At 48.5% G+C, this 43,516-nt stretch carries 35 protein-coding genes and 2 tRNA genes; 12 read left to right on the top strand and 25 right to left on the bottom strand.

Annotated features, from left to right (window positions below):
* Positions 1-79: 79 nt before the first annotated feature.
* The 8 genes from wecB to ACEW9O_RS13800 all read right to left on the bottom strand — a co-directional run bounded on the left by wecB (position 80) and on the right by ACEW9O_RS13800 (position 8,004).
* Positions 80-1,198, bottom strand: a complete 1,119-nt coding sequence (wecB, locus tag ACEW9O_RS13835) for a non-hydrolyzing UDP-N-acetylglucosamine 2-epimerase (RefSeq protein WP_373550763.1) — start codon at positions 1,196-1,198, stop codon at positions 80-82.
* A gap of 5 nt (positions 1,199-1,203) precedes the next feature.
* Entirely contained in the window at positions 1,204-1,959 is a 756-nt protein-coding gene (locus tag ACEW9O_RS13830; protein ID WP_373550762.1) for a tyrosine-protein phosphatase, read from the bottom strand.
* Between the two features lie 45 nt (positions 1,960-2,004).
* A complete protein-coding gene (locus ACEW9O_RS13825) occupies positions 2,005-3,057 on the bottom strand; it encodes an NAD-dependent epimerase (RefSeq protein WP_373550761.1) in 1,053 nt (350 codons plus the stop codon).
* Positions 3,058-3,109: 52 nt separating this feature from the next.
* A complete protein-coding gene (locus tag ACEW9O_RS13820; protein WP_373550760.1) occupies positions 3,110-3,637 on the bottom strand; it encodes a UpxY family transcription antiterminator in 528 nt (175 codons plus the stop codon).
* A 50-nt stretch (positions 3,638-3,687) separates the two neighbouring features.
* Positions 3,688-4,989 (bottom strand): nucleotide sugar dehydrogenase, encoded by a 1,302-nt coding sequence (locus ACEW9O_RS13815; protein ID WP_373550764.1) that lies wholly within the window; start codon positions 4,987-4,989, stop codon positions 3,688-3,690.
* 130 nt (positions 4,990-5,119) lie between these two features.
* Positions 5,120-6,253: a DegT/DnrJ/EryC1/StrS family aminotransferase gene (locus ACEW9O_RS13810; RefSeq protein WP_373550759.1), complete on the bottom strand. Its 1,134-nt coding sequence runs from the start codon at positions 6,251-6,253 to the stop codon at positions 5,120-5,122.
* 3 nt (positions 6,254-6,256) lie between these two features.
* Positions 6,257-7,456 (bottom strand): L-2-hydroxyglutarate oxidase, encoded by a 1,200-nt coding sequence (gene lhgO, locus ACEW9O_RS13805; RefSeq protein WP_373550758.1) that lies wholly within the window; start codon positions 7,454-7,456, stop codon positions 6,257-6,259.
* An 11-nt stretch (positions 7,457-7,467) separates the two neighbouring features.
* On the bottom strand, positions 7,468-8,004 hold the full coding sequence (locus tag ACEW9O_RS13800; protein WP_373550757.1) for an ArsR family transcriptional regulator: 537 nt from the start codon (positions 8,002-8,004) through the stop codon (positions 7,468-7,470).
* Between the two features lie 282 nt (positions 8,005-8,286).
* Here ACEW9O_RS13800 and ACEW9O_RS13795 point away from each other — a divergent pair, with 282 nt between their 5' ends.
* Positions 8,287-9,861, top strand: a complete 1,575-nt coding sequence (locus tag ACEW9O_RS13795; protein ID WP_373550756.1) for a M28 family peptidase — start codon at positions 8,287-8,289, stop codon at positions 9,859-9,861.
* A 136-nt stretch (positions 9,862-9,997) separates the two neighbouring features.
* Here the strand turns inward: ACEW9O_RS13795 and ACEW9O_RS13790 are convergent, their stop codons facing one another.
* Together ACEW9O_RS13790 and ACEW9O_RS13785 are read right to left on the bottom strand one after the other, a co-directional pair.
* The gene (locus ACEW9O_RS13790; RefSeq protein WP_373550755.1) at positions 9,998-11,224 is read right to left on the bottom strand and encodes a T9SS type A sorting domain-containing protein; all 1,227 of its coding nucleotides are present in this window, start codon (positions 11,222-11,224) and stop codon (positions 9,998-10,000) included.
* A gap of 113 nt (positions 11,225-11,337) precedes the next feature.
* Complete coding sequence (locus tag ACEW9O_RS13785; RefSeq protein ID WP_373550754.1) at positions 11,338-12,999, bottom strand: AMP-binding protein; 1,662 nt, start codon at positions 12,997-12,999, stop codon at positions 11,338-11,340.
* A gap of 97 nt (positions 13,000-13,096) precedes the next feature.
* Here ACEW9O_RS13785 and ACEW9O_RS13780 point away from each other — a divergent pair, with 97 nt between their 5' ends.
* From ACEW9O_RS13780 to ACEW9O_RS13765, 4 genes are all read left to right on the top strand, one after another.
* Positions 13,097-14,137, top strand: coding sequence for an LD-carboxypeptidase (locus ACEW9O_RS13780; RefSeq protein WP_373550753.1), 1,041 nt, complete (start codon positions 13,097-13,099; stop codon positions 14,135-14,137).
* 112 nt (positions 14,138-14,249) lie between these two features.
* Positions 14,250-14,936: a CPBP family intramembrane glutamic endopeptidase gene (locus ACEW9O_RS13775; RefSeq protein ID WP_373550752.1), complete on the top strand. Its 687-nt coding sequence runs from the start codon at positions 14,250-14,252 to the stop codon at positions 14,934-14,936.
* Between the two features lie 34 nt (positions 14,937-14,970).
* On the top strand, positions 14,971-15,981 hold the full coding sequence (locus ACEW9O_RS13770) for a patatin-like phospholipase family protein (protein ID WP_373550751.1): 1,011 nt from the start codon (positions 14,971-14,973) through the stop codon (positions 15,979-15,981).
* The gene (locus ACEW9O_RS13765; RefSeq protein WP_373550750.1) at positions 15,978-17,552 is read left to right on the top strand and encodes a D-arabinono-1,4-lactone oxidase; all 1,575 of its coding nucleotides are present in this window, start codon (positions 15,978-15,980) and stop codon (positions 17,550-17,552) included. The genes ACEW9O_RS13770 and ACEW9O_RS13765 overlap by 4 nt, the downstream gene beginning before the upstream one ends.
* Positions 17,553-17,591: 39 nt before the next feature.
* Here the strand turns inward: ACEW9O_RS13765 and ACEW9O_RS13760 are convergent, their stop codons facing one another.
* From ACEW9O_RS13760 to ACEW9O_RS13705, 12 genes are all read right to left on the bottom strand, one after another.
* Positions 17,592-20,090: a penicillin-binding protein 1A gene (locus ACEW9O_RS13760; protein ID WP_373550749.1), complete on the bottom strand. Its 2,499-nt coding sequence runs from the start codon at positions 20,088-20,090 to the stop codon at positions 17,592-17,594.
* A gap of 178 nt (positions 20,091-20,268) precedes the next feature.
* A complete protein-coding gene (locus ACEW9O_RS13755; RefSeq protein WP_373550748.1) occupies positions 20,269-20,628 on the bottom strand; it encodes a response regulator in 360 nt (119 codons plus the stop codon).
* A gap of 23 nt (positions 20,629-20,651) precedes the next feature.
* The gene (locus ACEW9O_RS13750; protein WP_373550747.1) at positions 20,652-20,999 is read right to left on the bottom strand and encodes a hypothetical protein; all 348 of its coding nucleotides are present in this window, start codon (positions 20,997-20,999) and stop codon (positions 20,652-20,654) included.
* Between the two features lie 134 nt (positions 21,000-21,133).
* Positions 21,134-22,540, bottom strand: coding sequence for a 23S rRNA (uracil(1939)-C(5))-methyltransferase RlmD (gene rlmD / locus ACEW9O_RS13745; RefSeq protein ID WP_373550746.1), 1,407 nt, complete (start codon positions 22,538-22,540; stop codon positions 21,134-21,136).
* A 114-nt stretch (positions 22,541-22,654) separates the two neighbouring features.
* The gene (locus tag ACEW9O_RS13740) at positions 22,655-24,307 is read right to left on the bottom strand and encodes a serine hydrolase domain-containing protein (protein ID WP_373550745.1); all 1,653 of its coding nucleotides are present in this window, start codon (positions 24,305-24,307) and stop codon (positions 22,655-22,657) included.
* 81 nt (positions 24,308-24,388) lie between these two features.
* Positions 24,389-25,549: a helix-turn-helix domain-containing protein gene (locus tag ACEW9O_RS13735; protein WP_373550744.1), complete on the bottom strand. Its 1,161-nt coding sequence runs from the start codon at positions 25,547-25,549 to the stop codon at positions 24,389-24,391.
* 240 nt (positions 25,550-25,789) lie between these two features.
* The gene (locus tag ACEW9O_RS13730) at positions 25,790-26,839 is read right to left on the bottom strand and encodes a 2-oxoacid:ferredoxin oxidoreductase subunit beta (protein WP_373550743.1); all 1,050 of its coding nucleotides are present in this window, start codon (positions 26,837-26,839) and stop codon (positions 25,790-25,792) included.
* A 118-nt stretch (positions 26,840-26,957) separates the two neighbouring features.
* Positions 26,958-28,769 (bottom strand): 2-oxoacid:acceptor oxidoreductase subunit alpha, encoded by a 1,812-nt coding sequence (locus ACEW9O_RS13725; RefSeq protein ID WP_373550742.1) that lies wholly within the window; start codon positions 28,767-28,769, stop codon positions 26,958-26,960.
* Entirely contained in the window at positions 28,748-30,544 is a 1,797-nt protein-coding gene (locus ACEW9O_RS13720) for an FAD-dependent oxidoreductase (protein ID WP_373550741.1), read from the bottom strand. Before ACEW9O_RS13720 ends, ACEW9O_RS13725 begins: the two co-directional genes overlap by 22 nt.
* Positions 30,545-30,653: 109 nt before the next feature.
* The gene (gene pgl, locus ACEW9O_RS13715; RefSeq protein ID WP_373550740.1) at positions 30,654-31,373 is read right to left on the bottom strand and encodes a 6-phosphogluconolactonase; all 720 of its coding nucleotides are present in this window, start codon (positions 31,371-31,373) and stop codon (positions 30,654-30,656) included.
* 195 nt (positions 31,374-31,568) lie between these two features.
* Positions 31,569-32,861, bottom strand: coding sequence for a PAS domain-containing sensor histidine kinase (locus ACEW9O_RS13710; RefSeq protein ID WP_373550739.1), 1,293 nt, complete (start codon positions 32,859-32,861; stop codon positions 31,569-31,571).
* A gap of 4 nt (positions 32,862-32,865) precedes the next feature.
* Positions 32,866-33,990: a glycosyltransferase family 4 protein gene (locus tag ACEW9O_RS13705; RefSeq protein WP_373550738.1), complete on the bottom strand. Its 1,125-nt coding sequence runs from the start codon at positions 33,988-33,990 to the stop codon at positions 32,866-32,868.
* A 225-nt stretch (positions 33,991-34,215) separates the two neighbouring features.
* Between ACEW9O_RS13705 and ACEW9O_RS13700 the strand changes: the two genes are divergently transcribed.
* Positions 34,216-35,265, top strand: coding sequence for a M42 family metallopeptidase (locus ACEW9O_RS13700; RefSeq protein WP_373550737.1), 1,050 nt, complete (start codon positions 34,216-34,218; stop codon positions 35,263-35,265).
* Positions 35,266-35,353: 88 nt separating this feature from the next.
* On the opposite strand, the gene ACEW9O_RS13695 is transcribed toward ACEW9O_RS13700, so the two are convergent.
* Positions 35,354-35,728, bottom strand: a complete 375-nt coding sequence (locus ACEW9O_RS13695; RefSeq protein WP_373550736.1) for a DUF4783 domain-containing protein — start codon at positions 35,726-35,728, stop codon at positions 35,354-35,356.
* Positions 35,729-36,103: 375 nt separating this feature from the next.
* Between ACEW9O_RS13695 and gpmI the strand changes: the two genes are divergently transcribed.
* From gpmI to nadB, 3 genes are all read left to right on the top strand, one after another.
* Positions 36,104-37,636: a 2,3-bisphosphoglycerate-independent phosphoglycerate mutase gene (gpmI, locus tag ACEW9O_RS13690; RefSeq protein WP_373550735.1), complete on the top strand. Its 1,533-nt coding sequence runs from the start codon at positions 36,104-36,106 to the stop codon at positions 37,634-37,636.
* A gap of 214 nt (positions 37,637-37,850) precedes the next feature.
* Positions 37,851-38,408, top strand: coding sequence for a hypothetical protein (locus ACEW9O_RS13685; RefSeq protein ID WP_373550734.1), 558 nt, complete (start codon positions 37,851-37,853; stop codon positions 38,406-38,408).
* A 49-nt stretch (positions 38,409-38,457) separates the two neighbouring features.
* On the top strand, positions 38,458-40,062 hold the full coding sequence (gene nadB, locus ACEW9O_RS13680) for an L-aspartate oxidase (RefSeq protein ID WP_373550733.1): 1,605 nt from the start codon (positions 38,458-38,460) through the stop codon (positions 40,060-40,062).
* Positions 40,063-40,172: 110 nt separating this feature from the next.
* Here the strand turns inward: nadB and ACEW9O_RS13675 are convergent.
* Both ACEW9O_RS13675 and ACEW9O_RS13670 read right to left on the bottom strand, forming a co-directional pair.
* Positions 40,173-40,246 (bottom strand) — tRNA-Asp (locus ACEW9O_RS13675).
* A gap of 69 nt (positions 40,247-40,315) precedes the next feature.
* A tRNA-Asp gene (locus ACEW9O_RS13670) sits at positions 40,316-40,392 on the bottom strand.
* Between the two features lie 266 nt (positions 40,393-40,658).
* Here ACEW9O_RS13670 and ACEW9O_RS13665 point away from each other — a divergent pair.
* The 3 genes from ACEW9O_RS13665 to dapA all read left to right on the top strand — a co-directional run bounded on the left by ACEW9O_RS13665 (position 40,659) and on the right by dapA (position 43,251).
* On the top strand, positions 40,659-41,630 hold the full coding sequence (locus ACEW9O_RS13665; RefSeq protein ID WP_373550732.1) for an acetyl-CoA carboxylase carboxyltransferase subunit alpha: 972 nt from the start codon (positions 40,659-40,661) through the stop codon (positions 41,628-41,630).
* Between the two features lie 186 nt (positions 41,631-41,816).
* The gene (locus ACEW9O_RS13660) at positions 41,817-42,371 is read left to right on the top strand and encodes a hypothetical protein (protein WP_373550731.1); all 555 of its coding nucleotides are present in this window, start codon (positions 41,817-41,819) and stop codon (positions 42,369-42,371) included.
* Entirely contained in the window at positions 42,352-43,251 is a 900-nt protein-coding gene (dapA, locus tag ACEW9O_RS13655; RefSeq protein ID WP_373550730.1) for a 4-hydroxy-tetrahydrodipicolinate synthase, read from the top strand. The genes ACEW9O_RS13660 and dapA overlap by 20 nt, the downstream gene beginning before the upstream one ends.
* The last annotated feature ends 265 nt before the right edge of the window (positions 43,252-43,516 follow it).

Genomic DNA, 43,516 nt, shown 5'->3' with positions numbered 1-43,516 from the left:
GAGGCTGCCGCAGCGTCATTGACAACATCACTGCGGCAGCCTCAACCTTCTCAACCTTCCTCAACTTTCCTCAACCAAATTATCGTTTATGTTCAAAAATATCGATTAAAATATCGGCTATTCGCTCCGCTGCCCGACCATCCCAAAGGGGTGGAATGCTGCCTTTTTTTCCTCGACCTTCCAACACTTCCAGCATGTGTTGATGGACGGTTTCGGGGTTGAGGTCGGCTAGCAGGGTGTTGGTGCCTAAGTCTACGGTAACGGGGCGTTCGGTGCTGCTGCGGAAAGTCAGACAGGGTGTTTGTAAAAAAGTCGTTTCCTCTTGAATGCCGCCCGAATCCGTAATCACCAGTGCCGCGCCTTCCATCAAGCGCAAAAATTCCAGATAACCCAATGGCTCCGTAGTAATTAGATTCGGAATGCGCCCAAAACGCTCCAGTAAGCCAAAGTTCTCTAAATTTTTGAGGGTACGTGGATGCACCGGGAACACCACCTGGCGGTATTGCACAGCATCTTCAATGATACTGAGTATAGCCGTCAGACCCTCCACAAAGTCAACATTGGATGGGCGGTGCATGGTCATCAGAACATAACTCTGGTCTTGTATCGCTGGTTTATCGGGTAAAACCGCGCTGTAGCTCAACTGCTGTGCCCGGGCCTGGTAATGCACCAGCGAATCAATCATACAATTGCCGACAAAAAAGATGCGCTCATCGGGCACATTTTCTTTGGCCAGGTTGATCATGCCGCTCATTTCTGTAACAAACAAATAATCGGAAATGCTATCGGTCAAAATCCGGTTGATTTCTTCGGGCATGCCCCGGTCGCCGCTGCGCAATCCCGCTTCAACGTGGGCTACCGGGATGTTCATTTTTACGGCCACCAGTGCACAAGCAATGGTAGAATTGACATCGCCAACCACCAAAACCAGGTCGGGTTGTTCTTTTTGCAAAACCTCTTCAAAGGCCAACATGATTTTGGCCGTCTGTTGGGTATGTGATCCCCCACCTACGCCCAAAAAATAATCGGGAGTGGGCAATTCGAGCTGGGTAAAAAACACGTCGCTCATTTTGGCGTCGTAATGTTGCCCGGTGTGTACAATTTTGGACTCCAGTTCTGGCCGGGCTTGAAAAGCGCGGTGCAAGGGAGCAACCTTCATAAAATTGGGCCTGGCGCCAACGATGTTGAGGATTTTCATGTGGATTATAAATTGAGTAGGTCTTGGTTTTTAAAGGTATGGCGTTGCAAAATCCGCAAAATGTCCTTTTGCCGGAGCGCAGCTTGCAACTCCTGCAAGTGCCCGACATGGTGCATATCCGTCCCCAGATAACTTACCATGTCTTTGTCGAGTAAGGTTTTTGCCCATTTCGCTACTTGGGGTCCATAGTGCCCAGTAAGGGAGAGGATGTTGACTTGTAAGTCGCAGCCCAGGTCACGGATGCGTTCCAGCGCACTAAGGTTACCGATGTAATAGCTGTAACGTTCTGGGTGGGCCAAAATGGGGAAATACCCCTGGAGGCGCAACTGGAAAATGCGGTTTTCTAGGTCGGGAGGTGCCCCAAAAAAAGACAATTCCACCAAAATGCGTTTGCCGGGCATGGGCAAAATATCCCCTTGCGCAAACAATTCGGCAGTATAGCTATCCAGATTGTATTCTGCTGAGGCTTCCAGTCGGAAGTTTAAACCAGCCTGGCGGATGGCGCGGCGCAGTTCTTCCCAGCCGGTTTGGATGATGACTCCAGTGTTTGGATAATAATCGCCCATCACATGGGGCGTTGTGATTGCGCCGCTGTAGCCCAATTGGATGAGTCCTCGAATCAGATCCAGACTTTCTTCCATGGTTTTGGCACCGTCGTCAATCCCAGGAATGAGGTGTGAATGCATGTCCATCCCCAGCACCGAGAAGTCGCTGGGTTGGGTAGCATGAGCTGAACTGCGCGAGAACAATTTTCCAAACATACGCTTAGTAGTGGGGCAAAATGAAATACTTATTTTTTTATTGTCCTATGCTTGATAATACCAGCGGTACCAGTCAATAAAACGTTGAATCCCGGTTTGAACCGAGGTGGCTGGTTTGTACCCCGTATCAGCCTCCAAATCACTCACATCCGCAAAGGTAGCTGCTACGTCGCCGGGTTGCATGGGCAAAAGCTCTTTGAGGGCTTTTTTACCCAGCGATTGTTCAATGGCTTCAATGAATTCCGCCAATTGAACGGGCTGATTGTTGCCAATGTTGTACACGTGGTAGGGGGCGCTGGAATGGGCCGGATCCATAATCGCCGGGTTCCAGTTCGGGTTGGGCACAGGAGGGCGATCAGCTACTCGGATGATGCCTTCAACAATGTCATCGATGTAGGTGAAATCTCGAATCATTTGCCCCTGGTTGAACACCTTGATGGGTTCTCCGGCCAAAATGGCCTTGGCAAACAAAAATAGGGCCATATCTGGCCTGCCCCAAGGGCCGTACACGGTGAAAAAACGCAAACCAGTGGTAGGCAACCCAAACAAATGGCTATAAGTATGCGCCATTAATTCGTTGCTCTTTTTGCTGGCTGCGTACAAAGAAACCGGGTGATCCACATTGTGGGCGGTAGAAAACGGCATCTCGCTATTCAGCCCATACACGCTGGAACTACTGGCATACACGAGGTGCTGCACTTGTTGATGTCGACAACATTCCAGGATATTGACAAAGCCCACAATATTGCTATTGATGTAGGCATGTGGATTGATCAAACTATATCGAACGCCCGCCTGGGCAGCAAGATTGACAACTACATCGAATTTTTGGCTCTGAAATAGTTTTTCCAAGCCCGCCAGGTCTTCCAATTGAAGTTGAATCAAAGAAAATGGGAATTGCGTGCTTTTGCACAAAACGCCCGCCTCAATTTGGCTGCGATCAATGCCCAATTGGGCCAAACGGGCATATTTCAACTCAACATCGTAATAGTCGTTCAAACAGTCCAAACCTACTACCTCATCCCCGCGTTCCAGCAGTTTTTTGGATAAGTGAAAACCAATAAAACCAGCTGCGCCGGTCACTAAAATACGTTTCATTGCCTTCAATAATTAATGCGTTATCCCATGATCAAATTAACACATCAGCACATTAAGCTGCCCCCCGTTTGCCAGACAGAGGCCGCAAAATTTCCGGGGCCATCTGCATGCGTAGGGAATAGCCGAGATTTTCCAGCTCGACCACAAAATTTTTGGAGCCCAAACCTTGCAACAATCTGCCGCGCAGGCCAAACAAACTACCACTGATGATTTCAACCTCTTCGCCAATTTTAAAAACCCCCGGATCCACCTCCACATTGGCAATCTCGCCCGTAACGCGCCGTAGGATGTCAATTTCAACTTCGGGAATGGAGATCAAATCTTTGGCGATTTTGACAAAATGGGTTACATCGGGGGTTTCGAGCACGGGTACGTACTGGTCTTTGACGATTTGTACAAAAACGTAGCAGTTGATCAGCGGAAGTTCAACCTTTTTAATCTTGCGCGTATACATACGGGTGACCTTCTGCAAGGGGAGGTAGCTCTTGATTCCCTTGTCGCACAAGTACTTGCTCACCAATTTTTCTCGCTTGTATCGGGTGCATACCGCAAACCAGCGAGGTTCTGAAGCGTCAAGCATAGTTTTAGTTGTTTATACTGGTTGTTTAGCCTAAATGGATATTGATGTTATCACAAACGCCAATAGGCAATATTTAATTCATCCGCCGCTTTACGAGAGTGGATGCCTTTAAGGTCCAACAACAGGGGTTTGCCGTTCATCAGTTTGCGCAGCGCTTCCAGGTTCATTTCCACAAACTGCTGGTGGGCTACGGCAATGATGACAGCATCGTAATTTTCTTCGGGTTCACTCATCAGGCTTAGTTTGTACTCATGTGCCACCTCAGCGGCAGACGCAAAGGGGTCTACCAAATGGGTGGTGATCGAATATTGCTGCAGTTCTCGGACCAAATCCGCCACTTTAGAGTTGCGGATATCGGCCACGTTTTCCTTAAAGGTAATCCCTAATACCAATACCCGGCATTGTCCAGGGTTTTTGCCTTTTTGGATGAGCATTTGAACGAGGCGCTTGGCCACATAGGCCGGCATCTCATCGTTGATTTTGCGGCCACTTGTGATCACCTGTGGGTTGTAACCCAATTCTTTTGACTTGTGCAACAGGTAATAAGGGTCAACCCCAATACAATGCCCACCTACCAGACCAGGGTAAAATTTTAAAAAATTCCACTTGGTTCCAGCAGCTTCCAATACCTCGCGGGTATCAATGCCGATGCGGTCAAAAATCACCGAAAGTTCATTCATAAAAGCGATGTTGAGGTCGCGCTGGGTATTTTCGATCACTTTGGCGGCTTCGGCAACTTTGATGGAACTGGCACGGTATACTCCAGCTTCGATGACGCTGCCATATACCTGGGCAATCAACTCGCACGCTTCATCATCACTGCCAGAGACTACCTTGAGGATTTTCTCAACGGTATGTTCCTTGTCCCCAGGATTGATGCGCTCTGGAGAATAACCTACTTTGAAATCCAGACCAAAACTCAAACCAGATTCCCGTTCCAAAATAGGTACACAATCTTCTTCGGTGCACCCAGGGTAAACCGTTGATTCAAACACCACATAATCGCCCTTTTTCAACTGCTTGCCCACCGTTTGGGAGGCTTTAAGCAAGGGGGTCAAATCGGGGTTGTTGTGCTCATCAATCGGGGTTGGCACAGCTACAATGTGAAAATGTGCCTGTTGCAAATCTTCAACCTGGTGGGTAAACTGGATGTCCGCTCCTTTGAACGCAACAGCAGTAAGCTCCTGCGAGGGATCAATACTTGCTTGCATTTGAGTCACCCGTGCTGCATTGATGTCAAAACCAATGACCCGGAATTTTTTGGCCAAAACCAGGGCCAAAGGCAAACCCACGTATCCCAATCCTATGACTGAAATCAACTTCTTCTTTTGTACAAAATCTTCAATCCCCATCTCGTTCGCTTTCAAGCTAAAGGCTAAATTAGTGGGCAAAAATAAATGTTCATTTTTTTTGAGCCAAAGAATTAGATAAGACACTTAAAATGAACCGTTTACTTATATAATCCTTTGGCAAAATGAACATTTATTTTTTTATCGCCCCGAAGCTCTTCACTGACTCAACAATGTAATTCAATTGTTCTAAATCCAATTCGGTATGAATGGGTAAGGACAATACTTCCTGACACAATTGTTCCGTGACGGGCAAATGGGTCAGATCGGTAAAAGGGCGGAACGCATCCTGGCCGTAAAGCGGTACCGGATAATAAATCATCGTAGGTACACCCTTTTGTTGAAGATACGTTTGTAAGCCATCGCGCTGCCCATTTTTGACCAACAAAGTATATTGGTGAAAAACGTGGGTAGACTTGGGGTGGCGCACTGGGGTTTGAATCCAGTCCAGCCCGGCCAAGGCCTGATCATAAAAATCCGCTGCTGCCCGGCGGGCGGCGGCGTACTCATCCAAACGTTTGAGTTTAACCCCTAGAACCACGGCTTGGATGGCATCCAAACGCGAGTTCACCCCCACCACATCGTGGTAATAGCGCCGCACCTGCCCGTGATTGGCCACCATTTGCATCTTTTCGGCCAAATCGGTCCGATTGGTGCTGATGGCACCACCGTCGCCGTACGCACCCAGGTTTTTGGATGGGTAAAACGAAGTACAGCCAATGTGGCCAATGGTACCCGTTTTGGCCGTGTGGCCATCGCTAAAAGTATAGTCGGCCCCGATAGCCTGCGCATTGTCTTCGATGACCCAGAGGCCATGTTTCTCGGCCAGGGCCATGATCGGCTCCAGGTCGCAACTTTGGCCAAAGAGGTTGACTGGCACAATGGCTTTGGTGCGGGGGGTAATTGCTTTGGCAATGAGTTCCGCCGTCAGGTTGAAGGTGTCGTAATCGACATCCACCATAACGGGCTTCAAACGCAGCAAGGCAATGACTTCAGCGGTGGCCACGTAGGTGAAAGCGGGTACAATGACCTCGTCGCCGGGCTGCAAGTCGAGCGCCATCATGGCGATTTGTAGGGCATCGGTGCCGTTGGCACAAGGAATGACGTGTGCGGCACTCAGGTATTGCTGCAGTCCTTCTTGGAAAGCTTTTACCTTGGGTCCATTGATGTAAGCGGTCGTATCGAGTACTTCCAAAATACCCTGGTCAATTTCGTCTTTGATCTTCAGGTACTGCCGCTTCAGGTCAACCATTTGGATGGCGTGCATAATTTAAACCTTTGTCAGCGCTTTCTCCGCAATCGTCTTACCAATCGCCAAACTGGCGGTGGCAGCCGGAGAGGGGGCACTGCATACATTAATGATATTGTGGTCCTCAAAAATGAGGAATTCGTCAATCAATTTGCCTTCGAGGTCGCAGGCCATGGCGCGTACACCCGAGCCGCCGCGTTGCAGGTCGTCGAAACCTACTTCGGGGATCAGGTGCTGTAAGGCTTTGACAAAGGCAGTTTTGGAGTAGGAGCGCTGCATTTCGCCCAGACCATAACGCCAGTGTTTGGCCGCGAGGCGCAGGAAACCGGGATAGGTCAGGGTCTCAGCCAACTCGTCTACATTGATGTCCCAGCGGCTATAGCCTTCTCGGCTGAAGGCCAGTACCGCATTTGGCCCAGCTTCGATCCCACCCTCAATCATGCGCGTGTAGTGCACGCCTAGAAAGGGAAACTCCGGATTGGGCACTGGATAGATCAGGTTGTTGACCAGATATTGCTTTTCCGGCTTCAACTCGTAATACTCGCCGCGGAAGGGAATGATTTGTACCCCTTTGATTTGTTGCCCGGTCATTTTGGCCACTTTATCAGCGTACAATCCGGCGCAACTGATCAGTAACTCTCCGCGCACTTCGTCGTTTTGGCTGCGCACGACGATTTCTTTATCGCTGCGTTGGATAGATTCCACTTTAAATCCTTTGCGGATTATGGCCCCTTTGGCCTGGATCAATTCCGCATATTTGTGGGCCACCTTGCGGTAGTTGATGATGCCCGCCGAGGGCACCCAGAGGGATTCAATTACGTTGACGTGGGGCTCGCGCTCGCGGGTTTCTTCAGCGCTGATGCGGCGGATGTCGGTCAGTCCGTTTTGGAGACCGTGCCCCAAAATCCGATCCAATTGGGGCAATTCTTCGGGGCGGGTGGCGACAATTATTTTACCGCAGATATCGTAAGGGATGTTGTGTTCGTCAGCAAAGCGCAACAACTCGCCATAACCCTCCATGCAGTTTCGCGCGCGTAAGGTGCCGGGGCGGTAATAAATGCCGGAATGGATGACTCCGCTGTTGTGCCCGGTTTGGTGCGCGGCCAGTTCCTGCTCTTTTTCGAGCACCGTCACCTTCAGATCCGGTCGCGCTTCCAGCAGGCGCCAGGCAGTGGCGAGGCCGACAATTCCGCCTCCAATGATGAGTATTGCTTTGTTCATGCGCCTGATGTTTAATCCAGATCCGACCAGAGCAGTAGGGGTTCAACCTCTAACTGACTCTTGACCAGCCCTGCGTATTCGCTGGGGGTATAGATGATGTAACGAATGCGGCGTTTAACCAGGGTTTCCACTTTTTCGATCAGTTGCAACAAATAATGCTGATCGATATTGCCTACAAAAATCAAATCAATGATGGCACTGTCCAAACCCCGGGCAAAATCTCCAGTGAGGAATACTTGTTCCACCTCACCGAGGCGTTTGACCACATTCTCGATGACTTGATCGAGCCCCAGGTACTTCATCAAAATGGTATGGACTTCCCGGAAAAGGGGATGCTGGGTATTGGCCCGGAAGATTTTTTTGTTGCCACTGAGTTCCGACACGAGCATGCCGGCCTGCTCCAGGTTGTTCAATTCCAGCCGAATGGCATTGGTGGATTCGCCAAACTCAGTTTCCAAACCCCGCAAATAGGCTGTAGTGTTGCTGTTGAGGAAAAATTTCAACAGCAGCTTGATTCTGGTTTTGGAGGAAATGAGCGCTTCGATCATTGAAGTGGACTTCAGTGGTGTTTGGAAACATAAATATAACGCGAAAATGAGTAGAAAAGTTGCTCAATGTTTAATAAAACTTTGCCTTATTGAGCCTAAAACGCCAGGAATAATCAGTACTACTAGCTTCGCTAAATGTATCAAAGCCGCCACTTTAGCGTACCATCCCTCCAAAATTCCCACAAATCCCTATCTTCGTTCCAACAATCACCCATTGTTCACCACCAACGGCATCTGCCGATCAAACAGTGCCAATTAACACAGTGTCAATCAAACAGTAGTATGAAAAAACCACTTGTTCTCAGTTTGCTCTTGCTTTTGGGCATAGCCCTGCGGGCACAAATAGATCAGAACGCCCAGCGTTTTGCCAACACCATCAGCGCCGACGACCTGCGCCAACATTTGTTCAAACTCACCTCGGCTGAATTTGAAGGGCGGGAAACCGGCACCGAAGGCCAACGCCGCGCCGCAGATTACATCGCCGCACAAATGAAATCCTGGGGTTTGCCCGCCGTAGGTGAGAATGGAGGCTATTTCCAATCCATCACCTTTACCAATCAAAGCTGGCGCAAAATCGAGATGAAAGACGCCGATAAAGACCTGCGCCATCTCTGGGATTATTACACTTACCCTGCTACCAACCCCAAGCAGTTTGAAGCCAAATTTGAAGATGCCATCTTCCTCGGTTTTGGCATCGACGCCCCGGAATACAGCGACTACAAAGGCGTCAACGTGAAAGGTAAACTGGTTGTAGTATACGATGGCGAACCCATGAAGGGCGGCAAGTCCAACATCACGGGTACCAGCACCCCTTCCGAGTGGGCGAGTGACTGGCGCAAAAAAGTTCGTGCCGCTAAGACCAATGGCGCTGCGGCCCTGTTCATCATCGACCGCAAGTTCAAGGAGAATGTCGCTGAAGCGCGCAAAGCCATCCTCAATTCGCGGATGGACATGGCCAAGGACGAAGACCCTGAAAATAATTTTGCGCCCAATTACTTCATCACCACGGATTTGGCCAAAAGTATGTTTGGCAGCATGGTGGGCAAAATCACCAGTGCACGCGACAAAATTGAAAGCAAAGGCAAACCACGCAATGTGGAATTCAAGTGTGCTGTAAATATTATTGCGGAAAAAAATTACACCCAGCTCAAAGGGGCCAATGTATTGGGCTTCATCGAGGGCTCCGACCCCAAACTCAAGGACGAATACGTAGTCGTCACCGCGCACTACGACCACCTGGGCAAACGGGGCGAAGACATGTATCCAGGTGCTGACGATAACGCTTCCGGGACTTCCACTGTCCTTGAAATTTGCCAGGCGATGACTGAGGCTAAAAAAGCGGGAGTTGGCCCCCGGCGCAGTGTGTTGTGTATGTTGGTATCGGGTGAAGAGAAGGGTTTGTTGGGTTCGCAGTACTATGCGCAGTTCCCGATTTTCCCCTTGGCCAATACGGTCGCCAACGTGAACGTGGACATGGTAGGCCGGGTAGACGATGAGCACAAGGACAATCCTGACTACATCTACGTGATTGGTGCCGATCGCCTGAGTTCGGAATTGCACCAGATCAACGAAACGGCCAATTCAACTTATACCAAACTGACCCTGGATTACAAGTACAACGACGAAAAGGACCCTAACCGCTATTACTACCGTTCGGATCACTACAACTTTGCTAAAAACGGCATTCCCGCCATTTTTTACTTCAACGGAGTACACCCGGATTACCACCGCACCAGCGATACACCGGATAAAATCAATTTTGACAAGATGGTTAAGATAGGGAATTTGGTGTTCCACACCGCTTGGGAATTGGCGAATCGGGAGCAGCGGATCAAGGTGGATAAGAAAGCAAATTGAGGCTTATCGCTAGATTTAGTGCTGTTGTGCATCATTTCTAAGGTGATTTCTTCAGTGTCTTAGGTTTCTTAGGTGGTGAAAAAGAACAAAATCTTTCACCAACTAAGAAACCTAAGACACTGAAGGTACACCTTAGTTAGGGTTTGATGATTTTTCCCAATAGAATCTCTGCCTCCTGGCGTGCCACCACCCAATACATCCCACTGGGCCAGTTGCGAATATCCACAGTCTTTTGACCCTTCATCAAGCCAGAAGCCTGCAATTGCCCCCCGGCATTGAAGACCTGGAAGCTGGCGCCCAATGGCAAGTCCAAACGAACTTCGTCAGTACTGGGATTGGGACTGATTTTGAACAGTTTTTTAGAAAACTTAGGTTCGTGTAAGGAAGAAGCCAAATCGTAGTAATAAAACTTCTTTGTATCCAATACCCATTCAGTAGGTGTTCCACTCCCTTTAAAATTTTCCTCTCTAACAATGCTTCCATTGGTAGTATAATAAAGGTCAACCCGGCTTTTTTGCGCTTCGCCATTGATGATTACAGTAATCAGCAGAGATTGAAGTTGTTGCTCAGCAGTATAGGTATACACTGAACTGTTGCTTTGTTTCCATTCTTTGCTGATGGGATCCCAGCTGAAACCCTCGGCGCTGCTGAGGAGTTTATTGGCCGCATAGGTATTTACACTGCGGCTTAGTGGTAGTGAATCATTGGGTGGAACAGCGCTATAACTGGTTGTGCCGCTTAACAAGTTGTTTTCAAAAAATCGATTGGTAAACCCCGAAAGGGTAAACTGTCCGTTGAGGAAAGAATAATTTTCAACCCGGGTATTGTTGCCATTGGCATCATAAAAACTCAGGTCGCGGTTGCGAAAACTCTGGCCAGAAAATGCAATGGCAGTTTCGGTTTCAACCAATTGATTTTGGGCATTAAAACGATTCCTTTGAGTAATGTATACTTCCCATGCCTGTTGCCCGTCGGACCAATTGTAGGTAAATACCGAATCCACTTGAGTGAGCGAATTGCCCCGGGGAAAACTTTGGGTACGGATTTGAGGGTAAAAAGCTTTAGCCCCAGGGTCGTAGCGTTCCAAAATGGTCTCTATCGTTCGCCCCAAAGCGTCAAAAGTGTAATTAAAGCGCGTTTGCGGCACCCATAAACCTTCCTCAAACTGGTCATTGGTTTCGATGCGTTGGGTTGGAATGGGATAATCGTACCGCGTCCGTTGAAAAGCGGTGGAATCAGTCGCGGTATAATTGCGATACGTTTCGATGCGCAATAATTTTCCATCGCCCCCAGTGATTTGGGACAAAAGAAAGTGTGGAGCAAGCCAAGAGCAGCCCCAGAGGAGTAAGATAAATCGGTTCATGGTTTTTGGTTTATAGGGGCCTTATCAGCCATTAACCTTTAAACAGTAAGGTCTATTCATCAAACGCAAAAATCTAGTAGTGGGGCAAAATGAGCACTTATTTTTTTATCGCCCTAGGCATCTTTTAATGCCCTGCGCAAAATTTTTCCCACATTTGTTTTGGGCAACTCATCCCGAAACTCCACCAGACGGGGTACTTTATAGGCAGTGAGGTTTTCTTTACAATACGCAATCACCTCGTCCTTGCTGAGCGATTTGTCTTTTTTTACAATAAATACTTTCACCGCTTCGCCCGATTTGGCATCCTCGATGCCGATTGCGGCCACCTCCAACACTTTGGGGTGGGCAGCAATGACATCTTCCACTTCATTGGGGAATACGTTGAAACCCGACACGAGGATCATGTCCTTCTTGCGGTCGACGATCTGGAAGTAGCCATCTTCGTGCATCAGGCCAATATCGCCGGTGATTAGCCAACCATCGACGATGGCATTGGCGGTTTCTTCGGGGTTGTTGTAATAGCCCTTCATGACCTGGGGGCCTTTGATCTGGATTTCCCCAATTTGGTTGGGCCCAACTACGTTGCCCTGGTCATCCACGATGCGCAGGTCGGTAGAAGGCAAGGGAATGCCGATGGAACCAATTTTACCCGAACCATCGTAGGGATTACTCGTCGCAACGGGTGAGGATTCGGTCATGCCATAGCCCTCTGAGAGGTAACAACCCGTTACCTGTTGCCATTTTTCGGCTACGGCTTTTTGGACCGCCATGCCACCTCCAGCGCTAATTTTGAGTTTGCTAAAATCGAGTTTTAGGAATTCCGCATTATTGGTCAGGGCATTAAAAAGCGTATTGACCCCGGTGATCAAAGTGATCGGATGCGACTCTAGTGCTTTGACCACCGATGGAATGTCCCGGGCATTGGTCACCAGTACGTTTTGCCCACCGATACTCATGACCGACAGGACATTGACCGTAAAAGCAAAGATGTGGTACATGGGCAAAGGGCAAAGGGCCACTTCTTCTCCTTCTTTAAAAAAAGGTTTGCACCAGGCGGCTACCTGGAGCATGTTGGCTACCAAGTTGCCATTGGTCAACATGGCACCTTTGGACACCCCCGTGGTGCCGCCAGTGTATTGCAATACCGCTACATCATCGGGCTTGCCAGTATGGGGCGGTATCTGAAATTTTTTACCCTGAGCCAAAGCTTCGGTAAACGAAACTGTGTTGAGGATTTCGTATTTGGGCACCATTCGTTTGAGGTTGCGCACCACAAAGTTGACGACTACTTTTTTGGGGAAACCCAGGAGTTCGCCGATGCTGGTGGTGATCACCGTTTTGATGGCGGTATTGGGCAGGATCTTTTGCAGGTTGGCAGCAAAGTTTTCGGCGATGATGATGGCGGTGGCCCCTGAGTCTTTGAACTGGTGCTCCATTTCCCGTGGGGTATACAGCGGATTGGTGTTGACGACTACCAAGCCCGCCCGCATGGCTCCAAACAAGGCAATGGGGTATTGCAACAAGTTGGGCATCATGATGGCTACTTTATCGCCAGGTTCTAGCCCTCTGGACAACAAATAAGCCCCAAAATCCCGGGAATAACGGTCGATTTGCTCATAGGTCATCGACTTGCCCATACAGGTAAAGGCGGTTTTTTTGGCGTACTTCGTAAAAGCCTTTTCCAGTAAGTCTACCACGGTAGCGTACTCTTCGGTATTGATATTGGCTGCAACACCGTGTGGGTATTTCTTTAGCCAAGGGCGAAATTCACTCATGGATCAGTGTATGAGACTTTATGAATTTGTAATTTTTTTTTTGCCTGTCAAAGCAAAAATAACAATATTGCGATAGGAATGCTTAAAAACAATAGCTATGAATCGCCGATTTTTTACCCGCAATTTGGCTTTGGGTACTTTTTTGCCATTTGTCATGAATGGCAAAAAGAGCAATCGCCGTCCTGAACGGCCAGCCTTGCTCAAGCCCCATCGTTTGAAAGAAGGCGATTTGGTGGCCTTGATCACCCCGGGAAGTTACATTCCCGATTCAGGTTTGGAAAAGGCAGTGAAAAACCTGGAAGAGCTGGGCTTGCGCATTGCTCCCGGCAAAAACATGCGCGCCAAATATGGCTTTGTAGCTGGAACCGATTCCCAGCGACTGGAAGACCTACACGCTGCTTTTGCTAACCCTGAAGTCAAAGCAGTATGGTGTGCTCGTGGCGGTTATGGCTGCACTCGGCTGCTGCCTTATATCGATTACCAACTGATTCGAAAAAATCCTAAAGTTTTTATCGGGTATAGTGACATCACTGCCTTGCATCTGGCCTTTTTGCAGCGGGCCGGTTTGATCGGCTTTCATGGCCCAGTAGCTTCTTCCACGTTTAATCCCTACACGGTGGAACATTTCAGGGCGGTGGTAATGGAAGGACGTTCGCCCCACACCATTCCATTGGCTGAGGCTTATTTGGAACCCAAGGATGATTTGTACAAATATTTCACCCTGCGCAAAGGGCGGGTACAGGGGGAATTGCAAGGTGGAAATCTTTCGCTCCTGGCGGCTATGGCGGGTACTGAGTTTGGACTGGATGCTACCAATAAACTTATTTTTATGGAAGATATCGAGGAACGCCCTTACCGGATAGATCGGATGTTGACCCAATTGCGGCAATCGTCCAATTTGCACCAGGCTGCTGGTTTTGCCCTGGGTATTTTTGATGGTTGTGGCCCAGATGAAGGGGAGAACTCCCTGTCTTTGCAGGATACGGTGATTGATCGTTTGGCGGAAATACCGGTCCCTGCAGCGTATGGGCTTTCGTTTGGACATATTTCGCAGCAATGTACTTTGCCATTGGGGGTGATGGCGGAATTGGATACGGAGGCGAGAACTTTGAGGTTGTTGGAAAGCGGGGTCAAATGACGATTTTATTATTGTGGTTTTATTGTTATCATAAAAACATGAGGTGTCGTGAAATTTCAGCGCATTACAAATAGTTAAGACATAACTTTGTATTGGTCAAAACCTCAGCACCATGGACACCAAAACACTCTACTTGCTATCGAGCGTCGTTCTGATTTATTTGACCTGGCATCTGTTGCACCAGGTTGTTTTTCACCGCAGTTTTTGCCGCCCGGCCAATCGGATTGGGGAATACTTTTTTTATCGGTTCTCTGGTCTTTTGTTTTTGGGTGTATTTACCTATTGGATTGCACGCAGCTGGATGGGTTTTTCTAGTGCTGAGGTTGGCATCAATTTCAGCCTCAATTCAGCTGGTAAAAACTGGATTTTTGCTGCATTGATCGTCCTCCCTATCTTGATGTTGTGGATTGGCCCTAAAAAGGAAAACCTCTGGCAGAACCCCAAGATTCGCGCACGGCATTGGACCTGGTCTTTGGTGATTTTGAACACCCTGAGTTGGGTCATCTACCTGTTTGCTTATGAATTCTTTTTTAGAGGCTTTTTATTGTTTCCTTGTATTGCCGAGTTTGGCCTGTTTTGGGCAATCATCATCAATGTCGTTTTGTATACCCTTGCCCATTTTGACCAGGGTCGAGCCATGATGCTTGGGGCGGCCATTTTTGCCGTTGTACTTTCCCTCGTCAGCTACTCCAGTGGTGGTTTTTATGCTGCTTTTTTGATCCATGTGATCAATGCTTGTGTAAATGAATGGATTTCGTTGTATCACCACCCGGAAATGCAAGTAAAGGGCCTGCTGTGATGTGCTCTTATAACTGACACCTAAAACACTAAACATGTCAAAAACCATCAGAATATTATCGATCGACGGGGGCGGGACACGAGGTCTTTTTCCCGCCACTTTGTTGGAATGCCTTGAAAAAGAGACCGGGAAAAAAATCCCTGAATTATTTGATGTCATTGTGGGCTCGGCCACTGGAGGGATCATTGCATCGGGCCTGGCCGCCGGGATGAGTGCCAAAGACATCGCCGATGTTTATTTGCATCGCTCAAAATACATTTTGCCAAGAACCCTGTTCCGAGGCGTGTGGAATGTGCTCAATATTTTTGCCCCCAAATACCGAAATACCAACCTAAAAGAATTGCTCGCAGAAAAATTTGGGGCAACAAAAACGCTCGGGGAAGTTGATACAAAGCTCCAGGAGTACAACATTAAAGTACCAGTGTTTTTATTCCCAACCCTGGAATTGAACCCAGAGCTGCCCGATGGTCAAATGAAGGCATTCAAGGTCGTCGTGTACAACAATCGGGATGCGGAGTATGCCGGAGAAGCACTGGTCGATGTGGCGATGAAAACCTCGGCGGCGATTATGAACCTGCCCATTTATGACGGATTTGTAGAGGGAGGGAATTATGCCAATGATCCGGCTTTGGTAGGTTTGTTTTATGCCTTGGGTAAACCAGAAAACGGTGGCCTGGGAGCTGAGCTAGCCGATGTAAAAATCCTTTCCCTGGGTTGTGGTTCGGATGAAAAATCATTCGTTCCCTCCAGCAAAATTGGCAAAGGCAACTGGGGCCTGGCCCGCTGGATGAACCACCTGGCCCCGATGGTCATCGAAACCAAAATGGTGGCTACGCAGTATTACCTCAACCAAGTGTTTTCGAAGGATCAATACCTGCGCATCAATGTCAATTACAATGCCCCTGGTTCTCCCAAGGCACTGCGCGGTCAAAAACTGGCCATTGATGTTCGGAATGATGTCCAACTTCGTGCAATCAGTGAATATGCCCACCTGACTTATCTAGCGGAAGGAACCAACATCAAAAACTTCATCGGCCAACCATGAAAGCACTAGATCCACGTTTGAGTTTTATTTCTTTTTTTGACAAGACCTGGTACAATGCTACCCGCAACGTGGTGGCTACTCCTGAGTTTACCTTTAAACCCGATTCAAAAGCAGACATCATTAAGATCATTCAAGATGCCGAATCCAAAGGGCGCAGGGTGAGGGCAGTAGGGGCGGGGCATTCGTTTTCACGGGTAGCCGAGCCAGCACGGAAGGATTATTTTATGGAAATGTTTCGCCTCAATGCCTGTGGCTTATACGAGGAAGCGCTAAACCCTAATGCGCTCAAGCACCCAACTGGTGAAGATCGTTATTTTGTAAAAGCGCAGGCAGGCATTCGGATCAAATGCCTAAATAAAGCACTGAATAGGATCAAAGAATCTCCTGGTAAAAGAGGATTTGCATTGGACAACATGGGGGCTTTTGATTGGCAAACCGTTTCAGGCGCTTTATCAACAGGCACCCACGGAACGGGTATCCATCAACCTGCTTTTCCAGATATGGTTAGATCCCTTGTGATCATTGGTACTGGAGGTCTGGTCACTCAATATGAACCCACAGATGGCATTACTGATCCCATAGCTTTTAAAGCGAAATATGGAGCGACCATCAAGTTGGAACAAAATGACGAGTTGTTTTACAGCGTTGTACTTGGCCTTGGTGCAATGGGCATTATTTATGAGTTGGTGCTGGAAGTGAGCCCTACTTATTGGATCAAAGAAAACCGGACTATAGTAGATTGGGACAGCGAATTAAAGCCTCAACTGTTGAACGGCTACTTCAAAAAGCTGGTGGAAGAGCAATACGACTTTGTTTCATTCCGGGTAAATCCCTATAAAACGTATTCCAAAAAATTGCGCAAAGAAGTGCGTTTGTGCGCGCTGGCGATGCAAAAAAAATACAAATGGAGTGAACGCCCTCCCGAACGTGGACTCAAGGCGCGCACCAAAAACTGGCTGGGCTATATTGGCGGCGGCATAGGACTTTTCTCCTGGTTGGTCGTTCGTTCGCTGAATCGCAAAATTAGCGGTGCCCCTGCGTCGATCAATTCGGCCATCAAATTCACCAGTGATGAGTTATTTGTGGGGAAAAGCTTCAGGGTCCTTTACCAAAGTGGGGTTGCGCTGCGCAAACATGGCATCAGCTCCGAATTTTCATTTGATGTGGATTACCCAAAATTGGTTAAAATCATCGACGGGGCTTGTGGGCATTTCCATAGCTGTTGTCATGACCATGGGTTGTACCAAACCTCCCATATTCCGGTTCGTTTTGTACAACAATCCAAAGCCTACTTATCGCCTTGTTATGATGGCCCAAAAATGTTTGTAGATTTTCCAACGCTGGAGGATGTGCGGGGAAGGGCTGAAATCATGCAGTTCACCCAAGAGTATGTGGTGAATAAACATGATGGGGTTCCGCATTGGGGTAAAGTAAACGATTACATCTACGGGTGCCGAGATTTTATCAAAGAGCACTATCCGATGTCAGAAAAATGGCGTGAGATCAGGAATAAACTGGATCCAAAAGGCACCTTTTTGAGTGATTTTGTAACAAAAATGGGTTTGAGGTAATGCCTCAAACCCATTTTTAGCCTTTTATTTGACCTTGCACTAGTTGCCGTCGTTACCGTCATTTCCATCATTCCCCCCTTCTTCATCGTCCTCCTTCTTGATCATTTTTTCCAATTGCTTCTCTTCTCTACGTTTGCGGCGCTTCTCTTTTTTTTCTTCTGGGGAGAGAGTCTGATCCGACTCAATCTCCAAGCTGTCGGCATTGAATTGTTGCAGCTCTGCCTTCATACGCGCCAAACTGTCCAACAAGAGAGAATCCGAAGGATACCAAATGCGGTGGGCGCAGTTGATGCGGTACTTCACCGAGTCGGGTAATTCCGCCATTTTCGCCTCTTTCCAGGAGCTGAATTTTGGATCTTCGTAAACCCGCTTCATGAAGGAACCCCAAATCGGCAGTGCCGTGGCGGCACCCTGACCCGAGTCCAAACTTTTGAAGTGAATAAACGGGCTTTCTCCGCCTACCCATACACCAGCGACCAGCTTTTGGGTGAGGCCGATGAACCAGCCATCGGACTGGTTTTGGGTTGTTCCGGTTTTGCCCGCAAAATCGCTGTTGATACCAAACTTCCAACGCACGCTGGATGCCGTACCACCTGAGGTGACCGAGCGCATCATTTTGAGCATGATGTCTGAAGTGCGTTCGGAGAGGACCCGTTTTTCGGGTTCTACATTTTTATTGGGACCAAATTGGGCGATCAATTCGCCGTCAGCGGTTTCAATTCGTTCAATGAAATAAAAAGGGCGTTTGATGCCACGGTTGACAAAAGCCGAATAGGCCTGTACCATTTCCATCAGGGAAGTTTCCAAAGTGCCCAGGGCGATCGAAGGGGCATAAGGTATTTTGGTTTTGATGCCCAGGTCGGCAGCCAGGTTGCGCACGGGGTTGATGCCCGTTTCCATGATGATTTGTACCGAAATGGTGTTGACCGATTTGGTCAGGGCACCTTCCAGCGAGTAACCACCACCGTAACTGTTGTCGGAGTTTTTGGGTTGCCAGTTCTCGTACTCGGCGTACATTTTGGGCTGGTTGGGGAAGTATTTGCAAGGATCCATCCCACTTTCCACTGCTTGTGCATACAGGATGGGTTTGAAGGTAGAGCCCACCTGGCGCCGAGATTTGACGTGATCGTATTTCACAAATTGATGGTCAAACCCACCTACCCAGGCACGTATGGCCCCGGTTTCAGGGTCAGCAGCAACCAAACCGGTATTCAGTTGGTGCAGATAATACTTGATGGAGTCCAGTTGGCTCATCACCCGACGAATCGAACCATTTTTCCAATCGAACAATTCCATCGGATATTTTTCGCTCATTCGCGTCATAATGCCTTGATGCGAAAACCCTTTGTCCTTCCAATCTTTATAAATGGGGTTTGCTTCCAGAATCTTGCGGAAATTTTCTGGCTTTTCCCAAGGATCCTGGTTGCTCCATTCACCGTTGAAGCGACGCTGAATTTTAGGCAATTGTTCATTCACCGCATCTTCGGCATGTTTTTGCAAACGTGCATCAATGGTGGTATAAATTTTCAGCCCATCGGTGTAGTGGTTATAAGGTTGCCCATTGGCTTTTTTGAAGTTTTTGAGCACCCCTTCCATCTCCATCCGAATAAATTCACGGAAATAGGTGGCCAACCCCTCGTTTTGTACCTCTAGAGAGTCGTATTCCAATTGTATGGGCAAACCAGCCAAGGAATCCAGTTCTGCATCCGTCAAGTATTTGTACTTGTGCATGCGCTCCAAGACCAGATTGCGGCGTTCTTTAGCTTTTTCGGTGTTGGTACGTGGATTGTAAGAAGTAGTTGCCTTCAGCATTCCCACGAGGATAGCGGCTTCCTCAATCTTGAGGTTTTTGGGCGATTTATTGAAAAAACGTTGCGCGGCTACTTTAATACCGTATACATTTTCGCTGAAGGGCACGGTATTGAGGTACATGCCCAGCAATTCTTTTTTGGTATACACATCCTCCATCCGGCGGGCGATGATCATTTCCCGAATTTTGTTGAGGAGCATGGTAGCAATGCGGAAGGTGCGCCGTGGGTATAGGTTTTTGGCCAATTGTTGGCTCAGTGTACTGCCTCCACCAGAAGATTCTTCATTGAGGATCAAGGAACGGAACAATACCCGAAACAAAGCCCGCATGTCAATGCCACTGTGCTTCATAAAGCGGGCATCTTCGGTAGCAATGAGTGCATTGGCCAGGGTGTCCGATATTTCGTCCAACTCGGCATTGACCCGGTTGGTGAGGAAGTAACGTCCAATCAGTACTTCGTCGCGGGAATATACTTCGGAAGCGGTGCTATTGCGCACTAGTCGCAATTCTGATTTGGGGGGAATGTAGCCAAAAAAACCACCTGCTACTAAGGTAATGAGGACGACCAGACCCAGGCCGATGCCCGCAAATCCAACCGTGAGGTAGCCTAGTGCAACTTTCCAGGTGATTGGCCAAATGAACACACTGCGCAATGATTGCCAAAGTGGATCAAGCCCTTGGCCAATGTAACGCCCAATTGTTCGTAGCCACTCGCTGATACTTTCCATAGGTTTTCCATGATTAGACCCAGTGCTGCTTCCTGTTTTGATTCAACTGTTCCACAGCAAGAGTTTCACAAAGTTAAAAAGATTGTGGATGAAATTAACGCCAACCCAGCCCTCTTAACTATTTCAGGTGCCAGTTTTTTTTCACAAAATTGCTCCGTTTTCCACGTTATCTTGTGAATTACAGGGCATTGAGTGCTTTTTTAACCCGCAAAATCAGCTCGGCAGGTTTGAATGGTTTTGATAAAAAATCCACAATGCCCATTTTGAGCGCCTTGATGGTTTGTTCTTCCAGATCGGGATCGATCAGCAATAAAATATTGGCAGCAGGATTCTGATCCTGGATTTGTTGGATGATTTCCAAACCTGCCTGCTTGCCCATGTCCGCGTCTACGATGATGAGGTCGGGGTTTTCCATACTGATCGCCTCCAAAATGGTGCCTCTCTTTTTGCTGTAAACCACTTCCAGCCCTATTTTTTTCAAGCGAAATTCTATGGCCGCCAATAGGATTTCTTCACTTTCACAAATCAATACTTTCATAAGTTGGGCTTTTGATAATGGGTTTAAACGTCGTCTTCGCGTGGCAAAAAGATGAACTGGGCACCTTCATCACTGAGTACAAACAGGCAAAAAAACTCGCGTGGATTTTTGTAGACTCTCCTAAAATCGTCTATCCGATCCGTTTGTACCAGTTTTTTGGTGACCATTTCTTCCAGTGTGGAAGCATGAATTGACCATTTTGCGCCGTTGTCACTGCGTTGAATTAGAAGAATACCCAATTCCAGTTCCAGTTGGTGCACCGCAAAAATTGGATAGCGTGATACGTCTTCGTCCATGATGGTATCCGCTGCCTGTCCCATCATTTTTTGGTAGGAGGCGAGTTCCTTCGGTAGGCGTTCGTAAAGCGTCATTTTTGTTATGATGGTTTAGAAGGTTTAGGGAGGTTTAGGAAGGTTTAGGCTACCGCGAGCGACTTTGACAAGGACATTGTCAAAATCGCTCGCGGTAGCCTAAACTTTCCTAAACCTACTCAACTTTCCTCAACTTAAATTAATTCAAGTAATGCCACACTCTCAATGTGATGCGTGTGGGGAAACATATCTACAGGCTGTACTTTAAGCACCTTGTATTTAGCGGCCAAACGGCTCAAATCGCGTGCCTGGGTACCCGGGTTACAGCTCACATACACAATGCGGGGGGCAGCCAGTTCAAGCAGCATATTCACCACGTCTTCGTGCATCCCTGCACGTGGGGGGTCGGTGATCAGGAGGTCTGGCTTGCCATGTTTTTCTGCAAAATCGGCGGTCAGAATGGCCCGTACGTCCCCTACATAAAACTGCACATTATCGACCCCATTGATCTGGGCATTGACCTTGGCATCGTCGATGGCCGCGGCCACTTCTTCGATGCCCACCACTTGTTTACAGTTCTTGGCTACATACAAACCAATGCTGCCAATGCCGGTGTACAGGTCGTAAACATTCTCATGGCCTTGTAAGTTGGCGAAGCGGGTTACGACGTCGTACAAATTTTGCCCCTGCCGGGTATTGGTCTGGAAAAAAGACTTGGGTCCAATGCGGAAAACGACATGCCCCAGGCGTTCTTCGGCGTAACCCTTACCTGCCCAGTTGTGTACTGGTAAATCCCAAATGGTGTCGTTCATTTTGAGGTTGATGCAGTACAGTAGGGTGGTGATTTGGGGCAGACGGCGTTGGACTTCCTCCAGGAATGGTTTGCGCAAGTCGGGATTGTCTTCACCAAAGGAAATCAACGCCATGGTTTCGCCCAGAGTAGTGATGCGCAGCATGAGGGTGCGCATAAAACCTTCGTGTTTTTTGACATCGTAAAAGCTCAGTCCCTGCTCCAGGGCAATGCTGCGTACGGTGTTGCGGATTTCGTTGGAAGGGTCGGGTTGGAGCCAGCAGTGCTCGAGGTTGATTACTTTGTCAAAACCTCCGGCAGGGTGAAAGCCCAGTACGTCGGCGGCGTTACTGATCCCGGTTTTGATTTCGGCGTTGGTCAGCCATCTTTTGCAAGAAAAGGCAAATTCCATTTTGTTGCGGTAATAAAAGGGGCTTTCGGCACCAAGAATTGGCAACCATTCGCCTACTTCCACTTTACCCAAACGGGTCAGGGCATTTTCTACCACTATCTCTTTCTGCTGCAATTGTGTAGCATAATCCAGGTTTTGCCATTTACAGCCGCCACAGGTGCCAAAATGCTGGCAGGCTGGTTCAACCCGATGGGGCGAATAAGTAGTAATCGATTGCAGGAGCCCTTCGATGCGACCTTTGCGTTTTTTGAGCACCAAAATTTCCGCACTATCGCCTGGCACCACCCCTTTGGCAAATACAACTTGTCCGTCTTCGGTTTTACCTACGGCTTTTCCTTCATCAGCAATGCCGAAAAACTGCACATTGGAAAGGATTACATCTTTTTTCTTTCTGGCCATCCATTTGAATTAAAGGGGCGATAAAAAATAAGGGTTCATTTTGCCCCACTACAAAACGCGAAGATACAATCCTATCCCAATAACTCACATTAGAACTGATCTGTCTTGTAGTTCTTAATCCATCTTCTCGAATCGCAGGTTTCTCACCCGATTATAAGTCAGCAACACGGCAATCACCCGCCCATTGGCTTCGGTTTCCAGTCTCATTTTGTAATCCGATGCCAGAAGCTCCCCTTTTTGCACTACCTCGATCTTGATTTCATTTTTGCCCCCTTCTCGTTTAAAAATCAAGCCCTTTTCAGGCGACAATTTGATGGTAAAATTCAAGTCCAGCTCTGCACTGAAATACTTACCCGTACAAGCCTGCAAGTAGGCATCGGAAGGGGAGAAAGGAGGGAGTTTTTTCAGTACCTCTGGCTGCTCCGACTTGGTATACAGCACCATGGTACTCGTCGAATCTGGCCTATTGTTGAAGGCTACTTTCCAGTCTTCATCAATGTCCCAGTGGTATAAATTGCCCGTTTCGGGAATCAGTTTGCGCGGGTTGTTGTTGTCCATCTGCCAGTACAAGTTGTCTTCCTTGAGCTGAATCCGAATGATGTTGTTTTCGAGGCTGCGGTACTGGCCAACCAAGTCACTGGGTGATGAAGCTGCTTGTATTTGTGCTGGTCGGGTAACATAGGCAAGTTCTTCTTTTTTACGCCCTAAAATCTGGGTAGCCAGCTGCCGGGCAATCGAACCACTCCACAAGTTGCCATTGTTGCTCAGCACGATGAAGCTCAATTTTTCACCAGGGAAACGTAGAGTCTGGGCATTGTACGAACCTGTACTGCCGGAGTGATGCACGGCAGGATAGCCATTGATTGGGCTGATTTCCAACCCATAGCCATAATCCTGAATGCGGGTGTTGGGAATTGGCTTTTGGCTACTGTTCAACAGGGAATTGGCTTGTGCAGCGGCTTTTTGAATGGCTAGTTTGAACACCAACTGATCCTTTAAAGTGGTGTACAAAAAGCCGTCGGCATACAGATTGGTCATCATGGGATATTGTTGCCAGCTGCCATCACCCCAATCGTTGTAAGGCAGCGCCTGAAAGGGAATCACCTGCATGTAATTGGTGCAGAATTGGGTATTGGGCATGCCTAAGTCCGTAAAAAGTTGTTTGGCATATTCAGGGAAAGGGGTTCCACTGACTTTGGTGACGATTTCAGCCAGCAAGGTATAATTGGAGTTGCTGTACCAATGCTCGGTGTTGGGTACAAAATTGAGGCCTTTTTGCTTCATCAACAAGGCCAGGGCATCTTCATTGTCCAGACCTTCTTGCCGCCACCAGGGTTTGCCGCTGATGCTGAGCAAATCATAAAAATCCCGAATGCCGCTGGAGTGGTTGAGCAGGGTTTTGAGGGGGATGGCGGTTTTGAGATTGGGGTACATTTGGGGCAAATACTGGCGGATGTCGGTTTCCAAGGAGAGTTTGTTTTCCAACACCAATTTTAATACACACAAGGCCGTAAACTGCTTGGCTACCGAAGCGAGGTTGAAGCGGGTCTGGGCCTCAACCGGGATTTGGTACTGCAAATTGGCCAGCCCCAGGTATCGTTCGTACACGATTGTACCATTTTTAATAATGCCCACGGCCAAACCTGGAGCGCCAGCTTTGATTTTGGATTCCAGCAATTGGTCGATTTTGGCAATATCAACACTTTGGGCAATGCTTTGGGTGAAAGTTGCCAGCAACAAACAAAGGGCAAATAAAAAACTTTTCATGATCCTGTTTTTGTAGTTCAAGCCCCAAAAATCAGGTAGAACAGCTTCTCCGGCGCTCCAAATCCAGATTTGGCACCCATTTCAAGCTTGATTTTTCAGGTAGTGCTGTGGGGAGAGGCCAGTACTTTTTTTAAAAGCACGGTTAAAAGTCGATTTGGAGTTGAAGCCACATTCCAGGGCGAGGGCCAGCAGGGTTTTCTGGCGGTGTTCCCCCTGTTGAAATTTTTCCAGGATGGCCTCGGTGCGGTACTGATTCACAAAGTCGTTGAAATTGAGTTGAAAGCCTTGATTCACGATTTGAGACACCTGTTTGGGGTTGGTCTTGAGCTTTTCCGCAACATCGGTTAAAGTGAGGTTAGGGTTTTCAAACAGCAGTTCTGCTTGCATCATTTGCACAATTTTATCCTTCCACTCTGGCAAATTGACCAACTCGCTAGGCTCTCTGCTCTCTTTTTCTGGAAGCTGCACTGGTGTTTCCTGATAAGCTAATGCCGCTTCCAGTGGAATCACCGACTGCACCGAATTGGCATAGCCGCTGATGGTGATGTAGTAGAACAAAATGGAAAAACAGAGGTAGTACCAGAACTTACTGCCAAATTCGCCCCATTCCGGGTTCAAAATAAAAAACAACACCCGCAACAATGAAATCAGCAAAAGCGCTAGGAGGTAGCGCTGAATCCAGTTGAACAAAATAGAATCTGCAAAACTAACCACCTCAAACGCAATCCTCTTGTACACCGCATAGTACCGCAAACTCAGGTACAAATACACCAGCATCGAAACCAAACCAGCCACCTGATACCAGGGATCGAGATCCATATCCCGACCATCGGCATAAAAGTAATATTGATGCAGAATGAGTTTATCAGTGACAAAAACGATGAGGGTGTACATAAAATAAGCCAGGGCAGGGAGGAAGTGCCAAAGGTTTTTTTTGCTGAGTTTAAAAGACTTATTCAACAAACTTTGGGTGTAAAAATAGATCACTGGCCCGATGAGTAACAATTGTTGAAAAGGGACATAAAACATGATGTTGCGGCTAAACTCCCGGGAATACCAGCCCGCGTAGCCCAACATAAACGGTGCAATGTACATCGCGCATAAAAAAACAAACAGGCTCAACCACAGACTTGCCTTGTCCTGGTGTTGCCAGCCTTTTTTGAGGAGTAAAAAACAAAAAACCAGGCCGTGGACGAAAAAAATGAGCAGGAGGCCGCTCTTGGGTGTGAAGTCGAATTGCATGGGTGAAGAGGGTAACGAAGGTTGTAAAACCAAGGTAAAACGTAGTCGTTATCCCAATGTTTAAACAAAACAAAAAAGAACTCCAGGAATTTTTCTCCAAGCGGCATTTTTTAGCACAAAGGACACCAAGGGAGCACAAAGGACACAAAGATCGTCAATGTCTAACTTTGTGTCCTTTGTGCTCCCTTGGTGTCCTTTGTGCTAATATGTCGCTTTGGAATACTTACAATGTGGTGCCGCTTACCGCAAACTCCTATTGATGTCCTCCAACGTTTCACTCCCCGGGCACAAATCCTCCTCCATCAACTCATTTAGCGGTGTAGCCACCGTACCAATCAAATCGTGCAAATCCTGAGTATCCGGGTTGATGTACAACAAACCCGTCAGGATTTCCTGCTTGACGCGCGATAGGTAAATGCGTTGCATGGCAGCTAGTTTATCCCGTGGATCCCAGTTGGGGGCCAATTTGGTCAGTTGCAGCATTGAGCCATCGTGCAGGGTCAAATCGGCAGACGTGCCCTCGGCGTAGTCCATCGTGATCTCTTCACCTGGAGGTACGTAATCGATCACATCGGCAGTTGTGATGTGTTCGCGGACATAATCATAGGCTTTGGTAGAGCCTGTATTGTTGTTGAAGGTTACACAAGGAGAAATGACATCGATCAAGGCAAAACCATGGTGCGAAATCGCCGCTTTGATCAAGGGAATCAGCTGGGTTTTATCCCCCGAAAAACTGCGGGCCACAAAGGAAGCACCCAATTCCAGGGCCAGAGCAGGTAAGTCGATGGCTTGAAATTGATTCATGCCGTTTTTGCTAATCGAACCCACATCAGCTGTCGCCGAGTCTTGCCCTTTCGTGAGTCCGTAACAGCCGTTGTTCATCACGATGTAGACCACATTCAGGTTGCGGCGTACCGCATGCACGAACTGCCCCATCCCGATACTGGCCGTGTCGCCGTCGCCGGATACGCCCATGTAAATCAAATCGCGGTTAGCCAGATTCGCCCCTGTGGCTACCGAAGGCATCCGCCCGTGTACGGAGTTGAAGCCGTGCGAATTGCCCAGGAAGTAGGTAGGTGTTTTGGAAGAACAACCAATGCCCGACAACTTGGCCAAGCGGTGGGGCGCAATCGACATTTCAAAACAGGCCTGCGTAATGGAGCCACTGATGGAGTCGTGACCACAACCGCCACAGAGGGTCGAAATGGCACCCTCGTAGTCTTTTTTCGTAAAGCCCAAGTCATTTTTGGGCAGCTCGGGGTGGCGGAATGAAGGTTTTACGTAAGTCATATGATGAGAAAGTTGAAAAGTTGATTTAAGGGTTGAGAAGGTTGAGGGAAGTTGAGGAAGGTTTAGAAGTGGTCACAGAGCGAAGTCGAAGTGCCGCATCTCAACCTTCTCAACCGCTCTAAACCTTCTCAACCATTTTTTCCATGATTTCCCCCTGAATATAAGCCGCCGTAATCGGCATGCCATCAAAATTCAGGACTCGAATCAGCTTAGCCGGATTCACTTCCAGTTCATTGATCAGCAAACTGCGCATTTGCGCGTCGCGGTTTTGTTCAATGACGTAGATGCGCTCGTGTGCTTGTACAAAGTCTTCGACTTGTTTGGAAAAAGGAAAGGACAAGAGGCGCATGGCGTCCAGTTCAATTCCATCTTCACGCAACAAATCCAGGGCTTCCAGTGCCGAGTCGGTGGTGGTCCCAAAAAAGATGACCCCTTCCTTCTGTTGGTTGCCCTGCTGGTAAAACTCCGGCTGCGGGATGATTTCTTTGGCCGTATCCCATTTTTTGAGCAACCGGTTCATGTTGCGTACATAAACCGATCCATCTTCAGTATAACGAGCGTATTCATCACGCGAGGTGCCCCGGGTAAAAAACGAACCTTTGGTGGGGTGCGTCCCCGGAATGGTGCGGTAAGTGATGCCGTCGCCGTCGGAATCGAGGTAGCGACCATATTGGGCCATTTGCTCCAGTTCCTCCGCGTCGTATACCTTGCCCCAGTCGTATTTCCGATTGTCGTCCCACTTCAAGGGTTGCGAAAGGTGCTCGTTCATGCCCAGGTCGAGATCAATCATGACCAGGATGGGCGTTTGTAAACGATCTGCCAAATCGAAAGACAAGGCTTGTATTTCAAAACACTCCTTAGGATTTGCCGGAAACAAGAGTATGTGTTTGGTATCCCCATGCGAAGCATAGGCAGCCAGCAGAATATCCGATTGCTGGGTGCGGGTAGGCATCCCCGTGGAAGGGCCCGAACGTTGTACGTCGGTCAACACCACTGGGATTTCAGCGAAATAAGCCAGGCCCAAAAACTCGTTCATCAAAGACACCCCGGGGCCACTCGTGGCGGTAAAAGAGCGTGCACCGTTCCAGTTGGCGCCGATGGCTACCCCGATGGCGGCCAGTTCGTCTTCCGCCTGGACTACAGCAAATTTCTTTTTGCCCGTCTCCTTATCAATCCGCAAGCGATTGGCGTATTTTTCAAAAGCCTGCACCAAGGAAGTAGAAGGCGTGATCGGATACCAGGCGGCTACGGTAGCCCCTCCATATACGGCCCCCAAGCCACAGGCCGAGTTTCCGTCCATCAGGATGCTATCGCCCACCAAATCGCGGGTTTCCATACGGATAGGCAAGGGATACTCGTAATGCTCAGCCACGTAGTTGCGCCCCAGTTCCATGGCATGGATGTTGGGCGCGATCAGTTTTTCCTTCTTTTTAAATTCATCGGCGATGATGCCTTTGAAGACCTCAAAATCCATGTTGAGCAACATCGACAGTGCGCCGACGTAGATCATGTTTTTGAACAACTGCCGCTGGCGGGGATCGGTGTATTCACGCAGGCAAATTTCCATCATCGGAATGCCGATGTAGGTGATGTCTGGGCGGACAAACTCCGGGTGCAGGATTTTGGTACTGTCGTACACAAAATAACCTCCGGACCTGACCGATTTGACGTCCTGCGGCAAACTTTGTGGGTTGATGCACACCATCAAATCGATGTCATCGCGGCGTCCCAGGTAGCCCTTTTCGCTGATGCGTACTTCGTACCAGGTAGGCAAACCCTGAATATTGGAAGGAAAGATGTTTTTGGCCGAAAAAGGCAAGCCCATGCGGAACACTGCCTTGGCAAACATGTTATTGGCACTCGCCGAACCGGTGCCGTTGACGTTGGCGAAACGTACTACAAAGTCGTTTACAGCTGCAACACTCCGCATACATTACTGGCTTTACTCGTTGAATATAAAAATTTCTGCATGTCCCAGGCAGCTGTGGGGCAGCGCTCGGCGCAAAGACCACAGTGCAGGCATACGTCTTCGTCCTTGACCATCACCCTTTTGGTTTGAGGCAACAGATCGGAGATGTACAAGTCCTGGGAAAGATTAATGGCGGGGGCGTTGAGGCGTGTGCGCAGGTCCTCCTCTTCTCCATTGTCAGTGAACGTAATGCAGGAAGTAGGACAAATGTCTACACAAGCGTCACATTCTATGCAGCGATTGGTATAAAATACGGTTTGTGCATCGCAGTTCAAACAACGCTGGGCTTCTTTAAAACCTGTGTCTTTGGCGAAACCCAATTCCACCTCAACCTTGCGATCCTTGAGGGTCTTTTGCTTTTCCGCGTGAGGGACTTTGTACCGATCGTCGTTGACGACTATACTGTCGTAAGTCCATTCGTGGATGCCCATTTTTTGGCTCACCAAATTGGTCAGCGGCGAAGGGCGTACTTGTACATCCTTGTCCTGGCAATACAGGTCGATCGACACTGCGGCGTGGTGGCCGTGGGCTACGGCAGTGATCACATTTTCTGGCCCAAAAGCCGCGTCACCACCAAAGAATACCTGATCCAGGGTAGATTGGAAGGTTTTGCGCGATACCACGGGCATGCCCCAATTGTCAAACTCCAGGCCCAGGTCGCGCTCGATCCAGGGGAAAGTATTTTCCTGACCGATGGCAATCAGTACGTCATCCGCTTCAATGTATACCAGCGGCTCACCCGTGGGTACGAGCGAACGTTTGCCTTTTTCATCGTAAACGGCCTTTACTTTTTCAAAGCGCATGCCGACCAGGCGACCATTTTCTACCACAAATTCCTTGGGTACATGGTTGTCCAGAATTGGAATGTCTTCGTGTTGCGCGTCTTCTTTTTCCCAGGGCGAAGCTTTCATCTCCGCAAAGGGGCTGCGCACCACTACTTTCACCTCGTCACCACCCAAACGGCGGGAAGTCCGGCAACAGTCCATGGCGGTATTCCCACCACCGAGTACAATCACTTTTTTGCCAATTTTGGCGGTATGTTCAAAAGCTACACTGGCTAGCCATTCGATCCCGATGTGGATGTTGGCTTTCCCTTCTTCACGACCAGGAATGTTGAGGTCGCGGCCTCTAGGGGCACCAGTACCTACAAACACGGCGTCGTAGCCCTGATTGAGCACCTCGCGCAAACTGGAAACGTAGGTTTTGAAATGCGTATGGATGCCCATGTCGAGGACGAAGTTCACCTCCTCGTTGAGCACCGTTTCGGGCAAGCGGAAACTTGGAATTTGGCTGCGCATCATCCCTCCTCCAGCGATTTGTTCGTCGAAGAGGTGGATTTCGTAACCTTGCGGGGCCAGGTCACGGGCAACGGTCAAGGAAGCTGGGCCACCCCCGATCAAGGCAATTTTTTTGCCGTTTTTGATCAGTGGAATTTCTGGCAGCCAGGCTTGCACATCGCCTTTGTTATCGGCAGCTACCCGCTTGAGGCGGCAAATGGCCACGGGTTCTTCATCAACCCGGCCACGTCGGCACGCGGGTTCACAAGGCCTGTCGCAGGTACGTCCCAATACACCAGGAAAAACGTTCGACTCCCAATTGACCATGTAGGCTTCGGTGTAACGTTCGGCCGCAATCAATCGGATATACTCCGGTACGGGTGTATGCGCTGGGCAGGCATACTGACAATCCACAACTTTGTGGAAATATTCAGGATCGGTTATGTCTGTAGGTCGCAATGCTTATTGTTTGTATAAATTTTAGAAACCGACCCAATATAGCAACCTTGTTTGGAAATAATCACCCAAACTTAAGAAAAATACTGTTTTTTGTTTTCGACCAAATATGCTATGGTTTTGGATTGGCTGCCTGGTCAAAAAGCCAATATAATTGTCCGCTGGTGGGGTTGACGTAGGTCGAGGGGAAAAGTTTGGCGTTTTGTTTGCCCCCGGTAATGAGTTTTACTTTTTCAGTTTTGTCGGCACCGGTGACCAAAAACACCACCCGTTCAGCGCGATTGATGACTTGCATGGTCAGGGTCACCCTAGCCTGGCCGGATTCGGGATGGGTAACGGCTTCACAAACCCGAGCAGAAGCCAATAAATCCAGGCGATTGGGGAAAATGGAGGCAGTGTGCCCATCTGCACCCATGCCCAGGAGCACCAAATCCAATTGGGGTACACCATTCACGATAGGTAGGGTGTCGCGCAAGACTTGTGCGTAGCGTAGCGCTTCGTCCGCAGGATCATCTTCGCCCTGGATGCGGAAGATGTTGGCAGCGGGAATACCCAGGGGTTGCAAAAGATGCTCCATGGCAGCCCGGTAGTTGCTCTCTTCATCTTCTGGCGACACACAACGCTCGTCACCCCAGTAAAACTTGATTTTTTGCCACTCAATTTTGTCGCGGTAGTTGGCCACCAGATAGTCGAAAATAAAGATGGGGGTACGGCCACCGGACAAGGCGATGGAGAAGCTGTCTTTGGAGGCGACCAACTCACCGAGCCAATCGGCAAAAGTGCTGGTCAATTCAGCTACGGAGGGGAAAGTGTTGTGTGTAGTGAGCGTCATTGTTTGGATTTGGGGTAAAGATAGGGAAGGAAAGCCGAAAATGTGCTTCAAATTTAACAAGAGAGGTATGACATTATTAACTAATTTTGGATGTATATTGCCCTGAAGATTAAAAAAAGAATATCACCCTATGGACAAGTTTTATTGTCTATTGCTGTCGGCTTATGCCGAATATTATTTTAAAAATAAAAAAAGCTACCCCCACCAAATCCTGAACCAAGTCCACCCATCCTCCTCCGTCCGCAACGAAAACTTCCAGCCATGCCCCATCAAAATATCCCGAATCAAGGTCAATCCAATCCCTTGGCCTTCGGTTTTGTTGCTGAAAAAGGGTGTAAATAAAAGGTGCTCATTGCCCTTGGGAATTGGAGCGCCATTGTTGCGAATGCTCAAACTGTTTGCCGCCAAGACCACTTCCACCTGCTGTCCAGCCACACATGCCTCCAGGGCATTTTTGAGGATGTTGATCAGTACCTGCTCCATTTGTTGTACATCCATCCGCACCCGCACAGGCTGCGACGAAGGTGTAAAACTCAGTTGTACCCCTTTTTCTACAAATAAAGGCTGGTAAAGTGCCATAGTATCCTGCAATACCCCATTAAAATCCCGGTAATCCAACTGTGGCTGCGGCAGGCGCACCACATCCGCAAAGCGGCGCATGAACAAATTGAGGCGTTCGTTGCGGGTGTGAGCTACGGCCAGGGCAGCGGAGAATTGATTTTCTTCTTGTTTAAGCAGGTAACGTTGCGTGCTGTCGATAATGGAATTGATGGCCCCCACCGTGTTGTTCACTTCATGCGCCATCATGCGGATCACTTTGCCGTAGGCCTTTTTTTCGGAAGCCAGCAGTTCTTCGCTGAGTTCTTCCACCATGATGAAAGGGCGCTGAAAGCCCCGATCCATAAAAAAAGAGCGTTGCACCTTATAAGTTTCGATTCCGTTGATGGCGATGGTTTGGTGGTCGCCGTTTTTTAAGGGGATCAAGTGAGGAATCAGCGGATGAGCCAGTGTAGCCAGGGGCCGATTGTGCCAACTTTGCTCCAGGGGCAACAAGCCTAGTAAATCTTGAGCCTTGGGGTTGATTTCACTCAAATGGTCATCAAAATCCAGGATCAAAATGGCAATGGGTGAAGCTTTGATCAATTTTTCCAAAAAATAATGCTGCTCCGCCAATTGGGTGCGTTCGACGCGCAGTTGCTCGATCATGCTGTTGTACACGGCGATGAGCTCGTCCACTTCCCGATTGCCCGTAGGCCGGAAAGTGATGGAAAAATCCTGATCCCGAATGGCCTCAATACCTGATAAAATATGCTGGAGGGGGCGATGTACATCCCGGAATATGGCATAAGAAAAATACAGCGACACCAACACCAATAGCTCGGAGGCAATGAAAATGATTTTGTTTTCATACAGCACCCTGAAGGCCAGGTAAATGATTACCCCGTGCAAAACGAGAATCAAAAGGACGTATTTGATCCGCAAATTCATGGTGTTATTTTTTTACTGCTTGCAGAATAGTATAGATATCGGTGGCAGCTTTATCCCAGGAGAACTGTTGGCGTTGAATTTGGCCTTTTTTGACCAAATCCCCCCGCAAATCCGGTTCACTCCAGATGCGCAACATCGCCTCAGCAATGTCTTCCACCCGCTGGGGATCGACCAATAGCGCAGCATCTCCGGCCACTTCGGGCAAGGAAGAGGTGTTGGAGGTAATCACCGGAGTATCGGTACACAGGGCTTCCAAAACGGGAAGTCCAAACCCTTCAAAAAAAGAAAGATAGGTCAGCGCCAGGGCTGAAGCCATCAGTTGGGCTGCCGTTTCTTCGGGCAGGTAACCCAAAAAGAGGATGTCGTCCCGGTAACTTGAAGCGGCATGTGCTGAGGTAATTTCTTCCACCTGCCAGGCTAGTTTCCCAGCGATTAATAGCTTTACGGGAGCCCCACTTTTTTCCCGAAACAACTCATAAGCCCGCAGTAGCCCCAGCACGTTTTTACGCGGATGGATGGCACCCAGAAAGAAAAAATAATCTACACCCTTGCTGAACTCGGCTTTCACGCGCGCTTTTTCGGCATCGCTCAAGGGCTGGAAAATGGCACGGGTACCATTCGGAACTACGGTAATTTTTTCCGCAGGTACCTGATAATGGGCAATCAGATCAGTTTTGCCGTGCTCAGCCACACAAACAATGTGGGTAGCTTTTTTTAAAAACCTGGGGATAAACAATCGATAATAAGGCCGATGCATCCAGGCAACTTGCCGGGGGTAATGGAAATGGGCAATGTCGTGGGTGGTCAGTACAGTTGAAATGTCCGTTCGGAGGCTCAAAAAATTGTCGGGCGAAAAAAAGACATCCACTTGCTCCTCCCTCAATATTTTGGGAATCTGTACATCAAACCAGTACCAGAAGGAGAAAAAATGCCGGGCTTTGGGGCCTATCACCACCGATTTTACATTTTCTCCGGTGATTAGCCATTCGCTTTGGGGACGGTCATAGATGAAAACGAACTGATCTTCGGGGTGATTGTATACCCAACGTTTGCACATTTCATAAGTATACCAGCCGATTCCCTCCAGATTGCCCGTCTGTAAGAAGCGGGCATTGATGGCTATTTTCAACTTTATTGATTTTTAATCGTTCTTATACAACTCGCACAAATTTGGTTAAATTTACGCGTTCAAAGCGTTTTTTCCCGTTACCCAAAGTAAATAAGTATAGATCCTTATTCCACACACTTTGCTCTTCCCGGTACTGAAGTAGTCCCATCTGAAATGTATTCACTTGACAGAAAACTTGTTTTCAATACCATTATATTGTATTGAGAGGTTAACACAAACATTACTATGATTAACATTCAATTGCTTAAACGCATTTGTGAAACCCCCGGTGCACCGGGTTTTGAACACCGCATCCGCCAATTGGTGCTGAAAGAACTTGAAGGTTTGGCCGATGAAGTGAGCGTCGACAACATGGGCAACGTCATTGCTGTCAAAAGAGGGAAGGAGCGCAAACGCGCCATGATTGCCGCCCACCTCGATGAGATTGGCTTCATTGTCAACCATATTGATGACGAAGGTTTCCTTTTTTTCCATCCCCTCGGTGGTTTTGACCCCAAAACCTTAACTTCTCAACGGGTCATTGTACACGGCAAAAAAGATGTGATCGGTGTAATGGGCTCTAAACCCATTCACCTGATGAAGCCCGAAGAGCGCAGTAAAGTGGTGCCCATCACCGATTATTACATCGATTTGGGCATGCGCAAGGAAGAAGTGCTGAAAATTGTTTCGATTGGCGACTCGGTCACTCGTGAGCGGGAACTCATTGAAATGGGGGATTGCGTCAACAGCAAATCGCTGGACAATCGGGTTTCGGTGTTCATTCTGCTCGAAACCCTGCGTACACTGAAGGATCAAGAAGTCCCTTACGACATCTATGCCGTATTTACCGTCCAGGAGGAAGTAGGCTTACGCGGGGCCATCTCCGCCGCGCATGGCATCGATCCCGATTTTGGATTTGGACTGGATGTGACCATTGCTTTTGACACCCCTGGCGCGCAGGCTCAGGAAGCCGTCACCAAATTAGGTAGAGGTGCAGGCATTAAAATTCTGGATGGAAGTGTAATTTCGGATTACCGCATGGTACGTTACCTGAAAGAAATAGCGGATCAACACAATATTCCCTGGCAACCTGAGATTTTGCCAGCGGGCGGCACCGATACGGCCGGAGTACAACGTTATGGTAAAAAAGGAGCAATTGCGGGAGCGATTTCAATTCCCTTGCGGCACATTCACCAAACAATCGAAATGGCGAACAAGGAGGATATTCAACATTGTACTGACTTGCTGATTGTGGCTTTGCAGCATTTGGATGAGTACAATTGGGAGTTTAGATAGTGAAAAGTGAAAAGTGAAGAGTGAAAAGCAGGTACACCATTTGGATTCCACCGTGCACTGTATTTTTTCACTCTTCACTCTTCACTCTTCACTCTTTATCAAACCTCAGTTCCTGCACAAAGTACTTGTCCCCTTCCACCCTTGCATAGATGTATACGCGGAACGTACCCGCAGTAGTGGTCAGGTTACCAATGCTGTACTGGGCTTCTTTTCCTTTGGATTGGCCCGTGTGCATTTGGCTGAAGGTTTGTGGTTTGTTTTTGCCAAAGAAGGTTTTCAGAATTTGTATGGCTTCAGTTTTGCCGTACACGTTCTCCTGTTCCAAAATGGCAATTTCTACCGATTTGTCCAGGTATGGTTCCAAAGCAGTCACGTTACCCGTGCTGATGGCTTTGGTGATGTTGTCGAGAGCGAGCTGATCCCAGATCATCAGGGTTACCAGCAATATGAACATGCTTTTCATAGTCGTCCTTTTATGGGTTGAGGCCGACCGCTTGGTTTTAAAGAGACCGATCGACCTTGAAAAAGTAGAGTTTCATCATCATGATTTACCTCCTTCACGTTTGGTTCAGCTGGAAGTGTTTTGAGCACCTTGATTCGTTCCTCGTTTGATCCCGAATCCCGGCAGCTTGCACTTCCACTTGTTTTCTCACTTTTGACGCAATCGTCGGGTGATAGTAACATTTTTTTTTTGAACAGTCAAATACAGAACGTCTTTTTTATTCTTTGCATTGTTTTATGAGAGAAAAAGGATTTCTGCGCTTTAACTATCAGTTGCTTGTGTTAATTTCGGCGCAAAATCCTTTTTATAGGTATTCAACTAGACGATAAACCAAACATGAGCACAAAAAAAGTTCTTCTGGTCATTATGGATGGATGGGGCTTGGGACAAGTACCCGCCGCTGATGCTATTGCACAAGCCAATACTCCTTTTGTAGATGCTTTATATCAACAATACCCCCATGCCACCCTCGTGACCCACAGCGAATTGGTGGGTTTGCCCGATGGGCAAATGGGCAACTCGGAAGTGGGACACCTCAACATCGGTGCTGGCCGGGTAGTGTACCAAGAATTGGCCCGCATCAACAAAGCTGTCCGGGAGCGCACACTCAACCAAAATCCAACCCTGCTCAAGGCCATTCAATACGCCAAAAACAATGGCAAACCCTTCCACATCATGGGTCTGGTATCCGACGGTGGGGTACATTCGCACATCAACCACCTCAAAGCCATCATCGATATTGTGGAAGAACAGGGCTTGAAGCAGGCTTTTATCCACGCTTTTACGGATGGGCGCGATTGTGACCCCAAAAGTGGCCTGGGTTTTCTACAAGAAATCGTTGACTATACTGCGAATAAAGCGACCAAACTGGCTTCTGTAGTAGGGCGCTATTATGCTATGGACCGCGACAAACGTTGGGAGCGGATCAAACTGGCTTACGACCTGATGGTCAATGGCCTGGGTGAAGCCACTACCGATGTCATCAATACCTTCGCTGCACGCTACGCCGCCCATGAAACGGACGAATTCATCAAACCCATCCTGTGCACCGATGCACAAGGGCAGGCTTTGGCCAAAATTCAGGATGGCGATTCCCTGCTGTGTTTCAACTTCCGCACCGACCGCCCACGGGAAATTTCGCAGGTTTTGACCCAAACAGATTTCCCCGACTTTGGCATGCACAAACTGAACCTGCACTACGTCACCATGACCAGTTATGACGAAACGTACCAAAACGTGGACGTCATTTTCCACAATGACAACCTGCGCAACACCCTGGGCGAAGTATTGTCCAAAGCAGGCAAAACCCAGGTACGCATTGCTGAGACCGAAAAATATCCCCACGTCACCTTTTTCTTCAACGGGGGTCGGGAAGAGCCTTTTGAGGGTGAGCGCCGACTGCTGGTGCCTTCACCCAAGGTAGCCACTTATGACCTACAGCCCGAAATGAGCGCGGCAGGCATTACAGATGCGATTGTAACGGATATCGTCCAGCATCAACCCGATTTCATTTGCCTCAACTACGCCAATGCCGATATGGTGGGCCATACTGGGATATTTTCTGCAGCCATGAAAGCCGTAGAAACGGTTGATTCTTGCATGAACAAGCTGATCAATACTGCCCTGGATTACGACTACGATTGCATCATCATCGCCGATCACGGGAACTCCGACTACATGATCAACGAGGATGGGACACCCAATACTGCCCATACCAAGAACCCAGTTCCGATCATTTACGCCAGTGCTCAAGCTGCTAGCGCCAGGGTAAAGGCCGGAAAATTGGCGGATATTGCTCCTACCATTCTCAACTTGATGGGCGTTCCTGCTCCAGCGGAGATGACGGGTGAGATACTGATCGAGCGCTAGTCTTCAGCCATGAAGTCGCAAAGGGCACCAAGCGTTGTCAACGTCTAACTTGGTGTTCTTTGTGCCGCTTAATTTTTTCCTTTGTGTTAAAAAAATGCCGATTTGGCTTCTTTAAAAAAAAATCGTAGTGTCTTTGCGCCTCTGTGGCTAAAAGAACCTTCACCAGGTACAACCCAGGATTTGCCTATAGTGTTTATGTGAAAAAAATCGACTCATGCCAAAATACATCCTTGGAGTACTTGTTCTTGCCCTACTAGTGAGTTGTAATGCCAGCGACTCTACAAATGCTACTACCAAACAAGAAGACCCCTACTTTTTCGATCTAGCCGGATTTTTCAACGCAGAAATCAAGCAACTCAACAGCGCCGAAATCAAAGCCCACAAAACGGTCAAGTACAACGAAAAAGCAGATGTATTGCCCAATCAAAAACTCGACTACGAAAAAGAGTTAGCCGTGTTTGTGCATTCGGACATCAATAAATTGTCCTGGCGGGAAAAATACCAGGCTGATACCATAAGAGAAGGCACTGAAATCCGCTCGATTACCTATAAAGCCCTCGATGATCAGCTCAAAACGCAAAAAATCGCAATTTCTTTTGATCAAAATCAAGTCGCACAAATCGCCATCAAAAACCATCTAAAAAGCATCATGGCCAATACCTGGCAGGAATTGCAATACGTACCAGGAAGAGGGTATCAGGTACACGGCAAACAGCAAATGCGCCTGGCTGGGGAGGATACGATGGGGATAGAGGTGGAGTTTAAAGAATAAGGCTATCTTAGGAATCTATTTGTTTAGAAGTTCATTCAACCTAAATCACATGATCGAAACCGACGTTCTAATCATTGGCTCTGGCATCGGCGGGCTAAGCACCGCCATCAAAATTGCCGAAGCACGCCCAGATTTATCCATCACTGTACTCACCAAAACCATTGAGGGGGAAAGCAATACCCGCTATGCCCAAGGTGGGGTGGCGGCAGTATGGGATGTTGAGGTGGACTCTTATACCAAACACAAGGAGGATACCCTGGATGCCGGCGACGGGCTGTGTGATGAAAAAATTGTCGACATCGTGGTTTCCGAAGGGCCCGATCGGGTGCAAGACATCATTGATTGGGGGGCCAGATTTGATAAAAAAAAGGACGCCATCGAATATGACCTGGCGCGGGAAGGAGGCCACTCCGAAAAACGCATCCTGCACTACAAAGACCTCACAGGTTGGGAGATGCAGCGGGCGGTAATGACCAAAACCGACGAATTCCCCAACATCACCATTTACGAGCACTATTTTGCCATCGACCTGATTACCCAACACCACTTGGGGCATTCGGTTACCCGCCTCAAGCAGGACATTCAGTGTTATGGGACCTATGCCCTGAACAAAAAAAACAACGTCATTGAAACCATCCTGGCGCGGGCGACGGTTGTGGCTACAGGTGGCGCTGGGCAGGTGTACCGGGCAACTACGAATCCGGTGATCGCATCCGGTGACGGGATTGCGATGGCTTATCGGGCCAAGGGTTGGACCGAAAACATGGAGTTTGTACAATTCCACCCTACTTCCTTGTATCACCCGGGTGGGGACAATCCGGTGTTTTTGGTATCGGAAGCGGTACGTGGATTTGGGGGCATCCTCAAAACCAAGGAAGGGGAGGAGTTCATGCAGAAATACGACGAGCGCAAATCGCTGGCACCCCGCGACATTGTGGCTCGCGCCATCGACAATGAAATGAAAGTTCGGGGGGAAGACTGTATGTACCTCGACTGTCGGCACCTGAATCACGAGGATTTTGTGGCCCATTTTCCAACCATTTATGACAAGTGCAAAAGCATCGGCATCGATCCCATGAAGGACATGATCCCGGTAGCCCCGGCGTGCCATTACATGTGTGGCGGGATCAAGGTAGACGATTTGGGTCAAACCTCCATTGAGCGCATGTATGCCGTGGGGGAATGTACCTCCACCGGCTTGCACGGGGCCAATCGCCTGGCTTCCAACTCACTCCTGGAGGCGATGGTTTTTGCCCACCGCATTGCTGCGGACGTTTTGCCCAAAATCGACCAGTGGAGCATCCAAAAAGGCATCCCCGACTGGAATGCGGGCGGCACCACCGACCCCAAAGAAATGGTACTCATCACCCAAAGCATCAAGGAACTAAAGGAAATCATGAGTAGCTACGTGGGCATTGTCCGCTCCAATGTGCGCCTCAAACGGGCGCTGGATCGCCTGGAACTGCTGTACGAGGAAACGGAAGAAATTTACAATACCACGACCATTAGTCCACAATTGTGCGAACTGCGGAATTTGATCACGATTGCGTACTTGATTACCCGTTCGGCGAGGTTGCGCAAGGAGAGCCGGGGCTTACATTACACCACGGATTATCCGGAGAAGGCGGGGTTCTTGCAGGCGAATGTGATTTAATCCGATGAAATCAGCTTAAAAAGTAAAAGCCTCCAAGTTATTAACTTTGGAGGCTTTTGCTTTTGAGCCAATACAAACAAAAAAAGCCCAACTTTACGTTGAGCTTTTTGCGGTCCGGACGGGACTCGAACCCGCGACCCCCTGCGTGACAGGCAGGTATTCTAACCAACTGAACTACCGAACCAACGGTGTTTTTCGTTTCGATCTACTTTCTTTCGTACTGGGCAATCACAAAGGATTGCCCCTACGATGTTGGCGGTCCGGACGGGACTCGAACCCGCGACCCCCTGCGTGACAGGCAGGTATTCTAACCAACTGAACTACCGAACCATGTTGGGGCAACCCTATGTGGTTGCCCACTGTAGGGGCAATCACGTAGGATTGCCCCTACAGATCGAAACTTTATATGGTAACAGAGGCGGCAAATCTGGCACCCCTGGAACGCACGCAGGCGCTTTTCGCTAGCGTGGCTGCAAATGTAAAGTGAGTTCCGCTAACTTGCAACTCATTTTCATCAAAAAATAAAAAAAAACTGCGCTTTCCGTTTTCGATACAGGTAATTGTTAATTTTGCCCCTCTAATCTAATTGCACAGCTATGGTCTTTTTGGAGTTTGAAAAGCCGTTGGAAGTATTGTACGAGCAACTGGAAAAGCTCAAGGAAATCGGCGCTAGCGGAGAAATCGACGTTTCCGAGTCGATCAAAGCCCTGGAGACCAAAATTTCCGACAAGCGCAAGGAACTGTATGACAACCTTTCCGGCTGGCAGAGAGTGCAGCTTTCGCGCCACCCTGAGCGGCCATATACCCTCTTTTACATTAAGGAGATGTGCAACAAGTTCATCGAATTGCACGGCGACCGCTATGTAAAAGACGACAAAGCCATTGTGGGCGGCTTGGCCGAAATTGATGGACAAACCGTAGTGATCCTCGGGCACCAAAAAGGAACCAACACCAAAATGCGCCAATACCGCAACTTTGGCATGGCCAATCCCGATGGTTACCGCAAGGCACTCCGTCTGATGAAAATAGCTGAACGTTTTGGTTTTCCGGTCATTACATTGATTGATACTCCGGGCGCTTTTCCTGGGCTTGAAGCCGAAGAACGCGGCCAAGCCGAGGCGATTGCCCGCAATCTTTTTGAAATGGCCCAACTCAAAACCCAGATCGTTTGTGTGATCATTGGGGAAGGTGCTTCGGGCGGTGCGATTGGAATTGGCTTAGGAGACAAAGTATTCATGCTGGAAAATTCCTGGTATTCGGTGATTTCTCCCGAAAACTGCTCCACCATCCTGTGGCGGACCTGGGACTACAAAGAGCAAGCTGCGGAAGCCCTCAAATTGACGGCAGAAAACATGTACTCCAACGGCCTGGTTGATGGCATCATTCCAGAACCCATTGGTGGAGCGCACTCTGCCCCTCAAGAAATGGCCTATATTCTGAAGGAAGCCATCAAAAAATCTTTGGCCGAGCTCAAAACCATGACCATTGATGAACTCATCGACGCACGGGTAGAAAAATATTCCAACATGGGCGAATATGAATACGTTGATGAAACTGAAGAAAAGTAAGCCCACATAGGGGCGATAAAAAAATAAGTGATCATTTTGCCAGAGGATTAGATAAGTAAACGTTTCATTTCAAGTGTCTTATCTAATCCTCTGGCTCAGGAAAAAATGAGCACTTATTTTTGCCCTACTACATAGTATGACGCAAAAAATCGGGAAGTAACTTTTCTGCGTTACAAAGCAAAACAAATGGACATCATTCGCAATATTCAAAACTACTTTCGCAACAGCACCCTCAAAAGCAAACTGCAACTGCAAAAAGTACGGCAGCCTAAAAGGGTGAATTTTGAAGAAGCACAAACCGTTGGCCTCATTTTTGACGCTACCGACAACGACAAACGGCAAACTGCGCTCAGCTACGCTGAAAAATTGAGCAAATTGGGCAAAAAAGTAAAACTGCTCGGCTTTTTCGACAGCAAGCAGGAAAGCCCCGACTTCACCTTTGGCTATTTCAACCGCAAAAACATCGATTGGGCGCTGCGCCCTGGGGGTAAAAGTGTAGAAACCTTCTTGCAAGGTGCCTACGACATCCTGATCACCCTCAACCCCCTGACCAATCAACACGTGGAGTACATTTCCGCCCTGGCCAATGCCCACCTCAAAATCGGCCCTAGTACCAATAACATTTACTGCTACGATCTGATGATCGATGTACGCAATAAAAATAGTGTGATGGACTTCATCCGCGAGATGGAGCAGTTGTTGACCAAGACAAATATCAAACATGGGGCTAGCAAAGTTTAGAGGAACGGGTGTAGCACTGGTTACCCCTTTTCGCAACAAAGCAGTAGATTACGATGCCCTCGAAACCATCATTGAGCATGTCATCCAGGGGGGCGTCGACTACCTGGTGTCGCTAGGCACCACTGGAGAGGCCATTACGCTCAGCAGCAAGGAATGTCGGGAGGTATTTGATTTTACCATCAAAGTGGTGAAGGGGCGCAAGCCACTGGTTGCCGGTCTGTTCGGCAGCAATTTTACGGAGGCACTGGTAGAAAAGATCCGCAATTACAATCTGGAAGGTTTCGACGCGATCATGTCGAGCAGCCCGGCGTACAGTAAACCGCCACAAGAGGGAATTTTCCAGCATTACATGCAGGTCGCCGGGATTTCACCAGTGCCTATTATCATTTACAACGTCCCGGGGCGCACAGGAAGCAACGTCAAACCCGAAACCATCCTCCGCCTGGCGGAAAGCAGCGACAAATTTGCAGGGGTTAAAGAAGCCTCTGGCAATCTGGAGCAGGCCATGAAAATCCTCAAAAACCGCCCCGAACATTTTGCGGTGATCTCTGGCGAAGATCCACTGACGGTACCCATGATGTCCTGCGGGGGCGATGGAGCCATTTCGGTGATTGCCAATATGTATCCTGCGCATTTTTCTGCGATGGTGCGCAGCGCCCTGGAGGGCGATTTTGCCACCGCCGCCCGCTTGAATGCCGAGTTGTTGGACATTCATCCCTGGTTGTACATCGAAAACAATCCGGTGGGAGTGAAAGCAGGGATGGAGATTTTGGGGCTGTGTAGTAAGGAGGTGCGGATTCCGCTGGTGCCACTTTCGGAGGGCAATTTCCAGAATCTGAAAAAGGAGATGGCGTTGGTACCGGAATTGAGTTTGGTCTGAGGTCTCACAGCTATTTGCCATCAATAGGAGTCATTATCAAAATTGACTCAAAGCGACATATTGGCACGAAGGACACAAAGACAGCACAAAGGACACAAAGACTTGTCAACGTCTAACTTTGTGTCCTTTGGTGCGCCACGAGGCGTGCGGTAAATATAATGCAAAAAAAACCTAGTGGATGGAAGAGCCACACAAGCCAAGATGCCGATCAGCTTGAAGCCGTTGTGATTGTGCTGGAGGAAACGAAAGTGCAAAAGCTCATGAC

Source organism: Haliscomenobacter sp. (assembly GCF_041740695.1).
Classification (GTDB): Bacteria; Bacteroidota; Bacteroidia; order Chitinophagales; family Saprospiraceae; genus Haliscomenobacter.
The sequence above is the reverse complement of the archived record's forward strand: the minus strand, read 5'-3'. Positions and strand labels throughout refer to the sequence as shown.

Bases quoted from the DNA above. Each gene is read 5' to 3' on its own strand.
- ACEW9O_RS13775 (WP_373550752.1), top strand. From the start codon at position 14,250: ATGGACACCAAAACACTCTACTTGCTATCGAGCGTCGTTCTGATTTAT.
- ACEW9O_RS13710 (WP_373550739.1), bottom strand. From the start codon at position 32,861: ATGAATTTGCGGATCAAATACGTCCTTTTGATTCTCGTTTTGCACGGG.
- ACEW9O_RS13735 (WP_373550744.1), bottom strand. From the start codon at position 25,549: ATGCAATTCGACTTCACACCCAAGAGCGGCCTCCTGCTCATTTTTTTC.
- gpmI (WP_373550735.1), top strand. From the start codon at position 36,104: ATGAGCACAAAAAAAGTTCTTCTGGTCATTATGGATGGATGGGGCTTG.
- ACEW9O_RS13685 (WP_373550734.1), top strand. From the start codon at position 37,851: ATGCCAAAATACATCCTTGGAGTACTTGTTCTTGCCCTACTAGTGAGT.
- ACEW9O_RS13765 (WP_373550750.1), top strand. From the start codon at position 15,978: ATGAAAGCACTAGATCCACGTTTGAGTTTTATTTCTTTTTTTGACAAG.
- ACEW9O_RS13810 (WP_373550759.1), bottom strand. From the start codon at position 6,253: ATGCACGCCATCCAAATGGTTGACCTGAAGCGGCAGTACCTGAAGATC.
- ACEW9O_RS13665 (WP_373550732.1), top strand. From the start codon at position 40,659: ATGGTCTTTTTGGAGTTTGAAAAGCCGTTGGAAGTATTGTACGAGCAA.
- nadB (WP_373550733.1), top strand. From the start codon at position 38,458: ATGATCGAAACCGACGTTCTAATCATTGGCTCTGGCATCGGCGGGCTA.
- pgl (WP_373550740.1), bottom strand. From the start codon at position 31,373: ATGACGCTCACTACACACAACACTTTCCCCTCCGTAGCTGAATTGACC.
- ACEW9O_RS13725 (WP_373550742.1), bottom strand. From the start codon at position 28,769: ATGCGGAGTGTTGCAGCTGTAAACGACTTTGTAGTACGTTTCGCCAAC.
- ACEW9O_RS13800 (WP_373550757.1), bottom strand. From the start codon at position 8,004: ATGATCGAAGCGCTCATTTCCTCCAAAACCAGAATCAAGCTGCTGTTG.
- ACEW9O_RS13760 (WP_373550749.1), bottom strand. From the start codon at position 20,090: ATGGAAAGTATCAGCGAGTGGCTACGAACAATTGGGCGTTACATTGGC.
- ACEW9O_RS13660 (WP_373550731.1), top strand. From the start codon at position 41,817: ATGGACATCATTCGCAATATTCAAAACTACTTTCGCAACAGCACCCTC.
- ACEW9O_RS13700 (WP_373550737.1), top strand. From the start codon at position 34,216: ATGATTAACATTCAATTGCTTAAACGCATTTGTGAAACCCCCGGTGCA.
- ACEW9O_RS13830 (WP_373550762.1), bottom strand. From the start codon at position 1,959: ATGTTTGGAAAATTGTTCTCGCGCAGTTCAGCTCATGCTACCCAACCC.
- ACEW9O_RS13730 (WP_373550743.1), bottom strand. From the start codon at position 26,839: ATGACTTACGTAAAACCTTCATTCCGCCACCCCGAGCTGCCCAAAAAT.
- ACEW9O_RS13695 (WP_373550736.1), bottom strand. From the start codon at position 35,728: ATGAAAAGCATGTTCATATTGCTGGTAACCCTGATGATCTGGGATCAG.
- ACEW9O_RS13820 (WP_373550760.1), bottom strand. From the start codon at position 3,637: ATGCTTGACGCTTCAGAACCTCGCTGGTTTGCGGTATGCACCCGATAC.
- dapA (WP_373550730.1), top strand. From the start codon at position 42,352: ATGGGGCTAGCAAAGTTTAGAGGAACGGGTGTAGCACTGGTTACCCCT.
- wecB (WP_373550763.1), bottom strand. From the start codon at position 1,198: ATGAAAATCCTCAACATCGTTGGCGCCAGGCCCAATTTTATGAAGGTT.
- ACEW9O_RS13785 (WP_373550754.1), bottom strand. From the start codon at position 12,999: ATGAGTGAATTTCGCCCTTGGCTAAAGAAATACCCACACGGTGTTGCA.
- ACEW9O_RS13755 (WP_373550748.1), bottom strand. From the start codon at position 20,628: ATGAAAGTATTGATTTGTGAAAGTGAAGAAATCCTATTGGCGGCCATA.
- ACEW9O_RS13780 (WP_373550753.1), top strand. From the start codon at position 13,097: ATGAATCGCCGATTTTTTACCCGCAATTTGGCTTTGGGTACTTTTTTG.
- ACEW9O_RS13740 (WP_373550745.1), bottom strand. From the start codon at position 24,307: ATGAAAAGTTTTTTATTTGCCCTTTGTTTGTTGCTGGCAACTTTCACC.
- rlmD (WP_373550746.1), bottom strand. From the start codon at position 22,540: ATGGCCAGAAAGAAAAAAGATGTAATCCTTTCCAATGTGCAGTTTTTC.
- ACEW9O_RS13750 (WP_373550747.1), bottom strand. From the start codon at position 20,999: ATGACGCTTTACGAACGCCTACCGAAGGAACTCGCCTCCTACCAAAAA.
- lhgO (WP_373550758.1), bottom strand. From the start codon at position 7,456: ATGAACAAAGCAATACTCATCATTGGAGGCGGAATTGTCGGCCTCGCC.
- ACEW9O_RS13795 (WP_373550756.1), top strand. From the start codon at position 8,287: ATGAAAAAACCACTTGTTCTCAGTTTGCTCTTGCTTTTGGGCATAGCC.
- ACEW9O_RS13770 (WP_373550751.1), top strand. From the start codon at position 14,971: ATGTCAAAAACCATCAGAATATTATCGATCGACGGGGGCGGGACACGA.
- ACEW9O_RS13790 (WP_373550755.1), bottom strand. From the start codon at position 11,224: ATGAACCGATTTATCTTACTCCTCTGGGGCTGCTCTTGGCTTGCTCCA.
- ACEW9O_RS13815 (WP_373550764.1), bottom strand. From the start codon at position 4,989: ATGGGGATTGAAGATTTTGTACAAAAGAAGAAGTTGATTTCAGTCATA.
- ACEW9O_RS13825 (WP_373550761.1), bottom strand. From the start codon at position 3,057: ATGAAACGTATTTTAGTGACCGGCGCAGCTGGTTTTATTGGTTTTCAC.